The sequence below is a fragment of the uncultured Photobacterium sp. genome (assembly GCF_947502415.1).
Taxonomy (GTDB): domain Bacteria; phylum Pseudomonadota; class Gammaproteobacteria; order Enterobacterales; family Vibrionaceae; genus Photobacterium.
In genome coordinates, this window is sequence record NZ_CANMZV010000016.1 from 57,672 (window position 1) to 115,342 (window position 57,671).

General features: G+C 44.2%; 54 protein-coding genes and 2 tRNA genes (1 of these 56 only partly in view). 17 read left to right on the top strand and 39 right to left on the bottom strand.

Features of this window, described 5'->3' with window-relative positions; translation table 11 throughout:
• Window positions 1-74: 74 nt before the first annotated feature.
• Genes Q0852_RS16405 through Q0852_RS16485 form a run of 17 tightly spaced genes read right to left on the bottom strand, consistent with a single transcriptional unit; the run spans window position 75 to window position 15,571 of the window.
• A complete protein-coding gene (locus Q0852_RS16405) occupies window positions 75-1,307 on the bottom strand; it encodes a beta-ketoacyl-ACP synthase (protein WP_299019752.1) in 1,233 nt (410 codons plus the stop codon).
• Window positions 1,304-2,029, bottom strand: a complete 726-nt coding sequence (locus Q0852_RS16410; RefSeq protein WP_299019753.1) for a 3-ketoacyl-ACP reductase FabG2 — start codon at window positions 2,027-2,029, stop codon at window positions 1,304-1,306. Before Q0852_RS16410 ends, Q0852_RS16405 begins: the two co-directional genes overlap by 4 nt.
• Complete coding sequence (locus Q0852_RS16415) at window positions 2,026-2,490, bottom strand: hotdog family protein (protein ID WP_299019754.1); 465 nt, start codon at window positions 2,488-2,490, stop codon at window positions 2,026-2,028. The genes Q0852_RS16410 and Q0852_RS16415 overlap by 4 nt, the downstream gene beginning before the upstream one ends.
• Window positions 2,483-3,715, bottom strand: a complete 1,233-nt coding sequence (locus Q0852_RS16420) for a beta-ketoacyl-[acyl-carrier-protein] synthase family protein (RefSeq protein WP_299019755.1) — start codon at window positions 3,713-3,715, stop codon at window positions 2,483-2,485. Before Q0852_RS16420 ends, Q0852_RS16415 begins: the two co-directional genes overlap by 8 nt.
• 18 nt (window positions 3,716-3,733) lie before the next feature.
• The gene (locus Q0852_RS16425) at window positions 3,734-4,336 is read right to left on the bottom strand and encodes a DUF3261 domain-containing protein (protein WP_299019756.1); all 603 of its coding nucleotides are present in this window, start codon (window positions 4,334-4,336) and stop codon (window positions 3,734-3,736) included.
• 1 nt (window position 4,337) lies between these two features.
• Complete coding sequence (locus Q0852_RS16430) at window positions 4,338-6,698, bottom strand: MMPL family transporter (protein ID WP_299019758.1); 2,361 nt, start codon at window positions 6,696-6,698, stop codon at window positions 4,338-4,340.
• A 25-nt stretch (window positions 6,699-6,723) separates the two neighbouring features.
• Window positions 6,724-7,389 (bottom strand): outer membrane lipoprotein carrier protein LolA, encoded by a 666-nt coding sequence (locus tag Q0852_RS16435; RefSeq protein ID WP_299019760.1) that lies wholly within the window; start codon window positions 7,387-7,389, stop codon window positions 6,724-6,726.
• Window positions 7,373-7,810 (bottom strand): thioesterase family protein, encoded by a 438-nt coding sequence (locus Q0852_RS16440; RefSeq protein WP_299019843.1) that lies wholly within the window; start codon window positions 7,808-7,810, stop codon window positions 7,373-7,375. The genes Q0852_RS16435 and Q0852_RS16440 overlap by 17 nt, the downstream gene beginning before the upstream one ends.
• Before the next feature lie 17 nt (window positions 7,811-7,827).
• The gene (hutH, locus tag Q0852_RS16445; protein WP_299019762.1) at window positions 7,828-9,372 is read right to left on the bottom strand and encodes a histidine ammonia-lyase; all 1,545 of its coding nucleotides are present in this window, start codon (window positions 9,370-9,372) and stop codon (window positions 7,828-7,830) included.
• On the bottom strand, window positions 9,362-11,050 hold the full coding sequence (locus Q0852_RS16450; protein ID WP_299019764.1) for a glycosyltransferase: 1,689 nt from the start codon (window positions 11,048-11,050) through the stop codon (window positions 9,362-9,364). Before Q0852_RS16450 ends, hutH begins: the two co-directional genes overlap by 11 nt.
• A complete protein-coding gene (locus tag Q0852_RS16455) occupies window positions 11,050-11,418 on the bottom strand; it encodes a 3-hydroxyacyl-ACP dehydratase (RefSeq protein WP_299019765.1) in 369 nt (122 codons plus the stop codon). Before Q0852_RS16455 ends, Q0852_RS16450 begins: the two co-directional genes overlap by 1 nt.
• A gap of 40 nt (window positions 11,419-11,458) precedes the next feature.
• Window positions 11,459-12,883, bottom strand: coding sequence for an AMP-binding protein (locus Q0852_RS16460; RefSeq protein WP_299019767.1), 1,425 nt, complete (start codon window positions 12,881-12,883; stop codon window positions 11,459-11,461).
• Between the two features lie 24 nt (window positions 12,884-12,907).
• On the bottom strand, window positions 12,908-13,480 hold the full coding sequence (locus Q0852_RS16465) for a hypothetical protein (protein ID WP_299019769.1): 573 nt from the start codon (window positions 13,478-13,480) through the stop codon (window positions 12,908-12,910).
• A complete protein-coding gene (locus tag Q0852_RS16470; RefSeq protein ID WP_299019771.1) occupies window positions 13,480-13,737 on the bottom strand; it encodes an acyl carrier protein in 258 nt (85 codons plus the stop codon). Before Q0852_RS16470 ends, Q0852_RS16465 begins: the two co-directional genes overlap by 1 nt.
• 20 nt (window positions 13,738-13,757) lie before the next feature.
• Window positions 13,758-14,015 (bottom strand): phosphopantetheine-binding protein, encoded by a 258-nt coding sequence (locus Q0852_RS16475; protein WP_299019774.1) that lies wholly within the window; start codon window positions 14,013-14,015, stop codon window positions 13,758-13,760.
• A 14-nt stretch (window positions 14,016-14,029) separates the two neighbouring features.
• Complete coding sequence (locus Q0852_RS16480) at window positions 14,030-14,842, bottom strand: 1-acyl-sn-glycerol-3-phosphate acyltransferase (RefSeq protein ID WP_299019776.1); 813 nt, start codon at window positions 14,840-14,842, stop codon at window positions 14,030-14,032.
• Window positions 14,843-14,845: 3 nt separating this feature from the next.
• Complete coding sequence (locus Q0852_RS16485; RefSeq protein WP_299019778.1) at window positions 14,846-15,571, bottom strand: beta-ketoacyl synthase chain length factor; 726 nt, start codon at window positions 15,569-15,571, stop codon at window positions 14,846-14,848.
• A 777-nt stretch (window positions 15,572-16,348) separates the two neighbouring features.
• Here Q0852_RS16485 and Q0852_RS16490 point away from each other — a divergent pair.
• Window positions 16,349-17,419, top strand: a complete 1,071-nt coding sequence (locus tag Q0852_RS16490) for a methyltransferase (protein WP_299019780.1) — start codon at window positions 16,349-16,351, stop codon at window positions 17,417-17,419.
• A 21-nt stretch (window positions 17,420-17,440) separates the two neighbouring features.
• Here Q0852_RS16490 and Q0852_RS16495 read toward each other — a convergent pair whose 3' ends face one another.
• The 4 genes from Q0852_RS16495 to Q0852_RS16510 form a co-directional block, all read right to left on the bottom strand.
• Window positions 17,441-18,298 carry an alpha/beta fold hydrolase gene (locus Q0852_RS16495; protein ID WP_299019782.1) on the bottom strand — a complete coding sequence of 286 codons (858 nt, stop codon included), beginning with the start codon at window positions 18,296-18,298 and terminating at the stop codon, window positions 17,441-17,443.
• A gap of 191 nt (window positions 18,299-18,489) precedes the next feature.
• A tRNA-Asp gene (locus tag Q0852_RS16500) sits at window positions 18,490-18,566 on the bottom strand.
• A gap of 42 nt (window positions 18,567-18,608) precedes the next feature.
• Window positions 18,609-18,699 (bottom strand) — tRNA-Ser (locus tag Q0852_RS16505).
• Window positions 18,700-19,337: 638 nt separating this feature from the next.
• Window positions 19,338-19,991 carry a class I SAM-dependent methyltransferase gene (locus tag Q0852_RS16510; protein ID WP_299019784.1) on the bottom strand — a complete coding sequence of 218 codons (654 nt, stop codon included), beginning with the start codon at window positions 19,989-19,991 and terminating at the stop codon, window positions 19,338-19,340.
• A gap of 335 nt (window positions 19,992-20,326) precedes the next feature.
• Between Q0852_RS16510 and Q0852_RS16515 the strand changes: the two genes are divergently transcribed.
• On the top strand, window positions 20,327-21,907 hold the full coding sequence (locus Q0852_RS16515; RefSeq protein ID WP_299019786.1) for a CHRD domain-containing protein: 1,581 nt from the start codon (window positions 20,327-20,329) through the stop codon (window positions 21,905-21,907).
• 179 nt (window positions 21,908-22,086) lie between these two features.
• On the opposite strand, the gene Q0852_RS16520 is transcribed toward Q0852_RS16515, so the two are convergent.
• The 3 genes from Q0852_RS16520 to Q0852_RS16530 all read right to left on the bottom strand — a co-directional run bounded on the left by Q0852_RS16520 (window position 22,087) and on the right by Q0852_RS16530 (window position 24,979).
• Window positions 22,087-22,461, bottom strand: a complete 375-nt coding sequence (locus Q0852_RS16520) for a hypothetical protein (RefSeq protein WP_299019787.1) — start codon at window positions 22,459-22,461, stop codon at window positions 22,087-22,089.
• A 265-nt stretch (window positions 22,462-22,726) separates the two neighbouring features.
• Entirely contained in the window at window positions 22,727-23,893 is a 1,167-nt protein-coding gene (locus Q0852_RS16525) for an alpha/beta fold hydrolase (RefSeq protein WP_299019788.1), read from the bottom strand.
• 189 nt (window positions 23,894-24,082) lie between these two features.
• A complete protein-coding gene (locus Q0852_RS16530) occupies window positions 24,083-24,979 on the bottom strand; it encodes an AraC family transcriptional regulator (RefSeq protein ID WP_299019789.1) in 897 nt (298 codons plus the stop codon).
• A 274-nt stretch (window positions 24,980-25,253) separates the two neighbouring features.
• On the opposite strand from Q0852_RS16530, the gene Q0852_RS16535 reads away from it, so the two are divergent.
• The 3 genes from Q0852_RS16535 to Q0852_RS16545 all read left to right on the top strand — a co-directional run bounded on the left by Q0852_RS16535 (window position 25,254) and on the right by Q0852_RS16545 (window position 28,468).
• The gene (locus Q0852_RS16535) at window positions 25,254-26,405 is read left to right on the top strand and encodes an iron-containing alcohol dehydrogenase (RefSeq protein ID WP_299019844.1); all 1,152 of its coding nucleotides are present in this window, start codon (window positions 25,254-25,256) and stop codon (window positions 26,403-26,405) included.
• 172 nt (window positions 26,406-26,577) lie between these two features.
• Window positions 26,578-27,387, top strand: a complete 810-nt coding sequence (gene yidA / locus Q0852_RS16540; protein WP_299019791.1) for a sugar-phosphatase — start codon at window positions 26,578-26,580, stop codon at window positions 27,385-27,387.
• Window positions 27,388-27,760: 373 nt separating this feature from the next.
• The gene (locus Q0852_RS16545) at window positions 27,761-28,468 is read left to right on the top strand and encodes an HAD family hydrolase (protein ID WP_299019793.1); all 708 of its coding nucleotides are present in this window, start codon (window positions 27,761-27,763) and stop codon (window positions 28,466-28,468) included.
• 126 nt (window positions 28,469-28,594) lie between these two features.
• On the opposite strand, the gene Q0852_RS16550 is transcribed toward Q0852_RS16545, so the two are convergent.
• On the bottom strand, window positions 28,595-29,473 hold the full coding sequence (locus tag Q0852_RS16550) for a transporter (protein ID WP_299019795.1): 879 nt from the start codon (window positions 29,471-29,473) through the stop codon (window positions 28,595-28,597).
• A 385-nt stretch (window positions 29,474-29,858) separates the two neighbouring features.
• Here Q0852_RS16550 and dhaK point away from each other — a divergent pair, with 385 nt between their 5' ends.
• From dhaK to Q0852_RS16595, 9 genes are all read left to right on the top strand, one after another.
• A complete protein-coding gene (dhaK, locus tag Q0852_RS16555; protein ID WP_299019797.1) occupies window positions 29,859-30,926 on the top strand; it encodes a dihydroxyacetone kinase subunit DhaK in 1,068 nt (355 codons plus the stop codon).
• A 100-nt stretch (window positions 30,927-31,026) separates the two neighbouring features.
• Window positions 31,027-31,776, top strand: a complete 750-nt coding sequence (dhaM, locus tag Q0852_RS16560) for a dihydroxyacetone kinase phosphoryl donor subunit DhaM (RefSeq protein ID WP_299019799.1) — start codon at window positions 31,027-31,029, stop codon at window positions 31,774-31,776.
• A 254-nt stretch (window positions 31,777-32,030) separates the two neighbouring features.
• Complete coding sequence (locus Q0852_RS16565; protein WP_299019800.1) at window positions 32,031-32,444, top strand: FixH family protein; 414 nt, start codon at window positions 32,031-32,033, stop codon at window positions 32,442-32,444.
• Between the two features lie 115 nt (window positions 32,445-32,559).
• Window positions 32,560-33,669: a cytochrome c peroxidase gene (locus tag Q0852_RS16570; protein ID WP_299019802.1), complete on the top strand. Its 1,110-nt coding sequence runs from the start codon at window positions 32,560-32,562 to the stop codon at window positions 33,667-33,669.
• Between the two features lie 44 nt (window positions 33,670-33,713).
• On the top strand, window positions 33,714-34,748 hold the full coding sequence (locus Q0852_RS16575) for a hypothetical protein (RefSeq protein WP_299019803.1): 1,035 nt from the start codon (window positions 33,714-33,716) through the stop codon (window positions 34,746-34,748).
• Window positions 34,749-34,827: 79 nt separating this feature from the next.
• The gene (locus Q0852_RS16580) at window positions 34,828-37,413 is read left to right on the top strand and encodes a molybdopterin-dependent oxidoreductase (RefSeq protein ID WP_299019805.1); all 2,586 of its coding nucleotides are present in this window, start codon (window positions 34,828-34,830) and stop codon (window positions 37,411-37,413) included.
• A gap of 11 nt (window positions 37,414-37,424) precedes the next feature.
• Window positions 37,425-38,114: a 4Fe-4S dicluster domain-containing protein gene (locus Q0852_RS16585; protein ID WP_299019806.1), complete on the top strand. Its 690-nt coding sequence runs from the start codon at window positions 37,425-37,427 to the stop codon at window positions 38,112-38,114.
• The gene (locus tag Q0852_RS16590) at window positions 38,114-38,566 is read left to right on the top strand and encodes a hypothetical protein (RefSeq protein ID WP_299019808.1); all 453 of its coding nucleotides are present in this window, start codon (window positions 38,114-38,116) and stop codon (window positions 38,564-38,566) included. Before Q0852_RS16585 ends, Q0852_RS16590 begins: the two co-directional genes overlap by 1 nt.
• A complete protein-coding gene (locus Q0852_RS16595; protein ID WP_299019809.1) occupies window positions 38,532-39,227 on the top strand; it encodes a molecular chaperone in 696 nt (231 codons plus the stop codon). The genes Q0852_RS16590 and Q0852_RS16595 overlap by 35 nt, the downstream gene beginning before the upstream one ends.
• A gap of 98 nt (window positions 39,228-39,325) precedes the next feature.
• On the opposite strand, the gene Q0852_RS16600 is transcribed toward Q0852_RS16595, so the two are convergent.
• On the bottom strand, window positions 39,326-40,594 hold the full coding sequence (locus Q0852_RS16600; RefSeq protein ID WP_299019811.1) for an amidohydrolase: 1,269 nt from the start codon (window positions 40,592-40,594) through the stop codon (window positions 39,326-39,328).
• A 14-nt stretch (window positions 40,595-40,608) separates the two neighbouring features.
• Entirely contained in the window at window positions 40,609-41,859 is a 1,251-nt protein-coding gene (gene dcuC / locus Q0852_RS16605) for a C4-dicarboxylate transporter DcuC (protein WP_299019812.1), read from the bottom strand.
• A 245-nt stretch (window positions 41,860-42,104) separates the two neighbouring features.
• On the opposite strand from dcuC, the gene Q0852_RS16610 reads away from it, so the two are divergent.
• Window positions 42,105-43,058, top strand: coding sequence for a LysR substrate-binding domain-containing protein (locus Q0852_RS16610; protein ID WP_299019813.1), 954 nt, complete (start codon window positions 42,105-42,107; stop codon window positions 43,056-43,058).
• Between the two features lie 574 nt (window positions 43,059-43,632).
• On the opposite strand, the gene Q0852_RS16615 is transcribed toward Q0852_RS16610, so the two are convergent.
• The 12 genes from Q0852_RS16615 to Q0852_RS16670 form a co-directional block, all read right to left on the bottom strand.
• Window positions 43,633-44,268: a bifunctional 4-hydroxy-2-oxoglutarate aldolase/2-dehydro-3-deoxy-phosphogluconate aldolase gene (locus Q0852_RS16615; RefSeq protein WP_299019814.1), complete on the bottom strand. Its 636-nt coding sequence runs from the start codon at window positions 44,266-44,268 to the stop codon at window positions 43,633-43,635.
• On the bottom strand, window positions 44,258-45,205 hold the full coding sequence (locus tag Q0852_RS16620; RefSeq protein WP_299019815.1) for a sugar kinase: 948 nt from the start codon (window positions 45,203-45,205) through the stop codon (window positions 44,258-44,260). The genes Q0852_RS16615 and Q0852_RS16620 overlap by 11 nt, the downstream gene beginning before the upstream one ends.
• A gap of 101 nt (window positions 45,206-45,306) precedes the next feature.
• On the bottom strand, window positions 45,307-46,347 hold the full coding sequence (locus tag Q0852_RS16625) for a glycoside hydrolase family 88 protein (protein WP_299019816.1): 1,041 nt from the start codon (window positions 46,345-46,347) through the stop codon (window positions 45,307-45,309).
• A 14-nt stretch (window positions 46,348-46,361) separates the two neighbouring features.
• A complete protein-coding gene (gene kduD / locus Q0852_RS16630; protein ID WP_299019818.1) occupies window positions 46,362-47,117 on the bottom strand; it encodes a 2-dehydro-3-deoxy-D-gluconate 5-dehydrogenase KduD in 756 nt (251 codons plus the stop codon).
• 98 nt (window positions 47,118-47,215) lie between these two features.
• The gene (kduI, locus tag Q0852_RS16635) at window positions 47,216-48,046 is read right to left on the bottom strand and encodes a 5-dehydro-4-deoxy-D-glucuronate isomerase (protein ID WP_299019820.1); all 831 of its coding nucleotides are present in this window, start codon (window positions 48,044-48,046) and stop codon (window positions 47,216-47,218) included.
• A gap of 110 nt (window positions 48,047-48,156) precedes the next feature.
• Complete coding sequence (gene agaF, locus Q0852_RS16640; protein WP_299019821.1) at window positions 48,157-48,600, bottom strand: PTS galactosamine/N-acetylgalactosamine transporter subunit IIA; 444 nt, start codon at window positions 48,598-48,600, stop codon at window positions 48,157-48,159.
• A gap of 58 nt (window positions 48,601-48,658) precedes the next feature.
• Window positions 48,659-49,552 carry a PTS system mannose/fructose/sorbose family transporter subunit IID gene (locus Q0852_RS16645; protein WP_299019823.1) on the bottom strand — a complete coding sequence of 298 codons (894 nt, stop codon included), beginning with the start codon at window positions 49,550-49,552 and terminating at the stop codon, window positions 48,659-48,661.
• On the bottom strand, window positions 49,542-50,309 hold the full coding sequence (gene agaW, locus Q0852_RS16650; protein WP_299019825.1) for a PTS N-acetylgalactosamine transporter subunit IIC: 768 nt from the start codon (window positions 50,307-50,309) through the stop codon (window positions 49,542-49,544). The genes Q0852_RS16645 and agaW (Q0852_RS16650) overlap by 11 nt, the downstream gene beginning before the upstream one ends.
• 46 nt (window positions 50,310-50,355) lie before the next feature.
• Window positions 50,356-50,856 carry a PTS system mannose/fructose/N-acetylgalactosamine-transporter subunit IIB gene (locus tag Q0852_RS16655; RefSeq protein WP_299019827.1) on the bottom strand — a complete coding sequence of 167 codons (501 nt, stop codon included), beginning with the start codon at window positions 50,854-50,856 and terminating at the stop codon, window positions 50,356-50,358.
• Window positions 50,857-51,939: 1,083 nt separating this feature from the next.
• Complete coding sequence (locus tag Q0852_RS16660; RefSeq protein WP_299019829.1) at window positions 51,940-52,827, bottom strand: PTS system mannose/fructose/sorbose family transporter subunit IID; 888 nt, start codon at window positions 52,825-52,827, stop codon at window positions 51,940-51,942.
• A complete protein-coding gene (gene agaW, locus Q0852_RS16665; RefSeq protein WP_299019831.1) occupies window positions 52,814-53,590 on the bottom strand; it encodes a PTS N-acetylgalactosamine transporter subunit IIC in 777 nt (258 codons plus the stop codon). The genes Q0852_RS16660 and agaW (Q0852_RS16665) overlap by 14 nt, the downstream gene beginning before the upstream one ends.
• A 207-nt stretch (window positions 53,591-53,797) precedes the next feature.
• The gene (locus tag Q0852_RS16670) at window positions 53,798-54,625 is read right to left on the bottom strand and encodes a DeoR/GlpR family DNA-binding transcription regulator (RefSeq protein ID WP_299019833.1); all 828 of its coding nucleotides are present in this window, start codon (window positions 54,623-54,625) and stop codon (window positions 53,798-53,800) included.
• Window positions 54,626-55,205: 580 nt separating this feature from the next.
• Between Q0852_RS16670 and Q0852_RS16675 the strand changes: the two genes are divergently transcribed.
• Together Q0852_RS16675 and Q0852_RS16680 are read left to right on the top strand one after the other, a co-directional pair.
• Window positions 55,206-56,147, top strand: a complete 942-nt coding sequence (locus tag Q0852_RS16675) for a hypothetical protein (RefSeq protein ID WP_299019834.1) — start codon at window positions 55,206-55,208, stop codon at window positions 56,145-56,147.
• A gap of 42 nt (window positions 56,148-56,189) precedes the next feature.
• Window positions 56,190-57,671: the 5' portion of a polysaccharide lyase 8 family protein gene (locus Q0852_RS16680; protein ID WP_299019836.1), read on the top strand. It continues 951 nt past the right edge of the window; the window shows 1,482 of its 2,433 coding nt (coding positions 1-1,482); it begins with the start codon at window positions 56,190-56,192; its stop codon lies beyond the right edge, outside the window.

The following is a 57,671-nucleotide window of genomic DNA, read 5'->3' on the forward strand; positions in this document are numbered from 1 at the left end:
TCCTAATCTACAGCTAGAAAAAAGCCCCGCTTAAACGAGCAGGGCTTTTAATTGAAAAGGCATTAAACAGGTAATTAACCCTGCCAGCGCTTGAAGATTAGTGATGTATTAATGCCACCAAACGCAAAGTTATTGCTCATGATGTACTGACAATCAATCTCACGTCCTTCACCACGGATATAATCCAGGTTTCCACAACGATCATCAATATTGTCCAGGTTCAACGTTGGACTAAACCAACCCGTATGCATCATTTCCAGGCTAAGCCAAGCTTCGATCGCACCACATGCACCAAGCGTATGTCCTAAGTAGCTCTTAAGGGAACTGATTGGCGCATTATCACCAAAGATATTGGCTGTCGCATTACTTTCAGCAATATCGCCTTTTTCAGTTGCCGTACCGTGAGCTGAAATGTAATCAATCGCTAGCGGAGAAAGATCTGCGTCTTTCAGCGCCATTTCCATACACAGCTGCATGGTTTCCATCTGAGGCTGAGTAACATGTGCAGCATCGCAGTTACTTGCAAAACCAACAAGCTCAGCATAAATTTTCGCACCACGAGCCACTGCATGCTCATATTCTTCAAGAACCAGCGTACCGGCACCTTCTCCGATCACCAAACCATCACGTTCAGTGTCATACGGGCGCGGTGTCGACTTCGGCGCATCATTTTTCAAACTTGTCGCGAAAAGGGTATCGAATACTGCCGATTCAGTCGGGCACAACTCTTCAGCACCACCAGCAACCATCACTGTCTGGTAACCATGCTTGATTGCCTCATAGGCGTAACCAATCGCCTGGCTGCCCGAAGTACAAGCACTGCTCGTCGGGATGACTCGACCACGCAGGCCAAAAAACAAGCCAACATTTACTGCTGTTGTATGCGGCATCATCTGAACATAAGTTGTAGCCGTAATTGCCTTGGTGTCTTTTTCATTCAGCATCACACCGAACGCACCAATCGCTGGCGTACTGCCAGTAGATGAACCATAAGCGATGCCTGTCTGACCATTGGTCAGAACCTCATTACCGATAAGCCCACTTTGAATCAAGGCATTTTCACTAGCCAGTGTTGATAGCTTAGAAACACGTCCCATACCGCGCACTTTCTTGCGGGTATAGTGAGCCGGCAGTGTGAAGTTATCGATTGGCGCGGCCAGCTTGGTATTCAGCCCATTATATTGCTCATAACTCGGCATATATTGTGATGCATTTTCGCAAGCACGCAGCTTCGGCTCAATGCTCTGCCAATCGTTACCCAAAGCAGTAACCCCGGACATACCGGTAACAACTACGCGACGACTCATACCAAACCTCCGTTCACCGAAATCACCTGACGAGTTACATAACCCGCAATATCTGACATTAAATAACTCACCAAGCCTGCAACTTCTTCCGGTTCGCCCATACGGCGCAGCGGCACCTGCGGCAGCGCATGCTCTTTAACGTGCTCATCAACCATACCGGTATCAATCAGGCCCGGTGCCACACAGTTTACGGTGATCTTACGTTTAGCCAGCTCCAATGCCAATGACTTGGTCGCACCAATCACACCGGCTTTCGCTGCACTGTAATTAGTCTGGCCCCGGTTGCCCATGATCCCCGATACAGAAGCTAAGGTAACAATACGGCCACCTTTACGCAGCTTCACCATCGGCATTACACATGGGTGAAAAACATTATAAAAACTATCTAAGTTGGTATGAATTACCCCATCCCACTCTTCTTCGGTCATGGCCGGAAAAGCAGTATCACGAGTAATTCCCGCATTGCTCACCACGCCGTAATACGCACCGTGCTCAGCGATATCTGCCTCAAGGCGCTCGCGGCATTGTGCGCGGTCACTAATATCAAATTGGATCAGGCGTCCGGTACCACCGGCTTTTTCAATTTCTGCCAGTGTTAATTCGGCACCGGCTTTATCACTCATATAATGAACAATAATTGCAAACCCATCTTTTGCGAGTTGAGTAGCGACAGCGCGTCCGATGCCTTTACTCGCCCCTGTAACTAAAACCTGTCGAATCATGAAGGGTTCCTATTAAGCATTTGATCTAACTTTTCTTTTGTAGGTACGAATGCATTGAGCTGGCTAGAAGCAAGTACCTTGCCCTGATGTTCAATTCGGCATGAAAAAACAGCCATGCCATTGTTTTCCATCACTTGCTCTGCATAAATATCAAGTACCTCATTTTCTTTGAATGCACTGGCGTCTGCCTGATAGCGGCGACAGCCCAGTAAAAAACCAATTGGAGAAACTTCTCCCTTTTTCCAGGCGTGATAACCGGACCATCCGGCAACAGATTGTGCCATAAATTCAATGCCGACATAGCCTGGAATTGTACGGGATTCGCTATCAAAAAATAAGTTGCTCTCCGATGGCGTAACCTGGCAATGGATATAAGTCTCGCCAACATCGATAAGCTCATCCACCAATGCCATTGGCATATCATGAGGCAGTAACTGGTGTAGGTGAGGTATGTTAGTCATGGGCATATCCAAAAATCAGGCTGATATTATTACCGCCAAAAGCAAATGAATTACTTAAAATCGCTGGCTTAGCGAGTTCAGTTCCCGCTTCTACCAACTTAACCGGGGCCAATGTGTCAGCAATCTGGCCATCGTTGATCTGTGCAGGCAATGGTAACTGGTGACGCAGGACATTCCAGCAAATTGCCGCCTCAACGGCACTAGCCGCGCCCAGTGTATGACCCGTTAACGGTTTGGTTGAACTAACTGGCGTCTGATCACCAAAGATCCGGTAGATCGCCTTAGCTTCCATCTCATCATTCAATGGTGTCGCCGTGCCATGGGCATTAACATAACCGATATCTTCCGGATGTAAGCCCGCATCAGCCAGCGCCTTACGCATTGCCTCTTCCGCTCCTTTGCCTTCAGGATGCGGAGCTGAGATATGGTGAGCATCGGAGCTGTCTCCCGCACCAAGCAAGGCAATGGCCGGTACATCATCAGCAGCCGCAGAATCATCTGAGTTTAGCGACAATAGCATAAATGCTGCCGCTTCACCGATATTGATACCTTTGCGATTTGCACTAAACGGATTACAAAGTGAATCCGATAGCGCATCCAGGCCATTAAAACCGTTAAGAGTCAGGCGGCAAAGTGAATCAGAACCACCGACAACTACGGCATCAACAATCCCAGCTTTTAACAGACGACGGGCAGATAAGAAGACACGGCCGCTCGAAGAGCAGGCCGTTGATAAGGTATAAGCAGGGCCTTCAATACCAAAATAATCCGCAACAAATTCCCCGATATTGCCCACTTCCTGCACTCGATAGTGGTAGCCTTCCGGGAACTCGCCATTCTCAATATGGGCGGATAACGCTTTCTCGCCGTCAGCAATACCTGATGTGCTCGTACCGACGATCACCGCAACACGGTCGCGACCATATTTGTCAACGGCTTGCTGAACCGTTTCTTCAATTTGCAGCAAAGAAGAAAGGGCCAGGCGGTTATTGAAAGTTGTGTGATGCCCCAGTCGCTCAGGAATAGTCGGTAATTCACTGACTACTTTACCAATAACTGTATCTGCACCATTGTTTAGCCAACCGGAAACAGGCAGCATATCAGGAGAGCTTCCCTGCTTCAGCCGAGAATGAATATCCTGCTTAGTGAGTCCTAACGCTGAGTTAAAACCACATCCGTGGATATAAATCGGGGTTGAAGTATATTTCGATATTTTTATATTCATCGCGATTCTTCGCACTTTTTATCGGCTGTAATTTAAGGTTCGAATTGAGATAAGGTATCCCAGTTTTTTATCTTTAAACAGGATGTCGCCATCAAGATGAGGTACAGAGTTGTAATGAATTTCTATCACAACATCACCTTTATCATCGATTAGCTGTCGCAGCTCAGGTGAATCCTTTAAACGCCACCCTACCGCTTGTAACGACTGTTGCCAGGATTCAGCAGGCCACAGTGTCAACATCAAATTGAAAAGTACCTGCTCAGGCTTAGGCAAGGTTTCTCCCAGTCCTGGTAATACCTGAGTTTCGATTACCTTCTCCTGGTAAGTCAGACTTAAAATTCGAGCCCCCCAGGAAGAAAAACCGGCCAGTACAATTTTATCTCTGCTCACCTCTAGCTGAACCGGTAATTGATTAGTCTGATCCTGCCATTGCGCCGTGATTAACTGACTCGCAATTAACGTATTCCCAAGTTGCTCAGGTTCCGGCAAAGTCACTTGCATGCCGGGCCTGATCTCTACCTGATTCTGCATAACAGGCGAAGTCGATGACTGATTAGCACAGCCAGTCAGTACCGCCAGCAGTATTCCTGCCAGAAGCCAGGGCTTCCATTGTCTGCTCATGTTAACGTTGTACCTCGTTCGCTAATTCTATTGGCTTTTTAGCCTCACCGCCCAAAGCAAGCGGGGCCAATAACCAAGCCGTTAATATTCCCGTTAACACTGTGATACCGAAGCCGTGTATCGCCTGCGTCTCACTCAATGCCAGCAAGCCGAAAGACAAAATCGTTGTAATTGCAGACAAGCTTATCGCCAGCAAGGTACTGTGTGCCCCACTGTTACTGCGAGCATCAATAGTACTGCGCTCCTCTCTCACACTGTGTGCTTCAGTATCGCGTAACTTGGAATGCTCAGCAAAAAACAGGGTGTAGTCTATCCCGATCCCCAGAATTAAGAACAAGCCAAGCAAATTAAACAAGTTCAGTGGTGTTCCTGAAAATCCGGTAACAGCAATGCCAATAAAGCACGCAATCACAGGCGGGGTAATAACCCTGACAGCTTTATTCAATCCATATCGCCAGCTAAGGATCGCCAGGATAACGCCTACAGCAGCGAACAATAGCTGTGTAATGCGAGAACGGTACTCCGCAAAAATTGAAGATACCTCTTTCGCCTTATCGAGATAACTCACAGCAGTGCTTTCTGAGGCAAGCGTCTGAATTATTTCATGATTTTCAACACCTTTGAGCAAAATCACCGCAGATTGCGAGCCATTAACCTCACCTAGCCACAAAAATCGTAATGGGGATGAAACAGGTGAATCAAGAAACTGCCTGACTGTTAAAGGTTTAAAGTCCTGCTCAAGCTCAATATCGGAGTTCAGCTGAAGAGTCTGACTCAGCAACGTCCCCTGCGCCTGATAAAGCTGGCGCACAAGTTCGTAGTTCTCTGCCTGCTGTTGCTCTGATGGTACGTACTGATGAATACTCTGGTAGCCTTCTAAAGCCCCTTCAATACGCAGCTTATCAAGCTCAGTACCAACATGCTCCAGCTGAACCAGCAACTCATCTTCGCTGCCAGACCTAACCAACAGCATCTGCTGACTGCCACTAACGCCGGAAATCGCTTTAATCGTTTCTTCCTGCTGCTTCAAACTCACTGGCATCGCCTGTAACTGACGAATATCATCGTTGTATCCCGCACGGGATAAGCCGATTACAGCCATAATCAGGCAAAGCGCCGGAACAGCTAACCTTACGGTTCGACTTTTCCAGGCTTGTAGCCACATCTCCATCAAACCAACCATCGGGATCGGCACTAACTTGCCCGGATGTGCGGCCAATATCGGATACCAGCACACCACCGTCGCATATGCCGCAGCCAAACCGACCGCCGAAAACAGCGACAATTGCTGAAGGCCCGGAAATGGCGCAACCATCATACACAAATAGCCAATCAAGCTCATCGCCAAGCCAAGGGAAATGGCTGCAAAAATATGCTTCAGCCCCTGACGAGGGTTCCAGTCTTTGCCTGCCGAAAGCCGCTCTGTCAAAAAATGGAATGCATAGTCAATTGATACACCGATCAGGCTAGCCCCAAATACCAAGCTAAATAAATGGACCTTGCCGAAAACGGCCACAGTAAGTACAAAGGCGGTTAGCAAACCACAGCTAATTGACAACAGGGCCAGCGCAAGCGGTAACGGGCTGCGGTAAACGACCAGCAGCAAGGTTATAACCCCCAGCAAAGAGCCCAAACCTATGGTACTGATTTCACCTTTGGCACTATTGGTGCCATGGGCAGCATAAAAAATCACACCGGTATGAAGAACTTCAACTCCGTATTCATCACCAACCTCAGCTTCCAGTGCAGTCAACGCCGGCAGCATCTCCTGCAAATCAAGGCTGTAGGCCGATCCGGCAAGATCTGCCGAGATCAAGACATAATCCTGCCCCTGATAGCTTGTCGACAGAAAACCATTTTTCAGAGTCACATTTCCGGTATGTTTGCTCAGCAGAGATAAGTAATCGCGAAATAGCAAAAACGGATCAGACTGCAGCTCCCTGCCTGTGACCCCCGAAAAAGGATTGTACAAAGCTTGAAGCACGGTTTGTACCTGCCCGGTCGGATTATTCTGTAAGCTGATTTTTTGTTCTGGAGTGAGAAACTGTGCCCGTTTATGGAAATAGAGCTGGCCCCATGCCTGCTGCTGTGATTGGCTAAGCTTTGCGGTAACAGCACTGAACATTCCCAACTCATTAAGTGCTTGGGAAAAGTGCTCAGCGGCATCAAACAGTTGCGATTTGCTCGAACTGCCAATAGTAAATAATACTTTATCGCTCATGCTGGCAGCGACCTGATCAAAGGCAGCCTGAGCAGCAGGATCCTGTCGATTTTCAGGCAATAAAGCGAGAATATTGGTTTCAATCGGCGCCTGTTGACGCACAAGTAATTGGTTGCCGAACACACCGACGACTGCCAGCATGATCAACAACCATAATGATGCAAGTTTAGAATTTGAAGGCACGTTGTTCGTTTTCGCTTAATTCTGTCGGCGCTGTACGTTGATTGCTAAACGTTATATCGGTAACGTCTCCGCGAACCTCTGTCAAAGTCAGCTGCTCGATAAAGCGATCACCCGTTAAGCGAATGGTCTTAAATACGGCATTCAATGGTGCTGATTTGGGCGTCAGCACCAACAACCATTTATCCTCAGAGCCACTATCAAGCAATTTGATATCAAATTGCTCGTTAAGCTGGCTGGTGTCACCTTTAAACAGTGACAGGAATACATGGCTGAAGTAAAACACCATCGGATTTTGCTCCGCAGCAACCACCTGCGGCTTGCTATCGCCGAACTGCTGACTCAACTTGTTCTGAGTCAGGATCAAAGACACCGGGAACGGTTGGGTTTGCTGCCAGTGCAACCCCTGCTCCTGTGCCAATAAAAATTGTCCTTCAGACTTCAGCGGCGCACTGAACATTTCCATTTTTCGAACCTGCTCAAAATCACCACGCACTAATGTCTGGGTCGACAATTGCTGCTGTAATTGAGGTAGGGTTATCGCGTTAACAGCAGGGGAAAAGCCCCCGGCAATGAAAGAAGAAAACCCTAAAACACAGGCAGCAACATAAAGCTTTAAACGGGCAAAACGATAACTAGTTTGTGCTGGCATACCAACTTTCTACCTTATCAGTAAATACCTTCGGTGAAACAAGGCTCATTTCACCATCCTCTGTACTCACAGCCACCTGCATTGTGTGTGCCTTGGTCATACGATCACCACTTTTCGCATCATAGATCACGTAATCAACCCGCAAGCGGTTCTCCCACTCCGTCAGCGTCGCTACAACACGGATTTCATGGTTAAAAGGGATTGGTTTAACGTATTTAACCCGGGTGTCGATGACTGGCCATACATGGCCAGACTCCTGCATCTCATGATAGCTATAATTGAGTTTTCCCATCAGCACCCGACGTGCTTCTTCAAAAAAACGAAAATAATTACCGTGATAAACAACCCCCATCGGGTCCGCATCCTGAAAAGACGTCAAAATAGTAACTTCAGAACTCAATGCCGGCATATTCTCTGTCATCATCTTCCCTTGCTTAATTAATACAGCATCCAGTGTTGCTGTTGGATCCTAGCCATAAAGTGGCGGAGATCATGCTCCAGCGGACGATCTTCCTCTACGAAACTGAACTCGCTAAGCACCAGTTCATTCATCGTTTTCAGCGCCAGGCTCATATTCTGCTCATCAAGCTCATTACGACGCTTGCGAATTTCCAAAGCCTGAGTCGCGGCCAACAATGACGCCGAAGCCACCTGCTCAGTCAGCTCCAATACGCGCAAACAATCACGTGAAGCAATCGTCCCCATGCTCACCTTGTCCTGGTTGTGACACTCTGTCGAGCGAGAAAACACGCTTGCAGGCATGGTGTGTTTCAATGCTTCAGCCGTCCAGGCAGAAATACCGATCTGAACCGCTTTAAAACCATGGTTAATAGGCTTGCGCTCACCTTCTGCACCCGTCAGGTTAAAAGGCAGGCCATTGTTGAACTTATAATCCATCAATTGGGCCATCTGGCGATCCAGCAAGTCAGCAATATTAGCAACGGCTGTTTTCAGCGTATCCATCGCCATAGCAATATGACCACCGTAGAAATGACCACCATGAAGCACACGCTCATTATCACCGTCAATGATCGGATTATCGTTAGCACTGTTTAGTTCGTTTTCAATAAGCTGACGCAGCCACGGCAGGCTATCTTGCAGTACCCCAATCACATGCGGAGCACAACGAAGCGAATAACGGTCCTGAAGGCGGTCGCTATTACGTGGTGGACAATCCGCCTGAAGATCCGAACGCAACCAACCAGCGATTTGCTGCTGACCCGGGTGCGGTTTCACCGCGAACAGGGCTTCATCAAAATGAAAGTCATTACCCTGCATGCCAACTGATACCATTGAGGTAATTCTTGTCGCCAGCTGCGCAAGATATTCAGCGCGCTTATAAGCAATACATGCCAGCGCCGTCATCACTGATGTACCGTTCATCAATGCCAGGCCTTCTTTCGGCTTTAGCTTGATTGGTGTGATATTCAATTCGGCAAACACTTCAGCCGTCGGACGAATTTCACCTTTGTAGAGCACTTCACGCTCGCCAATCAATGCCGCGGCAAGATAAGAAAGCGGCGTCAGGTCACCACTGGCACCAACCGATCCTTCCTGCGGGATACGCGGAGCAATGTCATTGTTGATCAGCGTAACGATCTGATTTAGCAGATCGTGAGAAACACCGGAAACCCCTTGCGACAAAGAACACAGGCGCGTTGCTAACACAGCACGAGCCTGCTGGTGATCCAGGTTCTCACCCATACCACAACCGTGGAAACGAGTCAGATGCAATGGCAGTTCATCAACCAGGTTTGGCGGAATCGCAACGGTACATGAGTCACCATATCCGGTAGTTACACCATAAATGACACCTTCTTCTTTAAGCAACCGCTCAAGAAAGGCAACACCACGGTCGATCTTAGCTTGATATTCAGGGCAGCCGTTCATTTCAGCCGACGACCCATTTGCCACGGCCATGACGTCTTCAATGGTCAGGCGCTCAGCACCAAATTTAATTGTTTGTTGCATATTATTTCGCATCTTTCTTTCCACTTAACTGCCAGAAGTTAAAAAAGTTAAACCACTGCAGAGGGGCCTGAAGAGTATACTTTTCAAGACGTCTGGCATATTGGCTTACTACGGCTTTCAGGGCTTCTTCCCTTTGCCCTCTCGGTAATTTAATTTGTTCACTGAAAGGCTCAAAGTAAACGTTGAAGTGCGGCGTTGGCTTACTGTCATCCCGCAAACCAAACAGCAAATAAACCGGAGCCTTCAATACGGCACTCAACATAAACGGGCCCTGAGGGAACGGTGCAGGCTTACCTAAAAAGTCAGCCCACACCACACGTTGTTCTTTCGTTACAGATGTACGGTCACCGACAATCACCACCCACTCGCCTTGTTCAAGCTTCTGCTGCAGTAAAATTGCCGTATCTGGCCCAAGTTGGCTAACTTGGATCAAGTTCAGATCTGAATTCGGGTTTACCGCTTTCATCACGGCATTAAAACGCTCGGCATGTTCAGTAAAAACCAAAGCGTTGATTTTCACATTTTCATAGTTTTGGCTTAAGGCTCGGCACAGCTCAAGGTTACCCAGGTGAGATCCCAGGATCACAATACCGCGCTTTTCCGCAGTAATAGCATCAAAATGCTCCTGACCATGTACCGTCAAGTTATCAAATGAAAAATCGCCTTTCCACGCAGCCAATTTATCGAGCATGGTATGGCCAAATGACAATAAATGCTGATAACTGTTCAAATTCGAAGGCAGAGTGATGCCTTGTTCCAACGCATATGTTTTCAGCTGAGCCAAAAATTCCTCAGAGGAAAGCCGAGCCGACTTACCTGCCTTATGGTAATAGGCAATAACCAGCTTCAATAAGAAATTGAAAGCACGTCGCCCCAAGAACGAATACACGAAAAGCAGGGTTTTGATACCAAGAATAGTTCCACGCTCGGCATGAGAAGACCAATGATGTACCTGACCGGGTTCACGCTTAAGCAAAGCCGGGATACGTGGCAACATACCAAAGAACAACCGGGTATGCATAGCGCTGATTTTGATGTTATCCCATAAGGCATCAAAGTGAGAAATGCCACCTTCAGGATAAATTACTTTAGTATCAACAAATCGAATATCACAGCCGTCCCAATACATCCGGACCAAAATTTCAGTATCGAAGTCCATCCGGCGGCCAATCTTGTTGCGCTCCAGCACTTTAATCGTACGCCCTATCGGATACGAACGAAAACCGCACATACTGTCTTTAATGGCAAATGACAGAGTCTCAATCCAAACCCAAATATGGGTTGCATAGCGGCCATAGAGACGCGCTTTCGGAACTGAGTCATCATACACAGGTTGACCGGAAACCAATGAAGTCAAATGGCTTGAAGATTCATCAATTAATTTAGGCAGGGCATCAAGATCATGCTGACCGTCAGCATCAATTTGAATTGCGTGTGTAAAGCTTTGCCGGAACGCTTCGTAAATTCCCGCCATCACCGCGCTTCCCTTACCTTGGTTTTCTGACAAAGTAACAAGGGTTACATTTTCTCTTTTTGCCTGCTCTGCGAGAATAGCCTTTGTATCACAATCACTACCATCATCGACAATAATGATTGGATACTGAAAACTTAGCAGCGAATCAATGACCGCAGGGACAGTCCTGCCATGGTTATAGCAAGGAATAAGAAAACAAGGGTGAAATGTAGTCATTACGCTGTTACCAGTTTGATCCGCCCTGAAGAGTGAGTTACGCCTTCGGGCTCACCATCATTAGCCGAGCTATAGCTAAAATGCAGCTTTCCTTTCTCTGCAGACCAGTCTAGAGTCAGCTTGACAATACCATCAGGTAAAATTGGCTCTTGGAATTTAATCACTTCCATTCCTGCAAACTTGGCAGGCGTATTCAACAAGGTTTTTCCGTAATAAACAGCCCAGTCGATCTGAGTAACGCCGGGCAAAAGTGGGAATGATGTAAAATGCCCTTGAAAATCAACGATGTCAGCATCCACTTTTAGCGTTAGTACCGCACTGTTGTCAGTAACTTTTTGTTCGATAATGGTCGGCTTACGTTTATTCACTGTTTTTCTGCCATTTGGTGATTTGTTATAGCTATATGCGCTATTTAAAAAATTGTTCCAGATCCTTTACGAGTCGCTTACCCTGACTATTTAAAGGGATTTCATCCACTACCCTAAAACGACGTGGCATACCAACTGGTTCAAGCCACTGACGTAACTGTTGCCGGAGCGCCAGCCAGAATTTCCCTTTGCCGATTGCTTCCATATGCAGCCTTCCCTCAGTGGTTAGAGTAATCACAGCGGCAATAATCAGCCTATTGCTATCATCCAGCGTCAATACAGCCGCTTCATCTATCCAGCTCAGCTGGCAAAGGCGTTGCTCGACCTCTGTCAATGAAATACGCTTTTCTTCTACTTTAACAACCCGGTCGGTGCGCCCCATCAGCATGAATCGGCGGTCACCGAGCAGCTGGCACTGATCACTTGTCTGATACCAACTTTTCGGGTCAATAAAAGGTGAGCACAAACGTAGGCATCCCTCGGCATTCAAATCAACATCAATGGCATCGAAAAAACGCCAGGGAGTACTTGCCTGCTGCTGTTGGCGATAGCCAATTCCACCGGTTTCTGTACTTCCGAAAACCTCAAAAGGTAATTGTTCAAACAACTCGAAACTTCGTCGCGCCGCGGCTTCGGCCAAAGGGCCACCGGAAGAAAATACCGCACGGTAAGGCTTAGTACCAACCTCGTTATTAAGGCGCTTAAGTAAAGCGGGACTCGTGATCAATGTTGTATCAGGATCTGCTGATGCCATCACCTGTTCCGGGTAGCTTAAATCAGTTCGTTCAAAACAACGACCGGCACACAGAGGCCAGAGCACACGGAAAAGCAACCCGTAAATATGTTGATGAGATACCGTGCTCACGACAAAAGAGTCGCATAGCTGCTTACCCCAGGTTCTCTCTAACTGGTTTATTTCGGCATCGATTAAGTCGAGCGTCTTAAAAATTGCCTTAGGCGTTCCGCTAGAACCGGATGTAAACAGAATAATTTTGACTTCATTCAACGCAAGCTTGTAACTGGAAGCTTGCTCAAATGAACATAAACTGGAGTTGGTCTCTGAATCCGGAGCTAATGCCGCTGGAAGCACCGCCTGCGCGCACTCAAGGTGAGTCAGTTCTTTCCGGTCATGAATAAGTGCATCAAAGTGACAGACAAGTTCTGCCAGCGCTGCTGGTTGATGATTACCCGGCAGAATGATTTCTTTACCGGCATGCGCAGCAGCCATAAAGGCAACGGCAAAGTAGTAACTATCATCAAAACAAAGAGCCCACCGTACATGTCGGCTCGCTTTTAACTGGCATGATAATGACTGAACGTCAGCTTGATATTGTACCCAGGTCTTTTCGCCATCAGCACCTCGGGCTACTGGGTGTTCGCCCTTCCGAGCAGACACCAATAGTTCAGACAATGAACAGAACATAGCATTAGATTGAATTGCGTCTTCAACAACAAAGTTAGTCATATCCGGTTTTCTTCACAGCCTCACTCAGTTAGTTACATCCATTTCTTTTCTAAGCAGCCACTGGCGAACTAACCACTCGCCAGCAAACAATAAACCCGCCAACAAATAACTAATTAGTCCGTTGTACAGTGTCCATACCGATAACGGCATAAAACAGGTTGCCAACGCAACCGTGCCATTTAGGACAAAAAAGCCGCACCATATTTTGGTAACTTTACGGGTATACACCACTCCGCTCGGAGCCAAATCAGGTTCCTGCAGACGAGCAAAACGCTCAATGATGCTCTGTTTTTGCCACAGACTGGCCATAAACAGGCCGAACATTAGTGAATTGACAATCACAGGGTAGAAAGTCAACCAGCCTTGCTGTCGAAATAAAGTCCCCAGAAGGGTCAACGTAATTCCGGCACCACCACTGATCCAGGCGATATACTTGAGCTCTTTTAAGCGCGCCTGGCCACCAGCAACAAGTCGGATCAGGAAAAGAACAGCTAAAATTCCGGCAACTGTCCCGAGCCCCCATTTGCTGAGACCAAAAAACACAGCAAATGGATAAGCTAGCAGGACAATCGCCGATAATGCGGTCAGTAACCGCATTAAGCTTGCTGCAGTAGAGCAGTTACCGCATCAACTACATCATCAACGGTACGAACACTTTTAAATTCTTCTGGCTTGATTTTCTTACCAGTTAGATTCTGAAGGTGAACAACCAGATCAACAGCATCAATGCTATCTAGATCAAGCTCTTGATAAAGCTTAGCTTCCGGCGTAATGTCCTCAGCATCAATTTCAAACAGCTCTACCAATGCATCACGCACTTGTTCGAACACTTCGTTACGATTTACTTCAGTCATAAATTTACACGTCCACGTACTTAAGCTTGATTAAGAGAAATAAAGTTAGCCAAGTTAGCTACAGAGGCAAAGTGTTCTCGTGTATTTGTGTCATCTGCATCAATCACGATGTTGTATTTTTTCTTGATCGCCAAGCCTAGCTCAAGCGCATCAATCGAATCCAATCCCAAGCCGTCACCAAAAAGCGGTGCTTCTGTTTCAATATCTTCCACAGTAATGTCTTCAAGATTAAGCGCTTCAATAATCAAAGCTTTTAGTTCGTTATGTAATGATTCCACAATAACCTACTTGTCTATATAGAGTTTCCACACTTTTCCTGTATCGGAAAAATAACGTCTGCCAAATGGCGATTAAGCTGCCTTGCGGCAGTTGTGGGCGAATCTGCCTCAAGAAGAAATGATTCTATCTCAATTTTATCTTTTACTTCGACCCGGAAAAAAGGTTTAGTATCGGGAACTTGATACCACTTTGTCTGTTTAGTCAAAAAGCTCGGCTCTACGGTAATATGAACCATGCGTAAATCAGTTTGGGTACGTACTGCTATCTGCGCCGCACCACGTTGTAATTTAGACTTAACACCGGGCGTTGTACGTGTTCCTTCCGGGAAAATCAACAGTACATTACCTTCATCCAGTCGTTCGTTGCAAGCATCTAAAAGGCTTTCAGGATCACGGTTCGGTATATAGCCAGCGGCTTTCACTATCCCTTTCATGAAAGGGTTATGCCATATCGCAGCTTTGACAAGACAATCGCACTGCGGTAATCGTGAGGCAATCAGTACATAGTCAATCAGGCTTGGATGATTGGCAACAATCATGCAGTTTCGATCCTGCTGCAACGCACTCTCACCAACAAACTCGTAGTCAATCGCGCCAAAGAAGCGCATGGTACTACAAAAAAAAGCAAAAGAACGCTGAATAATTGACTGTACTCGCATCTCCCGCTTCTTCTGTTCTGAAATGGACCAAGTTACAAAAGGGAAAACAATAAACGTTAGGCACAGTGCGCCCAGGCCAAAGATAGAGAAACACAACCCTGTAGCTGCTATCCGCCAGATCTTATTAATGCGTTTTGAAATTAAAGAATAGATTGACGCTCGTTCCATGAATCAACACTTCCAATGCCACTGTGTGCGTTTACCATCTATTGTCCATGCATGGCTGCCGCTAACTAAATTAGCTATCACGTCTAGCGTTTGCGGCAGAGTCGCAGATGAAGGGAAAGACTGATCACCGGCCTGCCACGATAGCTGATATTGACTTCCGTTACTTAGGATCAACCCCAGGGCAAAAGCTTGATGTTGTTTGACCTCAAAGCTGTGATAGGGCGCAGGCAAAGGCTCGTCAAAATCAACGACAAGAATACGATGCTGCGGGTTTTCGGCCAAATATGCGGACGCTTCAATAATGGCAGAATGTAAAGAGTGTTCACCAGCAGCTAGCGAAGTTACAGGAATCGCTTGCTTGGTCGCAATCGTAAACAGACCAGCAGCCGTATTATGAACAGATTGGGAAAACGCAATCGGTGAAGCATCCTCGCCTTGTAAAATATCTCTTAATAGCTTGGCTGTTCGCTCAAGCTCTCCATGCCGACTAGAAAAGACAATAAAATCAATGTCACTGTCTTTAGCTAGCGATATCGCAGTTTGAATCGCCATTTTACTCAGCGAACTCATCCGGCGACGTAGCATTGGAGGAATATCAGTCACTGGAACTGGCGATAATGTTTCAGGCCATTGCTTTTCGCTAGCAACCCATGCTTTCCAAGCATCGATATCCCCCAAACCAGGAGAAAGTGCCTGCCAACATTCAATATTAAATCTTACGCTATTCATCTGTTCTAGTGTCTAACTTTCAACCAGTTAAAACTGATAAGTCTTTATCCAAAGTAGATAGGATAATATTTATCACTTCCTTTGGGTATGTATTATTTCACGAAATTTAAAATCATTTTTTTCTATGGCTCTAAAGGCTCAAAATATGTAAAAATAACAGCAATATAGCTAGAGGAAACATTAACAAATTCTCTACTCGAATAAGCTGCCGCTAGATTTAAAATTTATACGCTTCAAGGATCCAACGTTTAAATCACATTTACCTTTTCAAAAAAGTGTTTCCTAACATGAGCGGAAACAATAGTAAAGCCGTTCTATAAAACCAATATAAAACACTATCTTTAACTAACAGAAAGAAAAGCGCACATTGCACCCCATCAGAATAATCGATACAAATCAATCAGATGCTAGCACTAGAGTCAAAAAACCGACACAGGTATAATAATAAGTAAGAAACGGTATTCTCACAACCATAGCAAACTTAAATATTGCAACACGATATGAAGCGTGATTAATACGTTATGTAAAGCCATTTTATTCTCACGCAATATGACAATTACACATAAGATTACGAGCCAATAAACTATTGTAAGAGCAGCTACCGTATTCCCATCCGTATATAATCTAAATGAAAGATGGCTAAATTTGGTGATATTTGAGATAACTGCACTTGAAACGACAAGTTACTTTAATACAAAATATATCCTAATCAGATCTAAATGGATGTAGATCCTTAACGGACTATACTCATCATCATAAAAGTAGTTGGAAATTCTTGTGACTTCATACCAAAATGATCCGCTTAATGCTTTGGAAGCAAAAACAGAAGCTCAAAAATTAGCATTTGCCCCGATTGTCTTCCATACCGCACGTACTTTACGTGATCTAGGCATATTAACCGCACTTGATAATGCGGGTAAAACTGGTCTAAATGCCAAAGAAATATCAGAACAAACTGGCGTGTCAGAGTATGGCGTAAAAGTCTTGCTTGACATGGCTTTAAGTGCACATATCGTCACTTGGAATAAACCTAACTACATTCTGGCAAACTTGGGCTATTTCCTGGTCAATGACGGCATGACACGTGCTAATTTAGATTTCACCGCTGATGTTTGCTATGCAGCGATGATGCACCTAACAGAAGCGATTAAAGAGGGAACCCCAGCAGGATTGAAAGAGCTAGGTGACTGGCCGACAATTTATGAAGGCCTGTCTCGACTACCTGAAAAAGCGAAAGAGAGCTGGTTCAATTTCGACCATTTTTACTCCGACCGCTCATTCCCGATTTTACTTGAGCGAGTTTTTGCCAACAAACCAAAGAAACTGTTTGATATCGGCGGCAATACCGGAAAATGGGCTCTTCAATGCTGTAACTATGATTCAGATGTTGAAGTGACCATCATCGACCTTCCTCAGCAAATTAATATGGCCATGTCCAATGCCGATCAGCAAGGCTTTGCAGACCGAGTTAAAGGCTACCCGGCTAACATGCTGGATGCGGAGCAATCTCTTCCTGAAGGTGCTGATGTCTGGTGGATGAGCCAATTCCTGGACTGCTTCTCTCCGATGGAAATCCTCAGCATTCTTCGCCGTGTACGTAAATCGATGTCCGAAGATGCCACAGTCTACATCCTGGAGCTATTTTGGGATGCACAGCGTTATGATGCAGCGGCTTTCAGCCTGAATGCCACCTCTCTGTACTTCACTTGCCTGGCTAACGGTAACAGCCGCTTCTACCGCAGTGACGATTTCTTAGAGCTGGTAGCTGAAGCTGGGCTTGAAGTTGTTACGCGTACCGATGATATTGGCCTTGGCCATACACTACTGGAACTGAAAAAGGCAAAATAAAAGTACATAGCAAAACTTAGCTTAACTCGTTTCCCATTTTTCTGTAAGCGCCACTTCCGTTGCGGAAGTGGCTGCTTCCAGCCAATCCACAAGCCGCATCTGAATATCAGGAAATTCCCACGTCATTGCTCTTGCATGAGCACAACGATCTATTGGCCAAAACTGCTTCTCTCCACCAAGCCTTGTATACACTTCTCTTCCTGATTCAATCGGTACTACTTCATCTTCAATACAGTGAATTACGAGTGTTCTCGCTTCTGGTAATTGATCGAACACTGATTCCACCGCATAATCGTCACGCATTAAAATGCCTGCCAGCCAATCATAGAAATGGCCAAATAAACTTTGTTTCAAGACATGCTCTGCCTCTTCGACATAGCTGGTAAAAGAAGAATCAATAATAATACCTTCTATTTCTATCGGCTTATCGGCCCATGCCCGAAGAAATATATTCCCTCCAGTAGAAGTCGCAACAATGAACGTCGGCAACATCAAACGACTCCGAAGCTTGTCAGTAAATTCAAGTATCGAAAGCGCGTCATGGTAAAGAGCGATATCTGTCGCATAACCTGTTGAGTGTCCAAAACCTGAATAATCAAAAATTAATACGCTATATCCATGTTCAACCAACCACTCTACTTTCTCCTTGGTTTGCTCCATATGACCAGTGTTACCATGGAAATGCAGTATCAGGCCTTTATTCTGCGATATTTGAGAAGGGAGCCATAAATAGGCAAGATCATTACCGGAAGCAGATTTCAGCCAGCGGACATTAGGATTTAATTCATCAGATTTTGAAGGTAAGTAAAACGAACGATTGGCACAGCCTTGAACAAATAAGAGAAAACAAATGAAAGATAAGAACGCAATCCCCCTCATATACCATATCCCTCTCCAAATACACTTTTAAGGGTATATAACAGGCTGCTTTTCACTGTTGCAATTACAAGACAAAATCGATGCTCCGGCATTCCAGGAGAGGCGCCCAGTCCCACAAAATTAAGTGAGAAGTACTTTCGTGAGCGTTAAACGTGAAAAAGCCCTTGTCTCTCGACAAGGGCTTTAATCAGTGGCGGAGCGGACGGGACTCGAACCCGCGACCCCCGGCGTGACAGGCCGGTATTCTAACCAACTGAACTACCGCTCCAATTCTGTACGAAGCCCAGCTATTAGCTCAACTTCTAGAATGTGGCGGAGAGATAGGGATTTGAACCCTAGATACGCTACAAACGTATGCCGGTTTTCAAGACCGGTGCTTTCAACCACTCAGCCATCTCTCCGTAAGTGCGGCGAATAATACCGTTATAAACTTATCCTGTAAAGCTATTTCTTTTAATAACCCTCTGTTTGAACGGCAATTATTCACATTGACAATAAAAGCATCAAGCAATATATCCAGAGTGGCTCTGGCATATTCAATTCAAGAAATGAGCACTGGAATGGCTTTTCCTTTTAAACTAATTTGAATCTCATCACACTTTCGCAAATGAGATAAAATATCACTTAGATAGTAGAATCAAAGAAAAAATCTCATGTTTCCCTGAGTTCTTAATAGAAACAACCACAATAAATATAAAGTAACACACAAAAGACCATATAATACCTACTGCATATCTAGTTCGTTTATGATTCAAGGTAATAAAGGGATTCCCATCAAAAATCGGTGAGGTATATTGGTTTCATACCTGCGGGATTACCGCTCTAGGGGATAAACCACTCCAGCAGTTAGAGCCACTATAAACAAGATCGCTATTCGATAGCCGCAGGTTAGTCCGTGGTGTTTGTAATCTTAAAAGGAGTTTATATGGCTAAACGTGTATCGAATAAACGCATCAAAGAAATGCTGAAAGAAATTAAATCTAAGAAATAAATCAATATGAATAAGCCTCCTTTGCGGAGGCTTTAATAACTGACCAACTTATACAGATGCCCTGAACATAGCAACACAGCCGACAACCACTATTTCAACCTGGGAAAAGTGACTTTCTAAAGCTTCTCGTAAGCCTTCTAGGCTATCCTGATTATTGTCAAAAATCCCTTTAGAGTTATAGACCGACATAAGCTTTTTCGCTGTCATACCCCGCTGAACACCATCACCAAGGATCGTACTACCAAAAATCACACCAGCTTCATTCAAATACGGTTTGAGGTGTTTAAACAATATGGATTTTTCACCTATCGAACCAGGTAGGCAGTGAAGGAGGTAATTAACACTGATCGAATCAAACGCTTCACATGTAAGATCAAGCGGCTCCAAAACATTACCTCGATAACGTTCAGGATTAAAACGTGCAATACGCTGTGACGCATAACCAAGACTGTTTGCGTTCAGATCGAGCAAACCAACCCGCCGTTGTGATTCTGGTAAATATTTGTCCAGGTAGTACCCCGTCCCTACTCCGACATCTAAGTGATTCAATGACACATGACGGCGAAAAAAAGCCCCTAACTTACGGGTAGAACAGCGCCAGATAAATGAATTTGAGATACCCAGAACCCACAAATCATAAATTGATAATACATTTCTGCTATAAACGGCCTGTCCCGCTTCAGCATCCTTTTTATAAGCCATTAACCATTGTCCCCGAAAGCAAAAAATAAATAGTAATTATGATTATTTATAAACATATCAAATAAATTCAAGCGCAAAAATATACCACTTGGCAATAGTCAATAATAGCCATATCAAGCAGGTCAGAGCTCTTATTAATGTGGTTTCATTAATAAGAATTTAACGTGAACTAATCACATATTGGATAACAATCATTAATCTCAGATTTACAACGGCTTCTCGCTTTATGAACCGCCACCTCTTAACGGTAAGACTCAGTCTCAAAGCCAAGAATTGTCGCCCTGTCTACACTCTCCTGGGCGTATCAATAGTGATACCACTAGGAGTACAAAACTATGAGTAGAAATTTCTGTCTTGCTATCATGCTGGCCTTATTTTCTTTGCTAGGCTGCCATGAAGAAGAACTTACGTTTAATGTCACTCTTTCTGGCAACCAAGAAGTGCCACCAGTCACAACAGAATCTAAAGCCTCAGCAGTCGTCACTCTCAATGTCCGCCATAGTGCCTCACATCTTTTCGACCTGGATTTGACGAAGAAAGAAGCAGATGAAGGCTCATCTGATACTTCAGATAACAATACTTTTAATCTCAGTGCTGAACTCGATATCAGTATGCTTACAGATGTTCAGGCTGCACACATCCACCAAGGAAAAATAGGAACCAACGGACCGGTGGCTTTTGATTTTGTCAACAACGGCGACGGTACAATGTCTGTTGCGGAAACAGAAATCACGCAAACACTTGCTGAAGAGTTATTGGCAGGATTGTGGTATCTAAATGTACATACCCTAGTCAATCCTACCGGAGAAGTACGAGGACAGATAGTCGACAGCAATACCAGCATAGTCACTTTTAGTCTTGATGGTGCCCAAGAGGTTCCACCTGTTGATAGCGAGGCTTCAGGCAATGGCTACGCCACTCTTAATACAGAAACTTATGCGGTAGATTTAATTGTAATTACCGAGAATGCCGATGACGCAATAGCAGCACATATCCATGAAGGGTTTATCGGTGAAAACGGAGAAGTTCTCATCGACCTTACCGCAGGCGACAGCCAAAACATCTGGATTACACCAGAAAATACCGTGCTAGATGAAGCTACTGCAAGCCGCCTTGTGAGTGGAGGCCATTACGTCAATATTCACACACCAGCCAACTCTCCCGGCGAAATACGCGGTCAAATCCTTACTGATGATTTTACCCTACTTACATTCGCTCTCGATGGAGAACAGGAAGTCCCTGTCGTTGAAACAGATGCATCCGGAGTCGGTTATGCAACCTACAACAACGTAACAGAAGAACTGGATCTCAAAGTGCTGACTATCGGTGTTGATGATGCTGATGCAGCCCACCTGCATGAAGGCTTCATCGGTCAAAATGGACAGGTTGTTGTCGGTCTAGAAAAGGATCCTGACAATGTCGCTCTCTGGAAAAGTCCTAACGGAACAACGCTTGATGCAGAAACAGCTACACAGCTGCTGGCTGGTGGTCACTATGTCAACGTACATACCCCGGCCAACCCAAGTGGTGAAATCCGCGGACAGGTACTGAGTCAAGACTTCATACTGTTCACGTTCCCGCTGAACGGTGATCAGGAAGTTCCGCCGATAGATACCGAAGCCAGCGGCAACGGCTATGCAACCTTCAACCAAATGACCAAAGAACTGGTTGCCCGAATAGTCACAACAGGCATTGGTGGTATAGAAGCCGTACATATCCATGAAGGTGAAAGCGGTGACAATGGAGATGTGATTGTCGAACTAAGTCAGTCAGAAGGTGATGTGACAGCCTGGATAACACCTGAAAATCTTGTACTGGACGAAGAAACAGCCACAACATTACTTGATGGCGGACACTATATCAACGTCCATACTTTGGCTAATCCGGAAGGAGAAATCAGAGGGCAGATTGAATAGCTTTCTTGATTACCTGCCAACCATCAGCATCAGGCGCAGGTAAGCATAAAAGCGGGACAGCCCTTACGGCTATCCCGCTTTCTTATTATTCTGATAATGGAGGTTATACTTTGTGAGGTGAAGAATCGTTGATAAGTAAAATGACAGGGGTTATCTAAGAAATACAAATAGCTAAGTTATTATTGCTCCAGGCCCGCCGTATTCCAGTACACGTACACAGACTCACTTTTGGTTATGAAGATATACCCATCTTTACCCAAACCTGATTGGCGGTAAACCGGATTACCATAGCTATCGGTGTACTTACCAGCTCCATCTCCTGCCGGTATAAAGTCGTAGTAAACACCATCAGCACGATCGATTGTAATATAGCCCTGGCGCTGAGAAAAAACACAAAAATATCGACCTGAAGGCTTATCGGCGCCATTAGGGTAAATATCACATCTCACATCCTGTGAGTCAGCCAAAATTGCATGAGTGGCAAAACCAAAAGTACATAACAAAAGTGTCTCGCATAACCGCCGTACAACCCAGTTACGAGAACATTTACCCATGAAAACCTCCGCAGAAAAGTCTCTCTTTGATCAGTGTAGTCGCCAACCAATGGTTCGAAAACCAACCAAGCCTATCCCCAAAATCATGCTCATTGTACAAATCCTTCCGGACAAAGCAAATATCTGTTACCAATCAGCAATTAATTGAATTGTAATAAAAATATTCCTTATCAATCTTACTAGACCTGAAGACCAGATTACCGATAGAATTCTTGGAAGACATTAAACTTTCTGCGGGGGGAATGTTATCGAGATTTCACTCAGATTAACCATTTTCAGCATTTAACCAAAACTCTTTTAATTCTTTTTGGATATTTCGATTTTTTAAAATGCTCACATGGTCTTCATTAAACCCTACAATACGCTTTGCTTGCCGTTGGGCACGCAATTCCAACTGACTGGACAAACTGATTACTCCATCGCCACTTTCAACGTTCAACACACCACGGACCTTATAGCCAAAAATTAATAAGTGTGGCGGTAACGTAGCCTGAGGAGCAAACAAGCTTTTGATAAAGTCTCCTTCTGGATCAAGATCATACCAAGAAGGAACAACAACTGGCGCAAACTTAGTACCTTTACTTGCAGCCTTGTTTCCACCAAATGGCGACGATATCGAAGTAAAGCTGAGAATATCATTACAAGTTCGATTTCTTGTACACTGATTAATATACGCTTTCGATACCAATCCCCCCATACTATGCGCCACGATATGTATACCATTAAAATGGTATTGCTTTCTTATCCAGCTCATCATGTTATTGAGCCCTTGTGAAACCAATAACAAAGGCACTGCAGAAGGATAATTAACCACCCATACCTGATACCGAGATCGATCAATTGACTCAATAATTGAAGCAAATTCCCTTGGGGTTCCTTTCATTCCATGAATAAACAACACTGGAATCTTGCTACTGTCAAAGTCAGACAAAAAGAATAATCCCGAGTTGCCATTTTCAAAAAAAGTATATGGTTTCCATAACCCGATCTCGGCCTGTTTTTCACTAAAACGTGAGTCTGATAAATCTGTAACTTCACCGCTAGCAACAATGCTTACCTGAATATTCACCACCTTCTTCAGTGATTTTCCAATCAATTGATGGGGATACTCACCACTATTGCTTAATATAACGGGGCCAATTTTCAAATCTGATGAAGGCTCAAGTTCAACCAAAGAATAAGGCTCACTTGGTTGAAAGTGTAAATCCATATTCCTATCGTCAAATATGAATAAAAATTTATCTGACACAGTTGTATGTACCGTCATCTCAGATTGACCAATCATTGCATCAAAACCATTAACTTGATCAGCAAACCTATCAGCCATCAAAACGACTAAAATAGTAGATTCCTTTGAATCACTATCAATATTTAATTGATACTTTACATAACTATTTTGAATTAGGTGGGCTTCTTTAGCAATCTGATACAAAGAATTACAGCCAGATAGAAAGAATAAAAATGTAACGCTACATAATAAACGGCAAACAGACATATTAACCAGGATATGAAAGTAAAATCATTGAAAACTTACCTAATAATATGGTTTTAATCACTCATATTTTTAAAATAATAGGATCCAACGCACCAATTTAGAATAAAGCTCAACAATTATAATCAATCACAGCGAACCTAATTCTGCAGCCTTACTCGGTGGTAGACCAAAATAACGCTTAAATTCACGGCTAAACTGTGTCGCACTTTCATAACCCACTCTTCCGGCAGCAACATTGGCAGGCAAACCATCTTGTATCATTAACGATTTCGCTTTATTCAAACGAATTTTCTTTATGTACTGCAGAGGTGGATCTGTTACAACTTGCTTAAACGCACGGTGAAAGGCCGATACACTCATACCAGCCATGCTGGCAAGGTCATCAATGACAAGTTTCTGCTCATAGTGAGACTGGACATGGTTGATCACTTTAGAAACCCGCGAAAGAGCACTATCCTGCCTGCAGTATTGAGCAAGTAAATACCCCTGCCGCCCTTGCAATAACAAATAGAAAAACTCTCGTAATAATTGAGGCCCCAATACCTTTGAGTCCAAAGTGCTATGCAACACAAACAACAAGCGCGACATGCAATTTGATATCAACGGAGTTATCTCTGATACAGCTACACCTCGACCATTCGGATCCACTTGCAGCATGTCCGAATCACCATCTTGTTCAAGCATCTCAACCAGCTGTTGAATCATCGGCAAATCAAACTCTATATCAATCCCAATCAATGGAGCGTGTTCAGAAGCAAAGGTTTCACAGGCAATAGGATACGGTGTCGCCACAATCAGGCATTGTTCCGTATCGTACTCAAAACGGTAATCATTCAGATGCCCAACTTTATTCCCCTGAAAAATGACCACAACACCTTGTTGATACATCTGTGGCGTTACCTTATGGTACTTAGTTATCCGGAATAAACGCACTCCTGGTAAGCAGGTTTCAACCAGCCCGGACTGTTGTTCCAACCCATACTTAACACACAATGATTCGGCTAAATTTTCGTTACTTTTCATACCATCCCCTCATCTCAATCCCATCATCGCCAACATAATGGCTAAAGCAAGAGTTTCATTTTAAATTGTAGGAATAGGCAACTTTCTGACAGAATTGTGTATTAAATAGTAGTCCTTTCTCCCCTAAACTAAGTCCATAAAGTTTCGTTGCGTATAAACAAACACATTGATTTGTACGTACTCAAGCAATGTCATCAGAAATAATCAAACCGAGCTGTATCAAGCAATATTTTCACAAATTGCATGCACTACAGTTTCACACTGGAGAGCCATGATGAACAAATTTACCTATCACAACCCCACCCGCATTCACTTCGGCGAGGGCCAGATTGCTAACATCACCGCCGAAATCCCTGCCGACAAGAAAGTGTTGGTGATCTATGGTGGTGGTTCAATCAAGCAAAACGGTGTTTACGATCAGGTAACAGCGGCGCTTAAAGACCATCAGTGGGGTGAGTTCCAAGGTGTTGAACCCAACCCTCAGTATGACACCCTGATGAAAGCCGTCGATAAGATCAAGGCTGAAGGTTATAACTACCTGCTTGCCGTTGGTGGTGGTTCAGTAATTGATGGCACGAAATTCATTGCCGCGGCTGCCAACTATGAAGGCGACGATCCTTGGAATATCCTGGCTCGTAACGAAACGGTTCAATCAGCTGTTCCCTTGTCTTGTGTTCTGACGCTGCCAGCCACCGGCTCTGAAAATAACATGGGCGCTGTCGTTTCCCGAGGAAAAGACAAGCTGGCATTTATGTCTCCACTGGTTCAGCCTGCGTTTGCTGTTTTGGATCCAAAGGCAACCCTTACCCTGTCTCCTCGCCAGGTTGCTAACGGTGTAGTGGATGCTTTTGTTCACGTTATGGAGCAATACCTGACCTTCCCTGCTGACGCCAAAGTTCAGGATCGTTTCGCAGAAGGCCTGTTACTGACACTGATTGAAGAAGGTCCGAAAGCTCTGGCAACGCCGAATGATATGGATGTACGTTCTAACATCATGTGGGCAGCAACCCAAGCATTGAATGGCCTGATCGGTGTTGGTGTTCCGCAGGACTGGACAACCCACATGATTGGTCACGAACTAACAGGTAACTACGGCATCGATCATGCCCGCACCTTAAGTATCGTGCTTCCAGCTGTCATGAAAGAACGTCGAGCTGACAAAGAGGCCAAACTACTTCAGTACGGCGAGCGTATTTTCGGTATCAAAGATGGCAGCACAGATGAGCGTATTGATGCAACCATCACTCAAACTATTGCCTTCTTCAAGCAAATGGAAGTACCTACCAGCCTGGGCGATGTAGAACTGGATAAATCAGCCGTTGATATTCTGGTCGACAGCCTGGAAAAACACGGCATGAAAGCCTTGGGTGAGCATAGCAATATCACCATTGCTGACAGCCGAGCCATTTTGGAATCAGCGCTGTAATTACCTTCTATCCACCACTTCCTCCTGTTTAGCAGCTCCTCGCGAGCTGCTTTTTTATCTGAAATCAAATCAACCGCAGATGATCACACTTTCGTCATAATCCAGTGTCGAGCTGGTCACAAAAATTGAGTATTATGCGCTTTCTAAAATTTTATGGATGCGGATACACAACATGTACAAACTGGTTGCACTTGATATGGATGGCACCCTGCTAAACTCGCAGAAAGAGATTTCTGAACGTACCAAGCAGGCAATCAAACTAGCTCGAGAAAAAGGTGTTAAAGTCGTATTGGCTTCAGGCCGCCCTCTGGAAGGCCTTACTGATTACCTCAACGAACTAGGCATGACCAGCGATGAAGACTACGCACTGAGCTACAATGCTTCACTGGTACAGCGAGTAGAAAGCAAGGAAATTATTCACAGACAAATCATGCAGGGAAGCGATGCAAAAAATATTGCCAGCCTGGGTCGTGATTTAGGTGCTTATGTACATGCTTTCTCTCCGACACGCGGCCTGATCACACCAGAAAACAACACCTACACTCAGCACGAGTCAACCATTAACGGTGTTCCGGTAACAGAAATCGATTTTGCTGAACTGGACTGTAACGAAGAAATCATCAAGGTGATGATGGTTGCTGATCCGGAAGTTCTATCTGCGGCCATTGAAAAACTACCGGCTTCGCTTTATAAGCAATACACCATTGTACAAAGTGCTCCTTTCTTCCTTGAGCTGATGAACCCTAGCAGCAACAAAGGTACAGGTGTTGCAAAACTTGCTGAGCATCTGAACATAGATGCCAGCGAAGTGATCTGCATGGGTGATGCTGGTAATGATCACCACATGCTGAAGTATGCCGGTCTTGGCGTTGCTATGGGTAATGCAACCGAAGATACCAAAGCGCTTGCTGACCACATTACAGATACCAACGATAATGATGGTGTGGCAGAAGTGATTGAAACCTTCATCCTGAATAAGTAACCGGCTCTCAAATCTCAATCAGACAGAAACAACCATCTATTGGTTGTTTCTGTTTAAATTAACTAACCCTGCTCTTCTGGCTAAGATCACGTCTCATCAAGGAATGCACCTTAAGCTTGCTCCCTAGATATAAAAGGGCATATTTCCCGACTGACCACGGGGCATAACTAGTAGCTACGAATTACTAATGCTTACTTTTTCCTAACTGATTTAACTCAATAAAATGGTTTCGTATCTTTCGTTTGTCATAAACCGGAGCAACCATATCAAATAAGAATTCACCGTTTCCGCTGGTAGACATATTTAGGCTGTTCAACAGCTTTAATCATCTTTATGTTTAGAGCCATCAGAACGAATCACCACGAGGGAAATAATGAAACTGGATGCGATCCTTTGGGATTATGATGGAACCATCGTTAACTCGGTGCCTAAAAATATCGATATCACAAAAAATATCTTGTCGATTGTTGCCCCTCATTTAACCGATAATAACCTCCCTGATTATTTACGCAATGAAGCGGCTTACCATCAGGCGAACCACGCTGCCAAGAACTGGCAGGAACTCTATATCAAATACTACGGCATGACCGAACAGGAAATGCTGACTGCCGGTTCATTGTGGGCTGAGCATCAATTAACGAATATGACGCCTGTCAGGCTGTTCACTGGTATCGACGATACTGTTCGCGACCTTGCCGACATTCCCCATGGGATCTGCTCTCAAAACGCGTCAAAAAACATCTATAATGTCTTAGCTGACTCTCAGGTTGAACACTTTTTTAAAGCCGTTGTGGGATACGATGATGTCCCAAGCCATAGCCAAAAACCGTCACCGGAAGGTGGCATAATTTGCCTTGAGAAATTGTTTAACGATCCAAGCAAGAAAGCACTGATGTATGTCGGCGATCATGAAGCAGATGTTCAGTTTGCCCTGAACCTCCAGTCTGCTTTAGGTCAGAATGCCACTGTCATTTCGGTAACAGCAGCATACAGCGGAGCAAACCCAGATGACTGGTCGGTGAAACCGGATTTTATGATTCACTCGCCACAAGAATTAACAGCTCTCTGTCACGCGCTTTGACTTTGATAGCAGATTGTTAAACCGATGGCTATTTTTAATCTGAGAACTTAAATATTAAGAGAGATAAAGATTGCAGGCAGTAAATCATCACCACTACCATTTCCTAGAGTAGACTACCTGCAATCTTTAATAGGCCATACTGAACTTCAATGAGAAGGTATCCCCATCCGGCGACCTTGTATTTTCAACACTGGATAACCATTTAAGCTCAGCCATAATTTCTGAATCGCCCCACCAGCTACGATAGCTAATCACCGGCCCAAAGCCAGTACCATGACTCTTAAATTCCCCCTGATTTGCACCGATTCCGCTGTCTCCGCTTAGCTGATGAAATAAGTAACCACTCACACCGATTCCAGTAAAACCACCGAACAGAATTGCGTATTGAACATAGGTCGACTCCAAATGAAGCTGAGCGCCACTGTGATAATCGGTATCCCTATTCTTGGTATTGAACGTCACACTACTAAATACAGAGAATTCTCTGCCAACCGCAGGCTCAACATGAATCAAGCCAACAACAGGCTCAAACGTCCAGTAGTTACTTCCGGTATTCGCCAAACTTTCAGCATCATAGCGTCCGGTTGGTGCATAGATATTAAATCGAACATCTCCCCACCAGATTCTATTAATAGCGTATGACAATAATACCGGAGACAAAAGGGTATCCCCTGCCCCACTATCTTTATGCGTCTCCCGAACACCTAAACTTTCGCTCCCCACAGTCGCTGTCACCTGCTGCAAAATATAAGGAAGACTCATCCCCAGCGCATATGTCCAATTCTCGGCAATTTCCCAGCCAGGGTTCCAATTAACAGTGATAGCCAGCCTTTGTGATTCAATATCAACATCTGTTGCTGTATACCTGCCAACAGGCACAGAATGCCCATTTCCACTGATTCTTCCTTCATGATGACTGGTAAAGACCTTTACTACTAAAGACTCAGAAGGCGGAGGGGCTCGGTCAATCACAGATGCATTGGCTCCGGGCCAATAATGGCTCATTCCCCCTTCGGCCGCCCAGACCCCATCGTTATTATTCCCTATCAAAAGGAGATAAATAACCAAACCACTTCTCAGCCAAATATCACACATATCTGTTTTGCTATCAGGACAATTAGCACAGATTGCCAGCTACTCCATTCGGATTATAAATCTCATACTCATTAGCTTAGCCAAAACAATCCACTCAACTGCTGCAAGCAAAAGAAAACAAAGCAAAAATATTACGGATGAGAAAAATGGGTAACAATGAGATCTGATTGGTACCGCAAAAAACAAGTAATAAGATCACCCTCAATAGAGACGAACAGCCAAACTAAAGAACGGAAAATCGACTAACGTCAACTAACATAAACAGACAGGTGTTCAGACAGAGAAAGGCTCTGCTATGAAAAAAATGATCAACCAAGTTGATAACATCGTTCGGGAGCAACTTGAAGGGTTTTCCAACGCAAATCCTGATCTCATCGTTAGCCTGGATCCTTTCTATATCTCCAGGCGCAAGCCTGAAAAACCTAAAGTAGCACTGATCTCTGGCGGAGGAAGCGGCCATGAACCAATGCACAGCGGATTTGTAGGCTTTGGGATGCTTGATTCGGCATGCCCGGGAGAGATTTTCACCTCCCCTACTCCCGATCAAATGTACGAATGCGCCAAACAGGTTGAAAGCGGAGAAGGTATTCTATTCCTTGTCAAAAACTACACCGGGGATGTAATGAACTTCGAGACCGCCGTCGAACTGCTTCACGGCGATGGCTATAAAGTTCAAGCAGCCCTGATCGACGATGACGTTGCGGTAAAAGATAGCCTCTATACTGCCGGGCGCCGTGGCGTTGCCGGTACTGTACTGGCAGAAAAAATCCTTGGTGCCGCAACTGAAGATGGTTACAGCCTTGAAGAATGCAGCAAGCTTGCAAAACGTATCACCAATCATGCGCGCTCTATCGGTGTTGCCCTTTCTGCCTGCACTGTTCCTGCGGCAGGCATACCTGGTTTTACCCTGGCGGATAACGATGTTGAATTCGGCATCGGGATCCACGGTGAGCCCGGAATCAAACGAATGCCGTTTACTGACAGCGACAGCATGGTCAGTGAAATGATGGAGCGTCTGCTGGACAACACTAGCTATGTAAGAAACGTAAACCGTTGGGACAATGAGCAAGGTGAATGGATAGAGGAAAGTTGGACGACATCCCCTCTGATTCAGGGTGATAACGTAATTGTTCTGGTAAATAGCCTGGGCGGCACACCACTTTCTGAGCTGTACTGTGTCTACAGAAAAGTAACAGAAATTTTAGAAAAGAAAGGGCTCAGCATCGAACGTAACCTAATCGGCGCCTACTGTACTTCACTCGATATGCAAGGTATCTCGATTTCATTACTCAATGCCGATGATGAAATGCTATCGCTATGGGATAAGCCGGTTCATACTCCAGCATTGAGATGGGGCTGCTAAATCAAACAGCCAATGGTGGAATCTGCATGAGACCCTTATCAAAACATAAGGCTGTAAAGAAAGTGGCGAATCTCACGCCCCTCATAACGTGAATTTGAATATGGTTAACCTAGTGCTTGTCTCACACAGCCATAAACTCGCAAAAGGTATTGTAGAGCTGATCTCACCAATGACAGCGGATAAAATAACCGTTGCTATCGCCGCTGGCATTGACGATCCCAACAACCCCATAGGCACAAATCCCATCGCCGTTCTGGATGCTATCCAATCAGTCTACACTGACGATGGCATATTGATTCTTGTTGATATAGGTAGTGCTATTCTAAGCGCCGAAACCGCTTTGGAATTACTCAAACCTGAACAAGCTATCAACGTCAAAACCTGTGCCGCGCCTATTGTCGAAGGAGCTATCGCCGCCAGCGTATCGGCTGCAGCCGGAATGCCATTAGAAACGGTAATTCAAGAAGCGCATGGTGCGCTGGTTGCCAAGTATCAGGCTCTGGAACAAAAGCTCCCACTAATGTCGGTACCTGAAGAAAAGAACTTTTCTGCTGTTCCAGAAAATAACGAGGTAACAAAAAACAATAATACCCATAATTTTACCATGACAGTAGGTAACCCTCACGGCCTTCATGCCCGCCCGGCCGCAACCATTGTCACTACACTACGCTCTTTTAATGCTGAAGTTTCACTATGTAAAGAAGGCATAAAAGTGAATGCAAAAAGTCTTTCTCGAATACTCATGCTAGGTATCAGTTATGGTGACAAACTAACATTTACCGCCATTGGTAATGATGCAGAAAAGGCCATTGAGGCATTAAAAAATCTTAGTGGAAAAAGTTTTTTGTGAGTAACCGAAAAATCATTAAATATTGTAAATATATCAATTCACTCACCAATAAGAACTCATTCATTAAAAGCACAGAAGTAGCAGTACAGATACTACATAATGAAAATAGCAATCACATACAAATAGTAAATGCAATTATTTACCATTCGTAAGCGTTAAATACCAACCATTAATTCTTGATATTGAGCTTGATCCAAACACTTCACAGCACAATACTTCAAGCAATAAACATAAGCCATAAAAGCTAGGTTGCTGTGATATATAAATGTGCAGTCCTGTTATTACTAATTTTAACAAGCAGCCCATCAGAGGCTTCATCAGAATTTCCTTTAACAGTACACCACCCCTTATACACAATCACAGCTGAACCTGCAGAAAAAACAGTCACTCTTAACAAGATCCATCAGTGGCTAATTACTATCAATGACATTAATGGCCATCCCATCCAAGGATTACAATTTGATGTAAAAGGAGGGATGCCAAACCACCAACACGGTTTACCTACACAACCAAGATTAATCGGTGAAAATGAACCGGGTAAATACCTCATTGATGGCATGAAATTTAATATGCATGGGAAATGGCAACTTGAGCTAATAAATATTGATTCGGATTTTCCGTTTAAATATCAAATAGAGTTCGAGCTTAACCATGCCAACAGCAAATAGAATAATCATATGTATTAGCTTAGGTGCATTTGTAATTACAAGCGGGTTAATTGCATATAGACCAAAGCCTCAAATAAACCATTGGACTGTTTCGGAGTTAGCTATTCTCCGCTCCTTGCGCCTCCCGAAAACGAGGGATATAAACGATCCGTCAAACCAGCTATTAAACAATCCCAAGGCTGAACTTTTAGGAAAGATCCTGTTTTTCGACACTCAATTAAGCCGTTCAAAGCAAATAGCCTGCGCTACGTGCCACCAGCCAGAACACTACTTTTCCCTACCGACAGACAGTGATATTTCGTTAGATAAACAGGTTCCGACATTACTCGGCGTTGCAAACTTCAACTGGTTTATGATGGATGGCAGTGCGGATAGCCTTTGGGCACAAGCACTTATTCCGCTTGAAGATCATATTGAACATGGCGGAACTCGCACTCAATATGTCCAATACGTGCTCAATCATTACCCTGAGCTCTATCAGGAAATATTTGGAAACTTACCAGACCAACTAATAAATTCTGCATTACCAGCCCAGGCATCACCTATCAGCCAATATCCGAAAGAGCAACAACAATGGCAACAGCTAGCACCGCATATCCAAAAAGCCATTAACCATGTTTATAGCAATATCGGAAAGTTGCTAGCCTCTTATCAGGCAACCTTGTGGCCGAAAGATGCCCGCTTTGACCGTTTCATAGATCAAATCACATCAACCAATAGTCCTAGTTTCTCAAATGAACAAAGCCTGTTGAACCCTGACGAAATTGCCGGACTCAAACTCTTTATTAGCGAAAAAGGGCAATGCTTACGCTGCCATAACGGTGCGCTGTTTTCAAACGGTGACTTTCACGCCACAACCGTTCCACAACCTCATCCTAAAGCAGATAAAGGGCGGCTAGAGGGGATCAAGCAGGCGCTTATAAACCCATTTAACTGCCTTGGCGAGTATAGCGACAGCAAGCCAGAAAAATGTAAAGAGCTCATTTTCAGCAAAAAAGACGGCAATGAACTAAAAAGTGCAACCAAAGTCCCTATCCTGAGAAATATAGCCCAAACAAACCCTTATATGCATTCTGGGCAATTTGCCACCCTCAATGAAGTCCTTCATTACTACAACAGAGCTACCTCACCATTTGGCACTCACACTGATTTAGAGCCACTAAAACTGTTGCCGTACCAACTAAACCAACTTGAAGCCTTTCTTTTAACGCTGACAGAAGAATAGAGCAAAGAACCATTGCCGAATAATAAAAACTGAGGAGAAGAACAATGAGCCGAACTTATTCTATTTTTCAAAAACCGTGGCTAACTCTTACTATAAGCCTAATCGCTCTTTTCTATAGCCACACTAGCCTTGCCCATGTACGCTGGTTTATCGCTGATGGTACCAACCCGGATATTACACTTCCCTACGATACTATCTCTTTAGCGATAGCGATCGGTACCCTCACCCTTTTTATGTTCGCAACAGCCATCAGCTATATACCGATTCTTCCAAACAAATTCAAAGCAGGATTAACTCAACCTATTGTATCGGCATACCCTTGGATGTGGTACACCCTGATTCTGGTAATTAACTGTTACCTCGCCGTCAATCTTCTACTCGGAGAGTTTCTTGCGCCCAATTTATACCTTTCACCACAAGTAGCTATTTTCGGCGTACTCATTCAAACCGCCGCTATTGTACTAATGGCTATTTCCGTTAGCCTGACAGGAGCTGCTATTGTCATTACATCACTAGGATTATTTCTGTTCTTCCCATTTTTTATTGCACTTGACTATGTCTTTGAGTTTTTATTCGTCGGCCTGGCACTAATTTTTATCGGCCCTAGCCTGAACAATAATGACAGTAAATTCTGCCTATCGCTCAGGCAACATAAAGCAGCGTGGCGCAAAATAGCTGTTCACCTTGTTCGAATCGGACTCGGACTCCAGCTCCTCGAACTGGGTATTCACAATAAATTAATGCTACCAGGCATGGCATTGGCTTTTATTGATCAAAATGACTATTACAACTTCTTTCCTCTGCTGAATTTGGTCCAGATCAGCAACCTTCACTTTGTATTCTTTGTCGGTATCAGCGAAATCATTCTCGGATTATTGCTAATCACCAACCTAGCCAACAGAATTATTTACGGACTTTTACTGACAATTTTTATCATCACATTTGTACTGTCCGGATTGGAAGAATTGGTCGGCCATATGCCCATTTTCACCATTCTTGTGATTTTATTTTTTGAGACGAAAACGCCAATTTTGACGAAAAAGCCTCTCCTCCGGAGCATAGAAGCCAAGAAAACCTAAGGTCTGAACTATGGCCCAATGATAAACGCACCTCTGTAACTTCAGCAGAGCGACTATAGTTTTATGGCAGGAGGGCAATATGGATCATGACAGACGCGATTTTATGAAAGGACTGGCGGCCGCAGGCCTCTCAGTTCCCATTATCAGTAGCTTAAATGTAAGTGCAGCAAAGGCACCTTCAGGAAAAATTGGCTGGAGTCCGACAGCCACGGATAGCATAAAATCCACCTGCGTTCATTGCGTCAATTTTTGTGGTATCGATATACAAAGAACCGGTGGAGTCATCCGTGCTATATACCCAGACAATGCACGTAAAGAGTATTACAACCACGGTATATGCCCGAAAGGTGCTTCTGGATTATTTAATACCTACAATCCTTACCGGTTAAAAAAACCGCTAAAACGGACAAATAAGAAAAAGGGCCTGAATGTTGATCCTGGCTGGGTTGAAATAAGCTGGGAAGAAGCCTTTAGTACCATTGCCAAAAAGATGGACAAAATTCACCGAGATAACCCGGCAAAACTCATTTGGCAACATGGTCATGGTAAGTACCTGATTGGTGACAAATTCCCGAAAGCCTTTGCAAAGGCATTTGGTACGCCCAACCTAGTTCACAGAACAACAACCTGTGAAGCAGCACGACATGTTGCTGATGAGTTGACATGGGGTTACCACGGCTTTTTACCGGATTTGAAGGAAACACGCTTATTTATTAATTTCGGAGCCAACTATTTTGAAGCCGAGCAATTTTCCCGCTGGCTCGACCATGCCTCATTAGATGCCCAAGAAAATGGGATGTACAGTGTGGTTATAGAACCCCGACTCTCGGTATGTGCATCCAAAGCAGACAAATGGATACCGGTTCGACCTGGAAAAGACATTATCTTGATACTGGGCATAGCCAGGGAACTCATCACCAATCAATTTATCGACGAAGCGTTTTTAATCCAGTACACCAATGCCCCCATTCTGCTTGACGAGCAAGGTAACGCCATCAAAAACCCAAACGGGGACTATCTCGTCTGGGACACTGCCAGCCAATCAGCCCAACCATTCACCGATAAAGTCAAACCTGCACTGCGTGGGCGGTTTAAACACGAAGGTCGTCAGCTTATAACGGCCTTCGAAACATTTGCTGATAGTGTTTCTGACATTACGCCACAATATGTTGAAAAGATCGCAGATATTCCTGCAAAACAAGTACAAGAATTGTCGCGGTTAATTGGTGAAAAGGCCATGATAGGCGCAACTGTTATTGTGAACGGGCAACGAAAACGCTACCGGCCTGTGGCCCTGCATACATTCCGCGGTTTATCAGCCAAACAGTATGGCGTACAAAATTGGCGCGCCGCACTAATTATTCAAATGTTAATAGGGAGTATTGATGCTGTCGGTGGCACTCAGTTACACAGTGCTTATAAACAACCGAAGTACTTCAAGGCATCTAAAGCTGAATACCCCCCCAAAAGGATCGATTTACAGGAAAGTGTCTTCTTTCCACATGCAACTCATAATGTAGCTCAGCAAGTCGCTTTATCGATCTTAGCCCCCGAGAGTTACGGGCTGTCTTATTTACCGGAGATGCAAATTTTTTATGCTACCAACCGGCCTTTCTCAACTTCAGACACCAAACCTCAATTTGAATCGCTCACCAAAACTTTCAATGTTTGCATTGATATTGTCATGAGTGAAACGGCATGTATGTCTGACATTGTTTTACCCGACCTGACCTATCTTGAGTCGTGGCATTTTTCCCCTACCCGCTATACACCTTACGCCAAACATAGTGCCATCAGACAACCAGCAACCAATGCGTATAATCTTGCACATGATGGTTACAGCATCCTCTGGGAGTTAGCGCGACGCCTCGGTATTCTCGACGACTACATCGATCAGATTAATGCTCAATGGGGATTAAAAAAACACCCCTTCCAGAAGGGAAAAGATTACAGCGCAAAAGATGCCGTCGAATTAATTTGGAAAGAAAAAACCAAAGGTAAACCATTTCAATTGGCAATGAAAAATGGATTTGTGGGTAAACACCTCACCCCTTCAGATACCTATCTCGGAGGGATAGAAAAAGCCTTTAGCGGCCCTGGTAAACCCAAAATGAAGTTTTACGCAGACCAATTAGTCGATAGCCTGGCTCAGGTACGACAGCAAGTCGCGAAGCATAATATAAAGTCCATTGACCTTGAAGAATATGCGCTGAGCCTGTCTCCTATCCCACTAAAAGAGCATGGTTTTCCAACTCCGCACCGTGAAGCAAAAGACTACCCCTTTTATTTAATCACCTTTAAATACATGTTCAGAAATCAATCTGGCAATACATCAACCAACCCCATTCTTAATGCGCTGGGGCCAGATACCCAAGAAAACGGTGTTGTTATAAATGCCAATATAGCGGCAAAGAAAGGAATTCGGGAAGGCGATATCGTAGTCATCGAAACGCGTGTTGGCAAAGTTAAGGGAAAGGCATTGCTAACGCAGGGAATACGACCAGACACTGTCGGCGTTTCTTATCATTTTGGCCAGCAAAGTCAGGGATTACCTGAATATGCGAAAAAGGGAGTGTTCATAAATCAAGTGCTGGAACTTCACCCTGATGTGGTATCAGGAATGAATAGTTTTAATGATACCAAATGTAAATTGTACAAAGCTTGAAGGATAAAATCATGACTCAGTTTGTACGTGTTATTGATTTGGATCGGTGTATTGGATGTCGAGCCTGTTCTGCGGCATGCAGTGTCGAAAACCAATGTGCTCCTGAAACGCCCTGGCAAGTGGTCCACAATTACGAAATAGGAAAATACCCAAATGTTCGCGAAAAATTTGTACCAATGGGATGTATGCATTGTGAAAATGCACCATGTGAAAAAGTTTGTCATGAAATAGATGTACATGCGATCACAACAAATGAATACGGCATCGTACTATTTGATTATGATAAATGTATTAGTTGTGGATATTGCGAATCAGTATGCCCTTATGGCGTCCCCCAATTCCAGAAAAAACGCGAAACACTATACGAAAATGAAGACCCGACACCTTACGAAGCGTTACCGGTAGAAAGCAAACATCCACTTCAGCGGAAGAAACAAGGTGTCGCACAAAAATGTACATCTTGTTGGCATAAAATAGAAAAAGCCATTGCCGATGATCATATTGAGCAAGTAGGCATTGAGCCTCAATACACACCAACATGTGATTTAGTCTGTCCTGTCGATGCGCGTGTATTTGGTAATGTCGATGATTCCAACAGTAAAGTGGCCCAATGGATTGGTGAGAAAAAAGCGGAACAAATGAAAAAAGAGTATGGCACATTGCCGCGAGTATTTTATATATCAAGCGGAGGAAGTGACTAATGTCTATTCAGTCGCTGTCGCATAAAAAAGTAAAAAGGACAATCATAAAAATACTAGTTTTATTCATTTCCTCTTTTTTTATTTATTACTTACTAACATCTTCTGTTAGAGCTCAAGACGATACAGAAAAAAGCGCTGAAGCTATCAAATATTCCAGATTAGGTGATAGCATCAGGAAAAACAGAATCAATGTTGGCGACATATATTCAGTATCAGCTAGAGATGGACGATTTCATATTATTCATGTCGATAAATTGTTTATGGATTGCAGGAATTGCCATTCGCCCTATGAATATAAGCCAGATTATTTAATCGTTTCAAAATACAACACATTACCACCCAAACATAAAGGGCACATTGAAAAATCTGTTTGTATGGGATGTCACCAACCAGGTGGGATGGGAACTGCCTGGTATAGTGGCAGCACAAAAAAAGATACTGATGATGATTAATATAAAATACTTAGAATTACGCAGCCATACATATGGTCTATTTGCAGGATTAATTAGTCAACCGATAAATGAAATAACATGGCAGCAACTAAATCAATGGGCTAAACGAGCAGGAAAATGTGGTTTTTTAACCCCCATGCAAACATGGATTATTAAGAACGAAAAGTTACCAAACAATGGGTTAACTCATATGGCTGTTGATTATGCTCGTTTATTTACAGGTATCGCCCAGGAATACGGCCCACCACCACCCTATGAGCATCTTTATCGTGAAAATTTAGAACCATCGTCTTGTCGTACTGCCGTTATTCAATGTTATAAAAACAGCAATGTTAAACCGTTTGATCCATACCACAACGTTAGTGATCATATCGTTTCCGAATTGCAGTATATGTCTACGTTGTCACTCAAACAGATACATTCAGACAACTTATTATCAAATATGAAAAGGGACGAAAATAAAATTGTCATACTTATTTCTGAACAACAGTCATTTCTTCAGCATCACTTGCTCTCATGGGTTCATCTATGGCGAAATCGAATTAGAGAACAGAAGAACAATTTAAGCTTTTATTCCTATATGATTGATGCTTTAGTTTGCTTCATTGAACAAGACTTAAAATACTTAGGTGATAACAATACAGCCCACGGTAAAACATAAAATCATTTAATTACCAGTTAATATACGACACTGATTATTATAATTGCCGCCTCCAATTAGACTGAAGGAGGCAATTGTTCAACCACAACAACATCACATTAAGATAGCAACTTCTTCAGGCACCCCGTATACATTTGAAAACCAGTCAGTAATTGTTCTTCATCAATATCAAATTCTGCTTGATGGTGACCGGCTTTTAAGTCTGATCCCACTATAAAATAAAGTGCTTTTCCACCTAGCTTCTGAACACGTTTAGCCAAAACTGTTGCATCCTCACTCCCTCCAAATGAACGGTCTGAAACTTTTTTTAATTCAGGATATTCCTCAACAACATCAGACAGGATATTGACTAGCTCAGAGTCATTAATTAGATCTACAGCTTCACCCATGATTTCAGTTTCAAGTTTAACGTCAAAGTTATGAGCCGTGCCTTCTGCGATACGCTGCACTTTTTCACTCATATATTGGTTAATTTCATCGTTTTGACCACGGACTTCAACTTGTAGTTCACCATAAGCAGGGATCACGTTTCTACCTTCACCCGCACGAATTACGCCAATATTAATTCTCGACATTCCTTTACCGTGCCGGGAAATTCCTAGCATTTGCGTTGCTGTATTGCATGCCGCAGCTAATGCATTTCTGCCTTCTTCCGGTGCCGCGCCAGCATGAGCAGGAGCTCCATAAAAGCGAAAATCGAATTTCGTCGTGCATAAGAAATTATTAGGATTAACGACAATTTCACCTGATTTTGCGATAAACCCCAAATGCATCCCTAAAAAATAATCCGCATCATCAATAATGCCACTTTCTGCCATTGCACTGGCACCACGGACTCCTTCCTCTGCAGGTTGGAATAACAGCTTAACTCGGCCTGATAATAAATCTCTATTTTCGACTAACCATTTGGCCACCCCGAGCCCAATGGCCATGTGACCATCATGGCCACATGCATGCATTAATCCTGTACATTGAGAAGCAAAACCATATTTATTTGGAATATGATCTGATGAAGGGGTTTCTGTTACATTGACACAGTCGATATCAAAGCGTAACGCAACAACTGGACCGGGTTTACCCGTATCAAATTCAGCAACACAACCAGTATAACCATCCATTTGTTCAAGAATAGATTCATTAACACCATACTCTCGGGCAAAAGTCAGGCCACGCTCAACAACATCCATATTGCGGCCACGGATAAAGTCAGGGTTAATCACCCTTTTACCGGTTTGGATTGTTAATCCCATAGACTGTAGTGTTGTCATTATTTTAGCGGTAGTGAAAAATTCAGACCAACCAATTTCAGGGTACTGATGAAAGTCACGACGCCAATTTATTAATGTTTTTATATCAATATATTGCATGAGAATACCTTTGATTAGAGCATGAAGAGTGCAATGAAAAATACGCTCGTGACCATACCGAGAGCGGTTCTTTTTACAAGATCTAACGGAGTCACTCCAGCAAGGCCAGCACAAACGATCACGGAACCAGCTAAAGGTGACATGGTGCGCCCCAGAGCGCCCGAGATTGCTACACCCATACCCAAATCAGGAATTTGATAACCCAATACAGCTGCTTGTGAAGTCACAGTACTGTTAAAAGCGTAAGCTGCCGCATCACCAGAACCAGTCATGATCCCCATTAGGAATGGTCCAAGCGTACCGCCCCAGCGAGCAAATTCAGGAGAATGAACTAAGAAGTCAATAAAGAGGCTAACTAAACCAGAAGATTTTAGACCTTGAGAGAAGACGGCTGCGGCAATAATAATACCAAGAATATTACCATACGCACTTCCCATGCCGTTAAAGAAAGATTTAGTTGCCTCACCAGGGTTACCTCGAGTGACAACCATCGCATAGATCGCACCAATGATCATAGCTGTAGGAACATTGATATCAAAATTACTAATTAATTCTGCATTTGCAATCACCAACAAAATCAGGGGAATAAATGGCGCAAAGGCATATAATAGATTGGCTTTTTCAAGCACTGTTTGCTCTTGAGATACAGTGCTTGATGTCAGATTAAATTCTTTTCGAACAAATGCTACGACAGCTAGTGAAATAGCTGCAATGAATCCTACAGTAATACTATATGGACTATGTCTGGTAATCAGCTCAACCACACTAAGATCAGACATTTCTGCGACAAATGGGTTGTGCGATAAACCAGGGCTAAGTAATGAACCGATTGTTCCACACAATACGGCAGCACCAGCGATTGCCGGATGAATCCGAGATGAAAGCAGTAACGGAATTAATGTGGCGCCAACGGCAGCAGCACAACCAGCTGCGGATGGAATCGCAATATTAATGGTATATGTCACAATAACCGTTGCTGGAATTAAGAAAAAACCTAACTTGGATAATGGTTTTGATAAAACTCGAACTAAGTGAATATCGCACGTTGTATGTTTCATAACCATAGCGAAGCCCATACTTGAGCAAATAGCCATAATTAAATTAGCTGAAACCATATATTTACTAAATGCAGTAAACCCACTCATTGGATCATTGGCTAACAGGCATAGTAAAGTACCAGTTCCAATGAGAACCATACGTGTTTCAAATTGTTTTATTAATAAGTAAATAGCCAGAAATATAACCGCTATTGATAGAAAAACCATGGGATAACCTTTAATTATTTTAGGCAGAGGGTTATGTTCAACACATTAAGTTACAATCTTATTAAAAGCATTTAACAAGCCATCTATACGAATACATTTTGTTCGTATCCATTGTCATTAGCATGCCACATATTAACTTTATTAATAACGCCTAATGCGCATGATTTATATCATAACAAAATTATTTATTTCTTAGTTATAATGAAATCTTTAGTGCTATATGAAGAATTTATAGGTTATTGTTAATGGACCACCTACCAAAATTGCAGCAATTAAAGGTTCTAAATGAAGTAATTCAGTGCGGAAGCATAAATGGAGCGGCAAAAAAGATGAACTTGTCGCAGCCATCCTTGACCTATTCTTTAAAAATGTTAGAGCAGACATTAGGTGTAACGCTGTTAGTTAGGAGTAATGATGGAATTCAACTAACCGACGCAGGAAAATCTTTTTCTGCATATTCGCATTTGATTTTAGAAGAACTAAAACAAGCAGTGAATGAAGCAAAACAAATTTCATCTAAATCTGAGTCACAGGTTTCTTTTGGCCTGTCTCCTATAATTGCAATAACAATATTGGAATCTATTATTACGGATTTTAAAAAAAAGCACCCCACACCCAAAATAAGTATTAAAGAGGGACAGCTATCTAGCCTATTACCTGCATTACGAGATGGTCGACTTGACTTTGCTATTGGCTCATTAGATGAAAATGTACCATCATGTGAATTTGTTACTGAGCATCTATTTGAAGCGCCGTTTGGTATTGTGGCGCGAAAAGGACACCCATTAGCAAACTGTAAGACTCTAAAGCAATTAAAAGATGCAAAATGGCTTTTACCTGAAACCCAAATGGGCTATTACAATACATTAAAAAAACAATTCAGCAACATCCTGCCGACTGGAGATCAAATGCCAATCTTTGCCGATTCAATTGTGTGTATTATGAATATGGTACAAAATGGTGACTACTTATCCGTACTTAGCCTTGCTAGACTGAACAAAAACGAGTACCAGAATAAATACTGCGTATTACCCATTGAGGAGGCATTACCAGTAGGTAACTATAGTTTAGTTCGGTTAAGAAAACGCCCTTTGAGCCTTGCTGCACAAGCAATGATAGATGAGATTAAATGGCATGCTAGTAGTTATGATTGGCAAATTAATTTTGATTACCCACGAAATTCAGCCCTCACTAACTAGATTTAGAACTGAAGTCCCCCAACTAGTAGTTTCTGGTGTATTACATGACAGCATTAAGGCCGGATATCTATATGTTTCTTTCCTAGAGTGTGTCTCTCAATTATTTTCATATTAATAACTAGTGAAGTTTGATGAAGCATCAGGTTCTTCACCCGGTCTCTTTGACACCAATTTCAGATACAAAAAAGCCGCTGAACTTACAGCGGCTTCTTCAAAAGTAGCGGAGAGATAGGGATTATGTTGTCCATCTTAATGCAATCAAAATAATGTAGACAGAAACAATAAAGTCAGTATTGGCGCCCCTTAGTCTTATCTTTTAAACTCTAAAGATATAAATATCAACTTGAACCAATTGAACACACTATTCATGTAAAACCATACTCAACCAGTCAGGGCTTTTAGTTTAATAGACCTTTTCACAAAATAGCGAACTACCATCAAGAAATCACAGCAACTTTACTTGCTTATAGTGGCCAATGTTCAAAATAGATATGGCTTGCTTGCCAGTCCACTTTTTCCTGAACAATCAGTAAGCAATACCGCTACATGTTTTGCCATCCCCATTATTGCCTCTTTAGGCTTTAATCAGCTTGCAGATTTCACGAACATTCGTCGCAATAGTTTCCCAATCGTTATCTCGAATAGCGGCCGTCGGTGCAATCCAAGTACCACCGCAGGCAATCACCTGTGGAATAGCAAGATAATCCAGTAAGTTAGACGGTTTTACACCGCCGGTGGGGATCAGCTGAATAGCACCATAAGGTCCTGTTAGCGATTTCAACATATTCAGGCCACCAGACGCTTCAGCCGGGAAGAATTTAAGGGCTGACAACCCTAGCTCTAGCGCTTGCTCTACCTGACTAGGACTGTTTACACCCGGTATTATTTTTATGTCTTTTTCTAGGCAATAGTTAACCGTAGTTGGGTTCAAACCAGGGCTGACAATAAAATCAGCACCCGCTTTAACCGCCAGATCGACTTGATCTGTTGTCAGGACAGTACCAGCACACAAAATGATCTCAGGAAAAGCTTCACGGATTCGGCGAATCGACTCCGCAGCTGCATCACTTCTGAATGTAATTTCCGCAGCCGGAAGACCATTTTCTGACAGAGCTTGCGCCAATTTTACCGCATCATTTGCATCTTCAATCTGGATAACTGGCATTACTCGCAGTGTACGTAATGTCTCGATCCATTCATTATTCATCATGTTCAATACCCATTAACTCCGTTAAATAACTCATATGTTCTGTTGGGATAATTGCACCTTTATGCTGAATGACTTGTGCAGCAAGCTTATTACCCCAATAACAACATTTCGCCATGTCCATGCTGGAACACCATGCAGCGAGATATGCAGCGTTAAAAGAGTCACCGGCTGCTGTAGTGTCAATGACATTTCCCACCTTTTCCGTCTCGACCGTGCCGCTGCGCTGACCATCGCGCCAGCAAGCACCTTCCGCTCCTCTTTTAACGACCAATTGTCTGATCTCAAAAGAATTTAAGCGAGGTATCACATCAAGCTCCGAGCCCCCCCACAGTGCTATTTCGTCATCGGCTGTTACCAGCGCCAGATCGGCCAGTTGGTATAACTTAGTCATCCATTGCCGGGCATGCTGACAGGCATCCCATAATCGAGGGCGATAATTGGAATCCACAACAACATAAATACCACGCTGCTTTAACCGGCTTATGACTTTGAGCAGCGTCGCTTTATCCTCATCAGACACGATAGCCAGAGAAATACCACTCAGGTAAATGGCATCTAATTTTTCAACTTGAGAGCAGACTTCTGGGAATTCAGGGTGCTTTACCATATGGCTAGCGGCAGATTCGCTTCGCCAGTAGTTAAAAGTGCGCTCACCGCACTCATCGGTTTCAATGGCATAAATTCCCGGTAATTTATCACTAAACGACATAGCAAGATGCGTCTCCAGGCCTTCGCTCGCCCAGTTAGCCCGCATGCGCTGGCTGTAACTATCCTTGCCAATTGCCGTAACGTAATGAACATCAACTAAAGGCGCCAGACGTTTGAGATAAATGGCTGTATTTAATGTGTCACCCGCAAAGCCCAGCCCCACCAGGCCACCAACTTCGCTCAACTCAACCATGCACTCGCCCAATATTGCAATCGAACTTATTTTCATGCAGTAAATCCTAGCAATAGCCCGAGCAGCAGATGTTGCGGGGGCTATATGATTTATTCATGGAAAATAACAAACTCTTCGAGTTTATTATCACGTACTGGTTAAGTATCTAGCTGACACATTTCACTGGCAGCCAGCAGGAAGGCACCAGCCCCGTAATCAATATTGTGCTCGAACTTAACATCTCTCGGATTGAAAGCAGGAAGCTGAACCCAGCCAATCATGCCATCATCATGTACCGCAGATTCCAATGCTACCCATGCCTTGTTGACTGCTGGCAGGTAAATATCGCGCTCTAAATAGCCATGACGGATTCCCCACGCCAACCCGTAGCAGAATAAAGCAGTGGCGCTAGACTCAGGCGCTGGGAAAGAGTCCGGATCTGACAGGCTTGCACGCCAGAATCCATCCTCATGTTGATATTTGATCACCTCTTTAGCCAATGCAGTAAACATAGCCAAATATTGATTTCTGGAAGGAAAATCTTCAGGCATATAAGCCATAATACGAGGAACGGCAGCCAGTACCCAGCCAATACCCCGACTCCAGAATACTTTTTCACCGTTGGCTTCGCGCAGCTCGTTTCCCTTTCCATCAGGGATATATCGCTGGTCACGAAAGTAAAGGCCGCTTTCCGGATCAAACAAATGATCAACAGCATCCCACCATGCTTTGTCCATATAATCGAGATATGCTCGGTTTCCGGTCTGGGCTGCCATGCCAGCGAAAACAGGAGGCGCCATAAACAAAGAATCACACCACCACCAGTCCTCACGCCCTGGCTTAGGCTCGTCAAGCATAATATCCAGCGCCTTGCCTGCATATTCCACAGCTTCCGGAATATCAACAACCGGATACAGCGGCAGATAGGCCTGTATGCAAACATGGTCGTCCGCAAAACGAGGCAGAGGGCCGGAGCGAAAGCCGGTATTGAGGGAATAATCCATCAAGCCTGATAAATAATCCTCATCACCAGTAACCTGCCAGGCAGTAGCTACCGATGCCCAAAAAACACCACGCTCCCAATCTGTTGCCTTGAGAAAGCGCTTCTTGCCCGAGCTACGAGTGACATAGCGAGTACGATTGGCAAGCTGCCAAAGATAAACCCGCTTCATGATTTGATAAACACTGCTCTTTTCCATTATTGTCACCTTTGTTAACGGGCCAACCAGCCACCATCCACGGCTAAGGTATAGCCATTAACATAGTCACTGGCACTTGAAGCCAGAAACACAACAGGACCTTCCAGATCCGAAGGCAATCCCCAACGGTTAGCAGGAATTCGCTCCAGAATTGCTGCATTTCGTGCTTGATCGGCACGTAACTGCGCAGTGTTATCTGTTGCCATGTAGCCCGGTGCAATCGCATTAACATTGATCTTGTGCTCGGCAAGCTCGGTGGCCAGCGCTCGGGTCAGGCCCATCACCGCAGACTTACTGGCGGTGTAAGAAGGTACACGGATACCGCCCTGATAAGACAACATCGATGCAATATTGATAATTTTGCCGCCGTTGCCCTGTTTGACGAACTGTTTGGCTACGGCCTGAGACAGGAAGAATACGGTCTTCTGGTTGATGTTGATGACTTCATCCCAGTCTTTTTCCGAAAATTTCAGGATATCTTCACGACGGATGATACCGGCATTGTTGACCAGGATATCCACCTGCCCCATCACCTCGACAGCCTCAGCAACCAGTTGCCCCAGACCTTCCTGCGCCATCAGGTTGGCGGTGATGTAGTGAAACTTACGGCCCAGAGCCTCAACCTGCTGCTGGGTTTCCGGGGCCGGGATGTGGCCGACGCCGACAATATCGGCACCGGCTTTGGCTAACCCCAAAGCCATGCCCTGACCAAGACCGGTATTGCAACCAGTAACCATGGCTACTTTTCCTGTCAAATCAAACTGTTTCATAGAATTTCCTTATAGGGAGCGGCACGGCATAAACCTGACTAATGGGCTGTCCGGTTGATGAGGGGGATCATCAGCCGTGCCGCTGTAATCATTTGAAGCTATTTAAGCTCACTCATATCAACACCGTCCATGTCATGGAATGTCTGATTTTCACCCACCATGCCCCAGATAAATGTGTATGCAGAAGTACCTACGCCTGAGTGAATTGACCAGCTTGGGCTAATCACAGCCTGCTCGTTACGCACCACCAGATGACGAGTCTCTTGTGGTTCGCCCATGTAGTGGAAAACCACATTGTCAGCAGTAATATCAAAGTACAGGTACACTTCCATGCGGCGTTCATGGGTGTGGCAAGGCATGGTGTTCCACAAACTGCCCGGAGCCAGTTCAGTCATCCCCATCAAAAGCTGGCAGGTCGGCAGCACCGTTGGATGAAGGTACTTATAGATAGTGCGCACGTTGCAGTTTTCCGTGCTGCCCAGGGTTTCCGGTGCCGCATCTTCGCGGGTTATCTTACGGGTTGGATAAGTCATGTGGGCCGGTGCGCTGTTAATGTAGAAACGGGCAGGCTTGTCCGCTACTACATTTTCAAATTTCACGTCCTTGGCACCCTGCCCCACATACAGCGCTTCACGAGAACCAATTTCAAATGTTTCACCGTCAACGATAACCAGACCAGGCTCACCAATATTGATCACACCCAGTTCACGTCGCTCAAGGAAGAACTCGGCACCGATTTCTTTACCGGCTTCCAACGCAAGGGAGTGGCTGGTTGGTACCGCGCCACCGACAATAATGCGATCGATATGGCTGTAGGTCAGCTGAATTTGACCTGCCTGAAACATATCATCAATCAGAAACTCTTTGCGCAGTCCTGCTGTATCAAGCTGCTTAGCGTGATCACTATGAATTGGTTGACGAACATCCATTGATAAAACCTCTTTATTTCAATATTTTCTTGGGGCTCAACCATTGTTAAATGGCCAACTCCCCCGAATAAGCGTGCCTTGCACAATCACCGACAACGGAACTTCATGAGTTATAGCCCGCCTTTACAATCAAGCTCTGGCTCTGATGCCATCACTTTTTCTAATTCTTTACGCATATCATTCATGCAAGATGTGCCGATCTCCAGCAAGGTTTCCACCAGCTCCGATAAAGAAACACCATCACGCTCAAACGCGGCATTGGCCACTAGCGGCAAATTTACCCCTGCAATCAATTCAACATTTTCTGTATTGAGCATGATATTCAGAGCACGGTTGGCCGGTGAGCCGCCTGGAATATCCGTCAGGAACAGCACGCCTTCGCCCGAATCCACTTCTTTGGCCGCTTGGCTCAGCACTTCTTCAAGCTCATCTGTCGACATCGATTCGACAAAATCGATAAAACGCATTTGCTCTTGCTCTCCAGCAATGGCATTAACGGCTGACTGGATACCTGTCGCAAAATTTATATGGCCGGAAACAACAATACCGATCATGAAAATCTCCTTGAAGAGGGGCGTTTGTGCCCCTCAGATTCTGAATAAAGAGAGCCCGTTAAAGGATGCCGAAAAAGTGACCAACAACCCCTGCGCCCAAGGTTGAGAAGATAAGCACCGGCGGCTTGGCCCAGAATCCAGTCCCCTTCACCATCTTAAACATGAAGAACACCAGTGCCAGCGGCAGCAGGTTCGGCATGATCTTGTCAAACAAGGCGCTTTGCAGTTCGACGACCTTACCGCCCAACTCGAGCGATGCGGTGGTCTGCACCCGAATAAAGGAGGCCGAGAGCGCCCCGATAACAAAGATACCCATTATATTGGCCGCTTTTGCCAGCTTCTCAGTCGCATCACTCATGTTGACCATGGCTGCGGTACCGGCTTTGTAACCCATAAACATCAGGCCGAAGTACACCGCGAAGTGGACAATCTGGTACAGAAAGAAGAACACAAACGGACCGGCAATCGACCCATCCATCGCAATCGAAGCACCCAGCGCCAGTGTCAGCGGCATCAGGGTCATGTGGTCAATAGCATCACCGATACCACCAGTCGGCCCCATGCCGGCCACTTTCATTACGTTGACCGTAGACGGCTTTTCCTTGTTCTCTTCCATCGCGACGGCGGTACCGAGCAGGAAGGTGAACAGCTTAGGGCTAGCATTGAAGAACTGCAGGTGGTTCTTCAGCGCCTTGGCCAGATCACGCTTGTTGTTGCCGTGGATCTTCTTCAGTGCCGGAATAATTGAGTAGGCAAAACCACCCGCCTGCATACGTTCGAAGTTAAAGTTACCTTCCATGAACAGGCCACGGATTGCACAAAGCCATAAATCTTTTTTGGTAATAACCTTGCGCGGCGTGGTGTCTTCGTATGAATCAATATCATCAACCAGACTTTCGTGAACCTTTGTATTCTTACTGGCTAGAGTGCCTGCTGTGATATCAGATGCCATCTTCGAATTCCTCGACTTGATTGTTTGAAGTTCCATTAGTTGCACTGAAAAAGAAGTAAAGTGCTGCTGCGGCTGCGCCCAGGATTGCTACCGCCATGATTGGCAGTTTCAGGTAAGTGGTCATTACGAAGCCGATAAAGAATATGCCAGCCACTTCTTTCGACCACATAATTTTAAGCAACATGGCAAAACCGATAGCAGGAACCATCTTGGCACCGATGCCCAGACCTTCCAGCAGTACTTTTGGTGCATTTTCGTCAATCCAGGATGCCGCATGTTCACCGAAATAGACGGTTGCAAAAGCTACTGAGGCGTATAACAAAGAACGTAGAGAGATAGTGGTTATCAGTAGCCGATCGATACCGCCTGCATCACCTTGCTCGGCAAATTCGTCCGCCTTGCCCATGGTGAAAGATGTCACTGCAAAGAAACCGATAATCAGCATCTGCATCAGAACCGCGATAGGCATCCCCACGCCCATTGCCACTTCTGCTGACTGGCCAGTCATTACCGCAAAAGCCACTGCAGCAATCGTACCCATGGTGACATCAGGCGGCTGAGCACCGGCGTTAGGCACCAAGCCTAACCAAGCCAATTCCAGGGTGGCACCGGCAATCAGGCCAATTTGCATATCACCCATGATCAGGCCGACAACTGGGCCAGTGATCAACGGGCGGTGAATGTTCAGCGCGACATCAAATTTATCGATACCACAGAAGAACGCCCATATTGCGACAAGCGAAGCTTCAAAAAACATGATTTATTCCTTTTAAAATCTCTGTTTACCGTGAGAATGGCGCGGTTTATGCCGTTGTCATGGCAAGTTCAAGCACGTTTACCTCTGCTTGATCCGGCGTGTTCTGCACCGTGCATGTCACACCGCGCTCAACCATGTGTTCAAAGGCATTCAGATCTTTGTCGTCAACCGAAACAGTCTTGGCAATCTGTCGTTTGCCTTCATGGAAGTGCATGTTGCCCACATTGCAGTGCGTAATAGGCACACCTCCTTCAACTAAACGGGCAACATCTGTCGGGTTATTACACAAAATAAAAATCTTCTGCTTCGGCGAAGCCTTACCGATCACATTGATGGTTTTCTGAATGCTGAAAAAGCGAACTGCATATTCACCACCGGCCGAGGCTTTCATGCCTGCCTGCATAAAAGCGGCATTCGGTCCGTCTGCCGCTTCGTCATTGGCAACAAGGATCAAATTGGCTTCTGTGTGCTTACCCCAGGTAATACGGATCTGGCCGTGAAGCAAGCGTTCATCGATACGCGTCCAGACAATGTTTGGTGCTGTCATAATGTCCAACCTCTTTACTTATCTTGAATTACAAATTTACGAATTGATGGGGCTAAATCGTCGTTCACGCCCCCTTCGTTACTTTTGAACAGAAAGCAATGACAACATCGGTCTTAAAACTGTCTGGTGCTCTTAACTGACTTTTTCATGCTAACCTCTTCTGAGATCATGAAACCTACCAAATCAAACAACACTCCCACAACCTGCCATTTGCTTTCATTTGCACTCATATTTAATCGCCCTGCTAAAACGATCAATCGCTTTGTGTTATAAATTTGATAAAACTCACAAATTCAACGAGAATCTAACCTCCCGTGAAGTCAGCTTTACAGATCCTCGTCAGCAACACCTACCCCTAATTGACAGGCAACCGACAACCCTCAGCAAATAAAAAACAGCAACTACAAAGAGATTTAAAACAATGACTTAGTTGACTAGCAAAACATCTCGCAGCCAGCTACTCATTATTTCGATTCGTCAGGAAAGTAAATATTTGACCTATTTATCAAATTAGAGCAACATCATGATTACTCATGGCTGCCTGCCGATATCAGCACACCAGGCAAATAAACGTAAACGAGTAAAAGTAATAACAAGTGGCAAAACATGAAGAATCACAACACTCGTTAGGAAAAGGATTGGTATTTCATATATAGCTAAGAAAATACTCGCTGTTCGAGAGCATTGGACGGCCCCTGTAAAATAGGCACTTCCAGTCTAATCTTTGTTACCAGAAGAACAATTTAAGCAATCAGCGTTAAATACAGGAATTTTAAGACTACTGCGTTCAAAATATTTATGAACCGCAGGGAAGCTCCGGTCTAGGACTCTAAGCAAAATATTACACAAGGATTTTAGTAGGTTGAACGAACAGAGAAGAAAGCTGAGGAGAAAAGGAATATTCGAAAAAGCAACAAAGTCGCAAAACTTTTGCTTTATCTAAATCAGAAAAAAGGCATGACAAGGCAACAGGCACATCACGCCATGACCCTTTGTATTACCGAGCTGATACCAAACTAGACAATAATCTGCTTCAATAAAACAGTTATCATCCGTTTAGTATTATTACAACCCGGTTATCATTTAGAAAACGCCAACCAACCGACCAGTAATACCTGCAGCCAGTGTGATGAAAATCAGCTTGCTGGGTGATTTACCTTTCTGTACCAAATAGAACATAATCCAGACAAAGGTTAACGGCAAAATATTCGGCATAATTTTATCAAACAGGTCAGTCTGAACTGATACTTTCGCTTCACCTGCATGAATAACAAGCGGCGTTGATATTCGGACAAAACTTGCCGACATGGCCCCAAGTACACCAAGACCAATAATATTTGCCGAGCGTCCCAGCTTTTCAGCTTGTGCTGAAAGTTTATCTAACGCTGCGACGCCTGATTTATAGCCGAAGAATAGCAACCAGAAATAAACAAAGAAGTGATAAAACTGATATAACGCAAAGAACACAAATGGTCCGGCAATACTCCCCTGAAGTGATATCGCCGCACCAATACCCAAGGTAAGGGGCATCATTGTCATATGATCAATAGCATCACCAATGCCGCCTGTCGGCCCCATTGTTGCGGCTTTTACCGAATTAATGGTCGATGGTTTTTCCTTATTCTCCTCCATGGCAATACTAAGGCCAAGAGGAAAGGTGAACAGTTTCGGGTGAGCATTATAAAATGCCATATTGTTCTTTAGCGATTTGGCTAAGTCTTCTGGGTTGCTATGTATTTTTTTCAATGCCGGGATCATCGAAAAACAAAAGCCACCAGCCTGCATACGCTCATAGTTAAAATTACCTTCCATAAATAAGCCACGGAAACCAATTTTCCATAAGTCGCGTTTTGTTATAACTTTCCTGACTTCTTTATCTTGATAGGCATCAACATCATCATTCAATATGATATTTTTATTTTCAATATGAGGAAAAGTTTGTTCTAACAGTTCAACATTAGAGCTCATCATTAATTGTCCCTATGTTATCTGAATAAGACGAATTTCCGCCTTCTTTCTTTTCTTGTTGATAGAAATCCAAAATCGCAAGACAAAGGAAAGTAATAGCAATCGCAATAATCGGTAGATTCAGATAGGTCGTCAATATAAAACCCAAGAAGAAGTAAGGCAGCAACTTAACATTAAACATAGTGCGAAGAAGCATCGCAAAACCAACTGCTGGCATCATGCGACCAGCTACAGCCATACCGTCAATAATATCTTGAGGTAAATACTGAACAATAAAATCAGCCCCCGCCGTACCATAGTAAACAGATGCAAATGCCACTATACCAAACAGAAGTGAACGTAGCCCCAAACCAAGGTACAACATATTATCAATACCTTGAGTATCACCTCGCTCTGCATATTTATCACATTTTTGCATTACAGGAGCAAAAGATGTGAACAGGAAAATAAGCAATGCCTGCATTGCCATTGCAAATGGAATGGCTATCCCAAGTGATGCCTCTGGTGAGATACCCAGCTTAATAGCAAATGCTGTACCGGCAATAGCCCCGATGTTTACATCTGGCGGCTGGGAACCAGCATTAGGGACTAATCCAAGCCAGGCTAATTCCATTGTCGCGCCCGCAATAAGACCTGTTTGCACATCCCCCATAATAAGACCTACGACAGGGCCTGTAATTAACGGGCGGTGTATATTCAGTGCAACATCGTATTTATCAATGCCACACAACATAGCCCAAAGTCCAACAAGTAGTGCTTCAAACATAACTAAATTCCTGCTAATAAGCTAACACTTTAGTGATATTAAAACTATCTCTCCTGTGCTTTCAGTCATGTGTTGAACAGCCGATAAAATACCCACCAAACGTAAGCTATCGAACATTTCCATGTTTTATAACAACACAGACTTTAATAAAAGCACTGTTATAGAAAAGCCAGCTCGAGCATTAATAATATGTGACATTGTAAATTATTACTCTTTTGACATGATCACTTTTACAGAGTTAGTTTCAAAATAATCGATATGGTCCTGACTAATCCCTTGATCTGTTATCAATGTATCAATGATGTCAATGTCACCTATCCAAAATGTACTACTGGAGGTCAGTTGTTTCGACTCAGTCACGACAATAACTTCTTCAGATAGCTCACACAGCAGCTTCACCATATCGGCCTCAAACTCTGACTTTGCAAAAAAACCAAGTTTTTTATTAAATCCATCAACTTTGATAACTGACTTGTTAAACCTATACCTTTTAAGATTGCTAAGGACTTGTGAGCCAACAAATTTCATGCTCTCTGGTTCGACAATCCCGCCCGGCATGATAACTTTTATATTCTTATGGTGTATCAAGTTACTCATCAGATTTATGTCATTGGTCATAACCACCACAGGACCTAAATCAGGCACCGCTTTCATGGCTTGCCGAATCATGTCATGGCCATCCATAAACACAGTATCATTCGATTTCAGTAATGTCTGAAGGATCCCACCGATTGAGTCGATAAAGGACAAATCATGCTTTTCCCCCTTCTCAAACTCAGCAGCAGACGATCTCTCACTCTGCACTTGAGTAAAATCAGCATGAGGTTTTGTGGCAAATTTAGATACCGGGCCTTTATTAATAATGGCTACGCCATGGGAGCGGATAATAAAACCGCCTTGCTCTAAAAACCGCAGATCTGCCCGGATAGTAGAACCGGAAACATTAAACAATTTCGACAGTTCCTCTACATAAGCTTTTCCTTGCAAGCCAACAATATTAGCGATCTCCATTCGTCGCTCAATAGCACTTTTCATATGATGCTCTCCGGAGGTCGCGACATCTACAAAACCTGACAAATTTTATCACTAATCGTCAATTGATTTTATTTGCCGCCATTTTAATCTTGATGTTAAAACAATCAACTGTCTTTTGTGATTAGTTTAACATAACTCACATTTTAAACTTGAAACCAACCACTAATGATACCTGCTTTATACAGTCACGTCAGCATTACCAACCAGTAATTAATTGACATGCAATAACTATTTGTTCCCCAAAAGACACAAAAAGACCAAGCCACACCATCCATTAAAAACAATAGCTTAAATAGCTCCCGCTCTAGAAGCTGCTCAACTGCACTGTTGCCCCTATAACCATTTGGGTGCATAGAAAAATGGAAGGAAATGTGACCCATTCATCAAAAAAAAACAACATAATCAACATCTGGTTGTCAATGTCAACGCATTGATCAAGCATAGCAAACGAAATAAAATGGCAACAATTGAGATGAAATGAGAGCATATGAAACATTGAGTGCAAATCAATGCACTCTATCAACCTGACCTCACTGTTCAAAGGAATTTAAGCTAATCAACCCATAACAGAGAGTAACAAATGAAACGAAGTGCTTACACATTTGTTCTTTTAGGTACATCACTAATGATGATTCCTGGCCCCAGTTTCGCCAGAAGCTGGGTCGAGATCGGAGCTGAGTACGAACAGTACCTCGACGAGACAGACAAAGGAGTGACATACAACTATGAGCGCCTGAATTCAGAAACACCGTACATACGTTTTTCCCACTCGCCCAGTAATAATAAATGGAATATCTGGGGTCGTGCATTTACGAAAATCTATCCAAATGAAGATCTGTTTACGAATAACACCACAACCTCAATAACAGAACGACTCGAGCTTCATTACACAAAAATGATCCGGCGGGGATCATGGCGGTTTCGCCCCGGATTTGGCATTAGGTATAACGGTTATGATATTGACCGCCATGAAACCGAATACCGCTTTTACCCTCAAGTTGATTACTTTCTAACTCAGAAAAACCAGCTGTTTTTTAACGGACACTGGTATATCGGCGACAGCCGCGGAAAAAGAATGAGTGATTCTGCTGCACAACATTATGTTGACTGGGGCTATGAGGCAGAATTTGGTTTGCAGCACCGCTTCAATGACGGCTCTGCCATTCGACCACACTTCTATAACGAATTTGACAGTTTCGAAAATAACTACGATGTGAAGTACTGGCAATTCAGGTTGGTTTACACAAAGAAATATGGCCGCGCTACGATAAATCCATTCATCCGCTATGGACTGGGCCGCATTATCACCGATCGTTCCCATCACGACCCAGAGCGCTGGGGCTTAAGCCGAAACAACAATTACTCCCGGGCAGGTATATATGGGAACGTTGGTATTTCAGGAAAGTGGCACATCACCTATGAAACTTACTACCAAGTTGAACACCAACACTCTCCCCAGGGAGACGAGTTGCCAGACCGAGATAAGTCCTTTTTCAAGCTAGGTATTCAACGCATTTTCTAATTATTCACAACAAGACCAAATTCAAACAAAAGGAACTTGCTAGTGAAACACTCCAATCTTGCTATTCTAATTTCAGCACTAAGCTGTTGCAGTGCCATTGTACTCCCAGCTATGGCTTCTACGACAACTCCAGTAACTGACACAACCTCAGCAATTTCAGAATCTACCTATTTGGCAACGTTACGCAGTCGTTGGGCCAACTATTTTCTTGGCGATCCCGCTCAGACTTTTGATCAAGGCCTTAAGCGCGCCGTTGCAAAAATTAATACTCAGGCCGAAGGGTGGTTGAAAAACCTGACAGCTTCAAAAAACGGATTGTGGCAGGACATCCCGTTGGACGCTGACTCCGGTGATGGTCGTCTAAAACTGGGGGCACAGCTCTATGCCTCCTATAAACGCCTCTTTACTCTTGCCCGCGCTTATAAAATGCCCGGCGGCAAACTGGCAGGAGACCCAAAGCTTCGTGATGCCCTCATTGATAGCCTCACGACACTTAACCACCACTACTATCATGTGGGAGCCGCCGAATGGGGAAACTGGTGGCACTGGCAGTTAGGCATCGGTCGCGTGGCCAACAATATCATGGTCATCCTCTATGATGACGTACCGACAAAACTGGTTAAGCGGTATATTGAAACCTCCCGCTACTTCGTCCCCCGTCCGACTCACCTAAGTGAAGGGTATGGTGCTCCTTACTCGTCCAGCCCGCTAATGTTCGAATCAACCGGCGGTAACCGGACTGACAATGCACAAATCGTTCTGATCCGCGGTATTCTAGATAATAATCCAGATGAAATTAAAAGCGCAGTAAGCGCCCTGTCAAGCGTACTGCCTCTAGTTGACGAAGGAGACGGTTTTTACCCTGACGGCTCTTTTATTCAACACAAAGATCTGCCCTACAGCGGCACCTACGGCCAAGTAATGGTTGAAGGCCTTGGCATGCTGCTCGGCTTAGTTGCCAATACCCCCTGGCAGGCAACCGATCCTGGGCTGCAAAAAATCTATCCCCTACTACTGGATGCCTTCGCTCCTCTGCTTATTGACGGCCGGATGATGGATATGGTCAACGGGCGGGCAATTTCACGCATTTCCGGCCAAAACCATAAGGTTGGCCATGCCATGTTGAATGCGATGCTACTCTATGTTCCCGGCGCTCCGAAAGAGTATAAAAGTCGGCTAAAAGCACTGATTAAAACCCAGATCCAACAAGATACCTTTGCCGACTTCTTCAACAATCCGAAATTTTTCAGTACTCACCAACTGGCCCGGCAGATCCTTAACGATCCCAGAATTGCGGTATTGCCGCCTCGAAACCAGCACAAACAATTTGCCGATATGGATCGGATTGTCCATCACCGGCCTACATGGAGTTTTACGCTGGCCATGCATTCTGATCGAGTAGGTAACTATGAATGTATCAACGGTGAAAACCTCAAGGGGTGGCATACCGCCGATGGCATGACCTACCTCTACAACCAGCAGCTTGACCACTATACCGGCTACTGGCCTTTGGTAGATGCCTAC

Bases quoted from the DNA above. Each gene is read 5' to 3' on its own strand.
- Q0852_RS16405 (WP_299019752.1), bottom strand. From the start codon at position 1,307: ATGAGTCGTCGCGTAGTTGTTACCGGTATGTCCGGGGTTACTGCTTTG.
- Q0852_RS16410 (WP_299019753.1), bottom strand. From the start codon at position 2,029: ATGATTCGACAGGTTTTAGTTACAGGGGCGAGTAAAGGCATCGGACGC.
- Q0852_RS16415 (WP_299019754.1), bottom strand. From the start codon at position 2,490: ATGACTAACATACCTCACCTACACCAGTTACTGCCTCATGATATGCCA.
- Q0852_RS16420 (WP_299019755.1), bottom strand. From the start codon at position 3,715: ATGAATATAAAAATATCGAAATATACTTCAACCCCGATTTATATCCAC.
- Q0852_RS16425 (WP_299019756.1), bottom strand. From the start codon at position 4,336: ATGAGCAGACAATGGAAGCCCTGGCTTCTGGCAGGAATACTGCTGGCG.
- Q0852_RS16430 (WP_299019758.1), bottom strand. From the start codon at position 6,698: ATGCTGGCAGTCGTCGGTGTGTTCGGCAACCAATTACTTGTGCGTCAA.
- Q0852_RS16435 (WP_299019760.1), bottom strand. From the start codon at position 7,389: ATGCCAGCACAAACTAGTTATCGTTTTGCCCGTTTAAAGCTTTATGTT.
- Q0852_RS16440 (WP_299019843.1), bottom strand. From the start codon at position 7,810: ATGACAGAGAATATGCCGGCATTGAGTTCTGAAGTTACTATTTTGACG.
- hutH (WP_299019762.1), bottom strand. From the start codon at position 9,372: ATGCGAAATAATATGCAACAAACAATTAAATTTGGTGCTGAGCGCCTG.
- Q0852_RS16450 (WP_299019764.1), bottom strand. From the start codon at position 11,050: ATGACTACATTTCACCCTTGTTTTCTTATTCCTTGCTATAACCATGGC.
- Q0852_RS16460 (WP_299019767.1), bottom strand. From the start codon at position 12,883: ATGACTAACTTTGTTGTTGAAGACGCAATTCAATCTAATGCTATGTTC.
- Q0852_RS16465 (WP_299019769.1), bottom strand. From the start codon at position 13,480: ATGCGGTTACTGACCGCATTATCGGCGATTGTCCTGCTAGCTTATCCA.
- Q0852_RS16470 (WP_299019771.1), bottom strand. From the start codon at position 13,737: ATGACTGAAGTAAATCGTAACGAAGTGTTCGAACAAGTGCGTGATGCA.
- Q0852_RS16480 (WP_299019776.1), bottom strand. From the start codon at position 14,842: ATGGAACGAGCGTCAATCTATTCTTTAATTTCAAAACGCATTAATAAG.
- Q0852_RS16485 (WP_299019778.1), bottom strand. From the start codon at position 15,571: ATGAATAGCGTAAGATTTAATATTGAATGTTGGCAGGCACTTTCTCCT.
- Q0852_RS16495 (WP_299019782.1), bottom strand. From the start codon at position 18,298: ATGAGGGGGATTGCGTTCTTATCTTTCATTTGTTTTCTCTTATTTGTT.
- Q0852_RS16510 (WP_299019784.1), bottom strand. From the start codon at position 19,991: ATGGCTTATAAAAAGGATGCTGAAGCGGGACAGGCCGTTTATAGCAGA.
- Q0852_RS16515 (WP_299019786.1), top strand. From the start codon at position 20,327: ATGAGTAGAAATTTCTGTCTTGCTATCATGCTGGCCTTATTTTCTTTG.
- Q0852_RS16520 (WP_299019787.1), bottom strand. From the start codon at position 22,461: ATGGGTAAATGTTCTCGTAACTGGGTTGTACGGCGGTTATGCGAGACA.
- Q0852_RS16530 (WP_299019789.1), bottom strand. From the start codon at position 24,979: ATGAAAAGTAACGAAAATTTAGCCGAATCATTGTGTGTTAAGTATGGG.
- Q0852_RS16535 (WP_299019844.1), top strand. From the start codon at position 25,254: ATGAACAAATTTACCTATCACAACCCCACCCGCATTCACTTCGGCGAG.
- yidA (WP_299019791.1), top strand. From the start codon at position 26,578: ATGTACAAACTGGTTGCACTTGATATGGATGGCACCCTGCTAAACTCG.
- Q0852_RS16545 (WP_299019793.1), top strand. From the start codon at position 27,761: ATGAAACTGGATGCGATCCTTTGGGATTATGATGGAACCATCGTTAAC.
- Q0852_RS16550 (WP_299019795.1), bottom strand. From the start codon at position 29,473: ATGAGCCATTATTGGCCCGGAGCCAATGCATCTGTGATTGACCGAGCC.
- dhaK (WP_299019797.1), top strand. From the start codon at position 29,859: ATGAAAAAAATGATCAACCAAGTTGATAACATCGTTCGGGAGCAACTT.
- dhaM (WP_299019799.1), top strand. From the start codon at position 31,027: ATGGTTAACCTAGTGCTTGTCTCACACAGCCATAAACTCGCAAAAGGT.
- Q0852_RS16575 (WP_299019803.1), top strand. From the start codon at position 33,714: ATGAGCCGAACTTATTCTATTTTTCAAAAACCGTGGCTAACTCTTACT.
- Q0852_RS16580 (WP_299019805.1), top strand. From the start codon at position 34,828: ATGGATCATGACAGACGCGATTTTATGAAAGGACTGGCGGCCGCAGGC.
- Q0852_RS16585 (WP_299019806.1), top strand. From the start codon at position 37,425: ATGACTCAGTTTGTACGTGTTATTGATTTGGATCGGTGTATTGGATGT.
- Q0852_RS16590 (WP_299019808.1), top strand. From the start codon at position 38,114: ATGTCTATTCAGTCGCTGTCGCATAAAAAAGTAAAAAGGACAATCATA.
- Q0852_RS16600 (WP_299019811.1), bottom strand. From the start codon at position 40,594: ATGCAATATATTGATATAAAAACATTAATAAATTGGCGTCGTGACTTT.
- dcuC (WP_299019812.1), bottom strand. From the start codon at position 41,859: ATGGTTTTTCTATCAATAGCGGTTATATTTCTGGCTATTTACTTATTA.
- Q0852_RS16610 (WP_299019813.1), top strand. From the start codon at position 42,105: ATGGACCACCTACCAAAATTGCAGCAATTAAAGGTTCTAAATGAAGTA.
- Q0852_RS16615 (WP_299019814.1), bottom strand. From the start codon at position 44,268: ATGATGAATAATGAATGGATCGAGACATTACGTACACTGCGAGTAATG.
- Q0852_RS16620 (WP_299019815.1), bottom strand. From the start codon at position 45,205: ATGAAAATAAGTTCGATTGCAATATTGGGCGAGTGCATGGTTGAGTTG.
- Q0852_RS16625 (WP_299019816.1), bottom strand. From the start codon at position 46,347: ATGGAAAAGAGCAGTGTTTATCAAATCATGAAGCGGGTTTATCTTTGG.
- kduD (WP_299019818.1), bottom strand. From the start codon at position 47,117: ATGAAACAGTTTGATTTGACAGGAAAAGTAGCCATGGTTACTGGTTGC.
- kduI (WP_299019820.1), bottom strand. From the start codon at position 48,046: ATGGATGTTCGTCAACCAATTCATAGTGATCACGCTAAGCAGCTTGAT.
- agaF (WP_299019821.1), bottom strand. From the start codon at position 48,600: ATGATCGGTATTGTTGTTTCCGGCCATATAAATTTTGCGACAGGTATC.
- Q0852_RS16645 (WP_299019823.1), bottom strand. From the start codon at position 49,552: ATGGCATCTGATATCACAGCAGGCACTCTAGCCAGTAAGAATACAAAG.
- agaW (WP_299019825.1), bottom strand. From the start codon at position 50,309: ATGTTTTTTGAAGCTTCGCTTGTCGCAATATGGGCGTTCTTCTGTGGT.
- Q0852_RS16655 (WP_299019827.1), bottom strand. From the start codon at position 50,856: ATGACAGCACCAAACATTGTCTGGACGCGTATCGATGAACGCTTGCTT.
- Q0852_RS16660 (WP_299019829.1), bottom strand. From the start codon at position 52,827: ATGATGAGCTCTAATGTTGAACTGTTAGAACAAACTTTTCCTCATATT.
- agaW (WP_299019831.1), bottom strand. From the start codon at position 53,590: ATGTTTGAAGCACTACTTGTTGGACTTTGGGCTATGTTGTGTGGCATT.
- Q0852_RS16670 (WP_299019833.1), bottom strand. From the start codon at position 54,625: ATGAAAAGTGCTATTGAGCGACGAATGGAGATCGCTAATATTGTTGGC.
- Q0852_RS16675 (WP_299019834.1), top strand. From the start codon at position 55,206: ATGAAACGAAGTGCTTACACATTTGTTCTTTTAGGTACATCACTAATG.